Below are 54984 nucleotides of genomic sequence, written 5' to 3' on the forward strand. Positions count from 1 at the left end.
TCGCTGGCCCAGACGTCCTCGGCCGAACCGACCGTGACACCGGCAGCGACGTAGGCCTCGTCGGGCTGAGCCGCGAACACGCCGGCCCCCGACTCGACGACCACGTCGTAGCCGAGCTTCTGCAGCTGGACGGCGGTGACGCTCGTCGCAGCGACGAGTGTCTCGCCAGGCCGGGACTCGCGGGGGATGCCGATCAGCATGCGAGCTCCACGAGGTCCCCGAGGCACGTGCCCGGCGCTGCCCCAGGGTGCCGAGCGCGATCTGGTCGACCTTTGCCCGTTCGCAGTGCCGTTGCACTGTACGCTCCCAGGTCAATGCCGATGCCGCCATAGAGCTCAACGGCTTGATGGGCTGCCTCGACCACGGCCTCGCTGAGGAGCTCGTCGATCCCCAGCGGGTCGACCCGGTCGAGCTGGGGGCTGGGCGCGGGCTCTCCTGCTCGGGCGCCGGCCGTGTCCATCAGGATCCCCTCGCCGCTCGACCGGGAGTGAGCGTCACGCCCACCCCTCGAACGAACACCTCGGCTCGACCAGCTTCTCCCGTCGCCTCGACCTCGGCGACGTACTCCACGCGGTGGAGCTTGCCGCTGTCATGGAGCAGGGTGGCCCTGACCCGGAAGATGTCGTCACAGCCCGGCGCCTTCGGCCCGGCGAACTCGATCACGTCGTACCCGGCGAAGACACCGTCCGCCTCGCACAGCCTTTCGGAGAGCTCGCGACGGAGCAGGTCGAACGTCCGCAGGACCTCGAGGCGCGCGGTCCCGGTCGACTCGTCGAGCGTCAACGACGCCGTGGCCCTCAGCAGCGCGGTCACGAGACCGCCGCCGGAAGGTCGACGATCTCTGCCAGGAGCTCGCGGTGCCGCCCTGCCGTGCCGAGCGCGATCTGGTCGGCCTTGGCCCTCTTCAGCACGTAGTGGAGCGAGTGCTCCCAGGTCATCGCGATGCCCCCGTGGAGCTGGAGGCACTCCTCCACCAGCTGGACGGCAACATCAGAGGCGTAGGCGGCGACGAGCGAGGCCCGGTACTCCACCGATTCCTCCTCGGCGAGCGCGCCGTAGCGCGCCACGGCGCGCAGTCCCTCCAGGTCGACCCACAGGTCGGCGACCCGGTGCTTGAGCGCCTGGAACGACCCCAGCTCACGACCGAACTGACGCCGTGTCCGCAAGTAGTCAGCCGTTGAGGTGAACACCGCGTCACACAGTCCGAGCTGCTCCGAGCCCAGCGTGATGGTCGCTACCGCCAGAGCACGGCGGAGCGCTCGGGCAGCCTCCTCTCCGACGGCATGCCGGGTCGACGCAACCGACGTCAGGGTCACCTCGGCGAGCGGCCTCGTCATGTCGAGCGCCGAGATCAGCCGCCGTTCGACGCCGGAAGCCGGGAGGTCGACCGCGTGGATCTCGAGAACCCCGTTGGCCGCCGACGCAGGCACCAGCAGAACATCAGCCTCCATCGCGCCGGCGACGTGGGAGACACGTCCGGTGAGCGTATGGTCGTCGGCGATCGAGAATGCCGGGACCATATCGGCGTACGAGGTCGACCACGGCAGCGCCACCGCGGCCGTGCGGCCGCTTTCGATCGCGGACCGCACGGCCGGGGCATCGAGCTCGTTGGCGACGGTCGCTGCCAGCACGCTGCTCGTCAGGAAGGGAACAGGCGCAACGCTGCGACCCAGCTCCTCCGCAACCACGCCGGCGAACCCGAGCGCGCGACTGACGACGTCCGTGTGCGCCCCGTCCACGAGCAAGCCGCCCAGACCGAGGTCGTCCCGGACGGAACGCCAGATCTCGGCGGGGCCGACGAGGTCGTCGTCGTACGTCGCGGACAGAGCAAACTGCGTGCACATCGACTCGAGCAGACCGCGTGCCGCACCGCGGAGGGCCGCTTCATCCGGGTCGTAGGCGTACCTGAGCTCGCTCATCGCGGCGCGTCCTTCCAAGCGATCCCCTTGTCGGGGCGGGCCTCACCCGGGAACCCCAACACCCGTTCGGCAATGATGTTGCGCAGGATCTCCGAGGTGCCGCCCTCGATCGAGTTCCCCTTGGCCCGCAGGTACCGGTAGCCGGCGTCCCTGGCCAGCATGTCGACGGAGTCCGGTCGGATCATCGGCCAGGAGCCGTACTCCAGGCCCTCGGCACCGAGGAGCTCGACCTCGAGCGCGGAGAGTCGCTGCGCGTTGTCGGCGAAGGCGAGCTTGAGTGCCGATCCCGCCGGACCGGGAGCCGCGATCTGCACCGTGCGGTGGGAGTTGAGCCGGGCGACCTCTGCCCCCACCCAGAGGTCGAGCAGACGGTCGTGGAGGTCAGGCCTGCGGAGGTCCGGGCGCTCACGCCAGGTGTGGGCGACCTTGCCGATCATTCCTCCCTCACGCGGCGTCGGCCGGCCGCCGATCGCGACACGCTCGTTGCTCAGCGTGTAGGTCGCCACCTCCCAACCGGCGCCCACGTCACCGAGGCGGTCGGTGTCCGGCACCCGGACCCCGTTGAGGAAGACCTCGTTGAACTCCGCCTCCCCCGTCAGCTGCCGCAGCGGGCGGACGTCCACCCCCGGGTCGGTCATGTCGACCACGAAGTAGGAGAGCCCGGCGTGCTTGGGCACCTCGACATCGGTCCGGGCCACGAGGATCGCGCGCTGCGCGAGGTGGGCGCTCGAGGTCCAGACCTTCTGACCGTCCACGATCCAGGTGTCCAGATCCTGGCGTGCTCTAGTTGCGACGGCCGCGAGGTCCGACCCCGCGCCGGGCTCGCTGAACAGCTGGCACCAGATCTCCTCGCCGGTCCAGAGCGGGCGCAGGAGCCGGGCACGTTGCTCCTCGGTGCCGTACCTGAGGATGGTCGGGGCAGCCATCCCGAGGCCGATGCGGTTGCGGTCAGGGGCGTTGGTCGGCGCCCCTGCCGAACGCAGCCGGTCGTTGACCAGCGCTTGCTCCGCCCGGGTAAGGCCGAGACCTCCGTGGCCCGGCGGAAAATGCACCCAGGCCAAGCCTGCGTCGTACTGAGCGTGCAGGAAGGTCATCCGCTCCGTCGTCGCTGGCGGGTACGCCGCGAGCAGGCCGTCGACCGCGGTGGCGAGGTCCGTCATGCCCCCTCCTCGGCCAGGTACAGCAGGGAGACCGTGCGGGCGATGCAAACCGGCCGGTCCCCGCCCTCGCGCTCCACGGTCGCCTCGAGCTCGGCACGCATCTGGTCGCCGGAGACCTCGACGGCGACCAACCGGACGTGCGCCCTGACCCGGCTGCCCGACTGCACCGGGGCGGGGAAGCGGACACGCTCGAGTCCGTAGTTGACGGCCTGGCGGAGGCCGACGACCTGGTAGACCTCGCGCACCATCGCGGGCAGCAGGGAGAGCGTGAGGTAGCCGTGAGCGATGGTCGTGGCGAACGGGCTCCTCGCCGCGCGCTCCACGTCGGTGTGGATCCACTGGTCGTCCCCTGTCACCGCAGCGAACGCATCGATGCGCTGCTGGTCGAGCACCTGCCATCCCGACGTGCCGAGCTCGCGCCCCACCGACGCCGCGTACTCCGCCGGGGTCAGCACCGTAGGAGCGGGGTCAGCCACGGCGAGCGCCGTCCGCGTAGATGATCTGGCCGGAGACGTAGCCGGCGGACTCGCTGACGAGATAGCCGACCAGCGCGGCGATGTCCTCGGGCGTTCCGCCTCGACCCACGGGGATCTTGGCGACCGCCGCCGCGGTGAAATCCGTGAAGCTCATCCCGAGCCGTGCCGCGGTGGCCTCGGTCATCTCGGTCTGGACGAAGCCGGGCGCCACGGCGTTGGCGGTGACCCCGAACGGGCCGAGCTCGATCGCGATGGTCTTGGTGAATCCCTGGATGCCAGCCTTGGCCGCGGCGTAGTTCGCCTGCCCGCGGTTGCCGCGGGCCGACGTGCTGGACAGGTTGACGATCCGGCCATAGCGCTCGCTCACCATGTGTTTCTGGACGGCCTGGGTCATGAGGAAGGCGCCGCGGAGGTGAACGCGCATGACCGAGTCCCAGTCGTCGGCGGTCATCTTGAACAGCAAGTTGTCGCGGGTGATGCCCGCGTTGTTCACCAGGATCGTGGGAGCTCCGAACGTCTCGACGACCGTGACGATCGCCGCATCGACGGCCGCTTCGTCGGCAACGTCGGCGGAGATCGCCACCGCCTCACCGCCTGCCGCGACGATCTCCTCGCACACCACGTCGCAGGCCTCGAGGTCGAGGTCCAGCACCGCGACCGCGTGTCCCTGGGAGGCGAGGTGCCGAGCCGTGGCAGCTCCGATCCCGCGCGCTGCTCCGGTCACGATGGCGACCCTCCGGGTCTGTCCTTGCATGATCCCTGCTCCTTGGTCGTTGGGTGGGTCTCGTTCGGTGATGCGGGTTATGTGCTCAGAGGAGAGTGATGCCACCGTCGACGTCGACCATCCGGCCGGTGATCCACGACGCCGACTCGGAGAGAAGGAAGGTCACCGCGCCGGCAATGTCCTCCGGCTCGCCCAGCCTGCGCAGCGGGTAGCGGGAGGCGACTTCGTCCTCACGGTTCTCGTAGAGGGGCGCGGCGAACTTGGTCTTGACGACTCCGGGCGCTACCCCGTTGACGCGGACCTCAGGTCCGACCTCGACGGCGAGCACGCGGGTCAGGTAGGTCAGGGCGGCCTTGCTCACGCCGTACATGCCCAGCGCGGGCACCGGGCGTGCGCCGGCCGTCGAGCCGATGTTGACGACGGCACCGCGGTTGGCCCGGAGACCGGCCTCCAGGGCCAGCTGCGTCCAGGCCAGCGGGGCGACCAGGTTGACCTCCAGGATCTTGCGCGCGAGCCCGAGATCGATCGCATCGAGCCCGCCGTCCGCCGGGTTGATGCCGGCGTTGTTGACCAGGTAGTCCACCGAGCCGAACGCGGCAGCCACCTTGTCGAAGACGTCGACCCGGTGATCAGCGTTGTCCGCCTTTCCGGCGACGCCGATCGCCACCTCGGGCCCGCCCAGCTCGGTCGCGGCCGCCGCCAACGTGACGGGGTCGCGGCCGGTGATGCACACCCTGGCCCCGTCGCTGACGAGCGCACTCGCGATGCCGAAACCGATACCTCGGCTGGCCCCTGTGATGACCGCGACCTTGCCGGCGAACCGATCGGGGGCCGTCACGACAGGCGCTCCACGATCATCGCCATGCCCTGGCCGCCGGCCACGCACATGGTCTCCAGTCCGATCTGCTTGTCGTGAGCCTGGAGCGAGTGCAGGAGCGTCGTCGCGATGCGAGCACCGGTCATCCCGAACGGATGACCGACCGCGATGGCACCGCCGTTCACGTTGAGCTTGTCCAGGTCGATGCCCAGGTCGGAGGCCGAGGGAAGCACCTGAGCCGCGAACGCCTCGTTGATCTCGACCAAGTCGATGTCGTTGATCGCCATCCCCGCGCGAGCCAACGCCTTGCGCGACGCCTCGACCGGGCCCAGCCCCATCAGCTCAGGAGTGAGAGCGCCGACACCGGTGGCGACGATGCGCGCCAGCGGGGTGACACCGAGCTCAGCCGCTCGGGTGTCACTCATCAGCAGGAGGGCAGCAGCACCGTCGTTGAGAGGACAGCAGTTGCCGGCGGTGACCGTGCCGTTCTCACGGAAGACCGGCTCGAGACCAGCCAGGGTCTCCGTTGTCACGCCGGCGCGCGGTCCGTCGTCGGCGCTGACCACGCGGCCGTCGGGCAGGCACAGCGGCGTGATGTCGTCGGCCCAGAACCCGGAGGCGATCGCCTCCTGCGCGCGCTGCTGGCTCAGGGCGGCGAACTCGTCCTGGGACGCGCGCGACACCCCCCGCAGCTCCGCGACGTTCTCCGCGGTCTGCCCCATGGGCAGGTACAGGTCTGGAAGCACCCCCCCACCGGTCAGCAAGGGGTTCTTGGTGTCAGGCATACCGTCCGCCCGTCCGCGTTCGTACCGGCTGACGGCTTCCACGCCCACCGACAGGAACACGTCCCCCTCGCCCGCGCGAATCGCGTGCGCGGCCATCCGGGTGGTCTGCAGGCTCGAGGAGCAGTACCGGTTGACGGTGACGCCGGGGACGGACTCCAAGCCCGAGAGAAGCGCAACGGCGCGCGCCAGGTTGTAGCCGCTCTCGCCAGCAGGCTGCCCGACCCCCAGGTGGACGTCGTCGATCGTCGCGGGGTCGAGCTCCGGGATGTCACTGAGGAGCGCTCGCACCATCTGGGCTGCCATGTCATCGGCGCGCAGGTCCTTCAGCGACCCCTTCCCGGCTCGTCCGATCGGCGAGCGAACAGCTCCTACGATCACTGCCTCGGGCATGTGCTTCCTCTCTCTCCTGGCTGGTTCTCCCACCCCGGCACGGGCCGCCGGAGCGGGAGCGTGATCAGGCTAGGAAAGGCTCACGGCCGCCACTATTGGATCCGCGACTGGAAAGCCGTGGCCGCCTCGTGCGCACACCCAAATAGCGGGTTGCCGAGCCGCCGTCGTCCGGACACAGACAAGACGTTGTGTCCGGCCGGTGCTCATGTCGACAACCTGACGTCCGGGCGGGGCGCTATCGGCGGTAGGTGACCAGTCCGCTCGGCGCGAGGCCTGCCAGTCGGCGGGTCACGGGCCCAGCTTCGTTCCCAGACTCCTCCCGATCCTCTTTCCGGTTGACCGCACGGTGGACCAGCGACCCACCGACGGTGCGAAACGGCTCGATCGGGAGGGTGCCGCCGTGCGGCCGGACGAACGGATGCGCCGACCACTGGTCCGCGGATCCCAGCGCCAGCGAAGCCAGGATCTGGCCCGCGGTCATGCTCGGCGCGACGCCGTTGCCCGAAAAGCCGGTGCCGTACACGACCTCAAGGCCGCCGATGCCGAGGCGCCCGAAGAAAGGCAGGCCGTCCGCGCTGCGGTCGACCGGACCGCTCCATGCGTGGGAGACAGTGGCCGTCCGGGCCGCCGGAAAGTACGTGCCGAGCTCGGCAGCGAACCGCGACTTGTCCGTCGAGGCACCGTCGAAACGCGCCCGCACCCGCCCCATCCTGGCCACGGCAGTGCCTCCGGCCCCGAACACCATCCGGCCGTCGCGGGTCCGGCGTGCATAGCGCAGGGTCATCCGGGAAGTGGTCATCGCTTCCCGTCCGCGCCACCCGCTCGCGTCCAGCTCGTCGCCGATCTGCTCGGTTGCGACGACGTCGCTCGCCACCGCAACCGTGGAGCGTGCGAGCGGTGGCACGCCGGACGACCAACCTCCCAGTGCCAGGACCACCGCCGTGGTGGGTCGCACGGGTGCTCGCTCGGTCGCGACGAGGCCCGAGGAGATCGAACGGACCCGGGTCCCCTCGAAGACCTGGACGCCTGCAACCAGCACCTCACTGCGGAGAGCGGCAGCCAGGAGCGCGGGGTGTACCGTCGCGACGGTGGGGTCGAACATGCCACCCAGGAACCGCTCGGAGCCGAGGCGCGCGGATATCTCCGCTGCGTCCAGGAATCGGTAGGGTCCGGCTCCCAGCCCTTGCGCTCGATCCGCGAAGCCCTGCCACGCGCCGATCTGGTGCGGCGACGATGCCGCCATCAACCAGCCGACCGGATCCCAGTCGACATCATGGCCCCTGGTCGTCGCCCAGCGTCCGAGCTCTCGGATAGCCCGTTCGGACTCGCGTGCGACGGCCGGCCCCACCTCTGGCCCGAACCGTCCGATCAGAGTTTCGATCTTGGGCCAGAGCGACATCGCCATCCCCGCGTTGCGTCCGGACGCACCGGCTCCGCATCGATCCGCATCCAGAAGGACCACGCGCAACGTTGGTTCGCGCTCCTTGAGGCGAAGGGCGGTCCACATGCCGACGTACCCGCCACCGATCACGCAGACGTCGCAGTCGACGGCGTCGACGAGCGGCGGTTGCCGCGCGACGGACACGCGCTGGGCGGCGTCCTGCAGCCAGAACGAGTCGACCCTCGGTGCCAAGAACGTGCCGAGCGCGAGGGACTCACCCATGCGCCCCCACCGTGAGGTCGGACCCAGGCGCCAATCCCACAACTTCCGGGATCGTCGTCGGCTTGCCCTCGACGATCCACTCCGCGAGCGCCTCGCCGAGCGCAACGCCGGGACCGAGGCCGCGGCCGCCGAGTCCGACGCCGGCGAAGACTCCGGGTCGGTCGGGGTGCTCGCCGAGGATGAACCTGTCGGCCGGGTGGTGGGGGTAGAGCCCGGCCCAGCCGCCCACGTACCCGAGCTCCAGCTCGGGCAGAACCTCGGTGAGCTGACCGAACACCGTCTCCACCGCGGAGTCGGTCAGCCGTTGGGAGTAGCCCTCGGTATCGTTCTCCGGCTCGCCCAGCAGACGGCTCGAGTGCAGTCCGGCGACAAGCCGGTCAGCGCCTTCGGCACGGAAGTACAGGCCCTCGTCCTCCGATGCGCCCGGCAGGAAGTCGAGCATCATCGGAAGCGGGCCACGAGCCCCCTTCACCGAGAAGATGTAGGCCTCGTGGCGTTCGTTGAGCACACCGACCGGAGCGCCCAGGCGATCCCCGACGACGCCACTCCAGGCACCCGCTGCGTTGACGATGACGTCTGCTCGGAGCTCGCCCGTCGTCGTACGGATGACGAAGCCCGATCCCGACGCCTCGTGGGCGCTCAGGAGCTCGGTGGCTCGCAGGACCTTGCCCCCGCGGTCTCTGACCGTGGCCGCGAGGATCCCGCACAGCTCCGTTCCGTCCACGAAGAACGCGTGTGGATCCCACGCAGCGCCGGTGACGTCGGCCGGAGGTGCATAGTCAGGGACCACTCGTCCCAGCTCGGCCCGGTCGATCACCTCGGAAGGCGGGAGGCCCAGCTCGAGCTGCTGCTTGCGCACGCGCTCGAAGGAGGCCAGCTGGGTCGGAGTGCGGCCCGGCGCCAGGTGGCCGATCCGTCGCAGTGGAAGACCGTGAACCCGGTGCAGGTCCTCGAGGATCGCGTACGACCTGTTCATCAGACCGAACGAGACCGGGTCGGTCTGGAACCGCACTGCCATCCCGACCGCGAGCCCGGTGGATCCCTCGCCGGGATTGCCGCGGTCGACGACGGTGACGTCGACCCCGGCACGCTGGGTCAGAGCAGCGGCGCACCCGAGCCCGAGCACCCCTCCACCCACAATCACGACCTGCATCTAACGACCACTCCTTGTCGCATCGTCATCTGGCTCCGAACGTACGACGGTCGGAGGTGCTCAAGCATCCACCTCGGCCGGACCGACCTGTTCCAGGCAGCCGATCAACCGCTGCGCCACGTCATCGATCAGCGCCTCGTCCATCGGTGTCGAGAGGCTCATGCTGAGCTGCCCGGGCACGATCAGCACGCCTCGCTCCTCCGCCGCCCGCCAGAACCTCGGGCGCCAGCCGTCCGGCTCGACCATCCCGGCGGCGGGTACCAGTCGGACGCCGGACCCGAACCCGGTGACGTCCCAGCCGAGCGGGCGCGCGGTGTCCACCAGGGCCGACCGCAACCGGTCGCCCAGGCGCGCCAACCGCTGGACCTCGGAACGCGTGTAGAGCCGCATGGCCTCCAGTCCCGCACGCATGGTCACCGGGTTCCCGGAGAACGTCCCACCGTGGAAGACCGGTGGTTGTGTCCGAGGGTCGAGAACCTCCATCGCTTCCGCGCTGCCGAGGAGGGCGCCCACCGGCAGGCCGCCCCCGATGATCTTGCCCACGGCCGTCAGGTCGGGGTCGATCTCGAAGTGATCCGCGGCCATGCCCCCGAAACCGTGCCGCAGGGTGACCACCTCGTCGACCACGAGCAGCACTCCGTGCTCGCGGGTGATCCGACGGACCTCTGCCACGTACTCGCGGTCGAGCGGTCGCGATCCGGCGCGCGCCGGCACGAGGTCGAGCACGACGGCGGCGACGTCCGGATCGCCGGTCACCACCGCACGCATCGCCTCCAGGTCTCCGGGAGGCACGGTACGCACCTCAGCGTGCACACCGGCGGAGACCCCTCGTGTGGACGCGGGACCGAGCGCGACGAGCGCGTGGTCTGCGGATCCGTGGTAGGAAGGCGACAGGAACACGATCTTGTCGCGACCCGTGACGGCCCGGGCGACTCGCAGCGCTGTCATGACCGCCTCGGTCCCCGAGTTGGTGAACCGTACTTGCGCCGCCGAGGGGATGCGCTCGATGAGCAGCTCAGCGAGCTCGATCTCGAACCGGGTGGACATGCCGAACGAGGCACCGTCACGCACGGCGCACTGCGTGGCGGCGACGACCGCCGGATGGCTGTGCCCGTGGATGAGCGCGGTGAAGTTGTTGTTGAGGTCGATCCAGCGCTGCCCGTCCTCGCCGACGACCTCGTAACCGTGACCGCTCACCGCGCGCGGTGCGAGCGGGAACATGGCGGTGAGGCCTCGGGTGGTGCCCCCAGGGAAGGCCGCGAGGGCACGCTCGTCCCACGCGGCCCGGGACTCGGATTCGCTGCTGCTCGACATGGTGCAACCGTCGGAGAATTTCGGCCGCGAGGCCATTGTCCCGCGAATCAAACGATCAGCGGTTCCCCGTGTCTGCAACCAATGGGCACCGGGGTGACCTGATCCTAGAGTCGAAGCACGAAGCCCACGCGCGGATCGTCCCTCGACCGACGCACACGAACCACTGAAGAGGAATCCAGATGACGACCTACGCCGTGACCGACCCGGCAACCGGCGAACTCGTGCGCGAGTACGCGACCCACACCGACGAGGAAGTCGGGGCCGCCGTGGCGGCTGCACATGCCGCCACCACCTCGTGGGGTCGCGAGACCACCGTCGAGGAGCGTGCCGCAGTCGTACGGCGCATCGGCGAGCTGCACGTCGAGCGGGCGGACGCGCTGGGCGCGATCGCGAGCCGGGAGATGGGCAAGGCCGCCGCCGCCGGCGCCGGCGAGGCGCGGTTCGCCGGGGCGATCTTCTCCTACTACGCGGACAACGCGGCGGTCTTCCTTGCCGAGGAGCCGATCACGCTTCTCGGGGGCGAGGGAACCGCCGTCATCCGCAAGAGCCCTGTCGGCGTGCTCCTGGGGATCATGCCCTGGAACTACCCGTTCTACCAGGTGGCCCGCTTCGCCGGACCCAACCTCGTCGCAGGCAACACGATCGTGCTCAAGCATGCTCCGCAGTGTCCCGAGTCCGCAGCCGCGATCGAGGAGATCTTCCGCGACGCGGGCGTTCCGGAGGGTGCGTACGTGAACGTGTATGCCACGAACGAGCAGGTGGCCGACGTCATCGCCGACCCCCGGGTTCGCGGGGTGTCCTTGACCGGTTCCGAGCGTGCCGGCGCGGCCGTCGCGGAGATCGCCGGTCGGCACCTCAAGAAGGTGGTGCTGGAGCTGGGCGGCTCCGACCCGTTCATCCTCCTCGGGACCGACGACCTGGAAGCGACGGTGGCCGCTGCAGCCTCTGCCCGGCTCGACAACGCGGGGCAGGCTTGCAACGCAGCCAAGCGGATCATCGTGCACGAGGACCTGTACGACGATTTCGTGGCGAAGTTCACCGCGACGGTGGTGGGCACCACCACCACGCCGCTCTCGTCGCTCGCAGCAGCCGATCGGCTCGAGAAGCAGGTGGCCGCGATCGTCGCTGACGGCGGCCAGCTCGCCACGCAAGGCGAGCGACAGGGTGCTCAGTTCCCGGCTGGCGTTCTCACCGACATCGACCGCAACGCGGAGTCGAGCCGCGAAGAGCTGTTCGGCCCCGTCGCCATGGTGTTCAAGGTGCGTGACGAGGACGAGGCGGTCGAGGTGGCCAATGACACCCAGTACGGGCTCGGCTCGTACCTGTTCACGACCGACCCGGCACAGGCCGAGCGCGTCGCCGACCGGTTGGAGGTCGGCATGGTCTTCGTCAATGGCGTCGGCCTGGACAGCATGGAGCTGCCGTTCGGGGGGGTCAAGCGCTCTGGATTCGGGCGAGAGCTGGGCCGCGCGGGGGTCGAGGAGTTCATCAATCGCAAGCTGATCCGCACCGTTCGCTGAGTTGCAGACGTCGAGTGGGGCCGTGCGAGGAACGCACGGCCCCAGTCGCCTGCCAGGAGCAGTACCTCAGCCCCCGAGGATGACGCCGCCGTCGACGTACAGGGTCTGACCGGTGACGTACGCCGCGTCCTCGCTGCTGAGAAAGGCGATCACCCCGGCGACGTCATCGGGCTGTCCGACCCGGCGCAGCGGTGTCACCTCGGCATTGCTCTGGCGGAACTCCTCCACGCTCAGGCCGAGCCTGGCCGCCGTGGCATCGGTCATCTCCGTGGCGATGAAACCGGGAGCGACCGCATTGACGCAGACGCCGTACGGCCCCAGCTCGATGGCTAGGGTCCGGGTCATGCCCTGGATCCCCATCTTGGCTGCCGAGTAGTTCACCTGACCACGGGTTCCCAGCGCGCTGACGCTGGACAGGTTGACGATGCGTCCTGAGCGCTGACGGACGAAGTGGACCTGAGCTGCCTTGCTCATCAGGAACGCGCCCTTGAGGTGGACGTCGACCACCTGGTCCCACTCGTCCTCGGACATCCTGTGCACGAGGTTGTCCCGGGTGATCCCGGCGTTGTTGACGAGCACGTCCAGACCGCCGAGGACCTCGGCGGTTCTGTCGACCGCAGCCTGCACCGAGGCGCTGTCGGTCACGTCGGCCCCGATGCCGATCGCCCGTCCGCCCTGCGCGGCAACGAGGCTCGCCGCCGCATCCTCGGCGGCGTCGCCGTCGAGGTCGAGCAGTGCGACGGAGGCGCCTTCCGCGGCGAACCGCGACGCGGTCCCCCACCCGATCCCGCGGGCAGCGCCCGTCACGAGTACGACCTTGCCTTCGAACCTGTTCAACTTCCTTCTCCTGTCGTGGTCGGTGCTTGAGTCGGTGTTTGAGGTCGGGAGGGGCCCACGCGCCCCGGTCGCCGGACCAGGAGAGTCACGGGGCCCGCCACCGAGATCGCGAGTGCGACGACCAGCCATGCGCTGCTGGTCGTCAGGACCCCGGCCACCCCGCTCGGACCCACGTTCCCGAGGAGGAAGCCCCCGGTCCACACGAGGTTCAGGTAGGTCCACGACACCGCGGGGTCCAAGCCGGCGTTTGCATTTTCCGTGGTGATCGACGCGAACCCGGCTGTCATTCCGACCTGGACGAAGCAACCGAGGGCGATCACCAGTCCGACCAGCGCCACAGGTTCGGCGACGTAGGCGAGAAACACAGAGCACACCGCCGAGACGGCAGCGCCGACCGCGACGAGACGCCGCGGCCTGAACCGGTCGCTGAGTCGACCGACACCGACGGCGACCGCGGCCATCGCGAGCCCGCACAGGGAGAAGACGAGGGCGATGTTCGCGGTCCCGATCTCGTGGTCCAGCTCCACGACAGGCAGGGTCACGCGCGCACCCCCCGCGATCGAGATCGCGCCGAGCGTGATCATCATCGCCGCGCTGGTGCGCGGAGGCGGGCGCCACAGGCGCAGTCCCGTCGGCCGGCCGGGGACGACTTCCCCGTGAGCCCGGGGCCAGGACGACACCGCGGACGCCATGACCGCGCAGGTGCCGGCAAGCAGCGCGAAGACAGCTGGACGCCCCCACCCCACGGCGAGCCCGCCCACCAGCGGCCCTAGGAAGGTACCGACGAAGGCAGCGGCGAGAACGGCACCGACGGCAGAGCCGCGCCGCTCGGGTCGGACTGCCGACACCGCCGCCGCCATCGCGGCGGCCCAGGTCACGGCGGACCCGACGCCCTGGATGGTTCGCGCCAGGACCAGCACCGCGAAGGAGTCAGCCCACCCGACGGCTGCACCGCCCCCGCCGAGCAGGATGAGGCCGACAAGCGCCGCGTTGCGGAAGCCGAGGCGGGCCACCACCGCGCCGGCAGGGATGATCGCCAGCAGTATTCCGAAGAGGTACGCACCGGTGGCCTGGCCCAGCCGGGCCGAGCCCAGCGCAAGGTCTTCGTCGAGCGCCGGGAGCAGCGGCGTCAGGATGCTGAACTGCACAGCCTCGATCACGATCAGCAACCAGATCGTGGCCTGCTGGACCCGCGGCGACGTCACGCGAACCCCGCACGGAACGCCCCCGTCATCTCCCGGGCACCCACTCTGCCGGAACCACGAACCGCGTGGATCGGCCGTCGACGATCTGGTCCGCGACGATCTCGCCCAGGACCGGGCCCGTGTTCACGCCGATACCGCCGCCGCCCGCGGCGACGAAGACCCCCGGCGCCATCGGGTGCGCACCGATCACGAATTGCTCCGTCCGCGCATGCGGGTACAGACCCGACCACCCACCCACCAGGCCGAGGTCGAGGCTCGGCATCAGCTCGGCGAGCGCGGCCATCACCTGCTCGGCCCCGGACTGGGTGAAGCCCGTCTGCGCGGCCGAAGGGTCTGGCTCGATCGACCCGAGGATGTCGTTGGAGTGCATCCCGGCAACGAGCTGGTCGGCCCCTTCGTGACGGAAGTACACACCCGGGTGCTCCGCACCGACCACATAGTCCATGACCATGGGAAGGGGTGGACCCGCGTAGGAACGCGGAAGCTGGAACAGGTAGGCCTCGTGCCGTTCGTTCATCATCGGCACCGGCGCACCGAGCATGTCGCCCACCTGCTCCGCCCACGGGCCGGCCGCGTTCACCACCACGTCCGCCTCGACGGTCGATCCGTCTGCGGCAAGTGTCAGCACGAGCCGGCCGTCGTCACTGCGCTGCACCGAACCGACCTCGGCGTTGCTGCGGACGAGCCCGCCGGCGCTGCGGATCTTGGCCACCATCGACCCGCACAGCTCGGCACCGTCGAGGTAGCCGTCGAACGGGTGGTGGATCGCGCCGACGACGCCGCTGGTGTCGAGCGGGACCAGGGCACCCAGCTCCCCCGGAGTCAGCAACCGAGAGCCCTCGACGCCGGCCTTTGCCTGGTTCGCGAGGGCGCTCTCGAGCCCTGCCAGCGTCTTCTCGTCACGCGCGAGACGCACAAGTCCGATCCGGCGAAGCACCAGCCCCTGCGTCCGCTCGAGGTCCTCGAGGAGCTCGATCGCGCGGACCCGGAGGGCGATGTCGAACTCATGGTTGTACAGGCGGGTGAACACCCCCGCCGACAACCCCGAGGATCCACCGGCCGGGTGTCGCGCGTCGAGCACGACGACCTCGACCCCAGGGCGCTCGGTCAGCCTGCTGGCAACCCCGAGGCCCAACGTGCCTGCTCCGATGATTGCGATCTTCATCTCTGACTACCCTTCTCGCAGGCGCCCGCATGGGCGCTGATCACGCGCGTGCCGCCACGCAGCGCGTGTCGGCGATCGCGAACGTGGAGGACGGTCCTCCGTCAATGACCAAGTGCCTAACGCCCGGCTTCGCAGCCAGCTCGACGTCCAGACGGCCGCGTCGCCACCGGAACTCGAGCCCGCCGGAGGCATGACGGACGGTCTTGGCGCCCAACAGCCCGCCGAACAGCCGCTCCGACGCTTCGAGGTCGGTGGAGCCCAGGGCCGTGCTGACCAAGGTCGCGGTGCGCAGTGAGGCCCGGACGTGACCCGACCACCACGACCGGTCGGCCCCGAGGTGGTGGAAGGGCATCTCGCGGCCTCCCGGAAGGCCACCCCGTAGAACGCTCAGGTCGGGTGCTGGCACATCGGTCTGGCCGAGCTGGATGACCACGCCGTGGACGGCGTCAGGCAGCAGGAACGCCTCTTGCCAGCCGGGGTTCTGCACGTCGACCCCGACGGGGGACATCCCGAGCTCCCGAGCCCCACGGACAGCGAGCTGCAGGTCCGGAACAGTGAAGGTCAGGTGGTGCGGAGCCTGTCCGTGCCTGTCGACGAACCGGGACAGGAAGTCTCGCGGCCCGGTGCTCCGCGGTTCCATCAGCTCGAGCCCGTTGCCCGGGTCCGCGCGGTCGACCCGACACAGGACGTACCGGAAGTCAGGCATCGACTCGCCCATCACCGGCGTCGCCCCGAGCTCGTGCGTGACCCACTCCAGCCACCGGCCAGCATCGCGCGTCGCGAGCGAGGTGTGATCCAGCTCGACCTCAACGGACATGGTCTGCGGTCCTCGTCAGCCACCCGGGGTCCGCGACGAGGTCGCGGCACGTCGTCGCGTCCCGCCACTGCTCGCTGCGGAGAAGTGCGCGGTGGAACGGAAGCAACGTGCGCACACCCTCGATCTCGAACGCGTCGAGAGCGGCTGCCATCCGGTCGGTCGCCGTACCGCGGTCCGGCCCCCAGACGAGGACCTTGGCGATCATCGGGTCGTAGTACGGGAGCACCGCCGACCCTCGGACAACCCCTGAGTCGACCCGGACGTGCTCACCGACCGGCTCGACGTAGCTGCTGATGGTGCCGGGGCTCGGACGGAAGCTGCGCGCCGCGTCCTCGGCGTTCACCCGACACTCGATGGCGTGCCCGCGCAGGACCACGTCGTCCTGCTGCAGGGTCAGGGCTTCACCTGCCGCGATTCGCAGCTGCTGCTCGACGAGGTCGATGCCGGTCACTAGCTCGGTCACCCCATGCTCGACCTGGATGCGTGTGTTCATCTCCAGAAAGTGGAAGGCGCCGCCGGAGAGAAGGCCCTCCACTGTGCCGGCCGAGGTGTAACCAACCGCTCGTGCGGCCCGAACAGCGATCTCCCCGATCCGCATCCGGAGCTCGTCGTCGATCGTCGGCGCCGGGGCCTCCTCGACCAGCTTCTGGTGCCGCCGCTGGATCGTGCAGTCCCTCTCGAAGAGATGCACGGTGTTGCCGGCAGTGTCGGCGAGCACCTGGACCTCGATGTGCCGCGGGTCCTCGAGGTAGCTCTCGATGTACACGGTGCCGTTGCCGAAGAAGCGCTCACCTTCACCGCGAGCACCGTCCAGAGCCGCAGCCAGTTCTTCTTCGCTGGCGGCCACGCGGAATCCCTTGCCGCCTCCTGCGCCGGAAGCCTTGATCGCCACGGGGTAACCGAGGGCTGCCGCCGTCTCACGCGCTGAGTCGAGGTCCTCGACCGGTTCGAGTGCTCCCGGGACCACCGGAACACCGGCCGCGGACATCAGACGCCGAGCCGACACCTTGTCGCCCATGGCCTCGATCGCGGCCGGCGGCGGCCCGACGAAAACCACTCCCGCGTCGGCGCACGCGAGCGCGAATCCGGCGTTCTCGGAAAGAAGGCCGTACCCAGGATGGATCGCATCGGCGCCCGTGGTCACCGCAGCAGCGATGATGCGCTGGCCCAGCAGGTAGCTCTCCGCCACCGGGCCCTTTCCGATACATACCGCCTGGTCCGCCTGGACGACGTGCTCGGCTCCGGCCTCGGGTTCGGAGTAGACCGCGACGGACTCGATACCGAGGCGGCGCAGCGTTCTAAGCACCCGGATCGCGATTTCGCCCCGGTTCGCCACCAGGACGCGTCTGAACGGCGGCCCGCTCATGTCAGGGTCACCAGCGGGTCGCCCTCGGCGACCGCCCGGCCCACGACGACGTGAACCACACCCACCGCGCCGTCGCCGTCCGCTTCGACAGGCAATTCCATCTTCATCGCTTCGAGAACCACCACTGCCTGCCCGACGGTGACGACGTCGCCCGGACTCACCAGGACCTGCAGCACGACCCCGGAGCAGTCGGCCACCACCACGTTGCTCATGAGGCCCTCTGCACGATCATCGCCATCCCTTGCCCCCCTGCCGCGCAGAGGGTGATCAAGCCAAACTCCTTGTCGTGGAAGCGGAGCGAGTTCGCCATCGTGCTGAGGAGCCGCGTCCCGGTCGAGCCGAACGGATGCCCGATCGCAAGCGCCCCGCCATTGACGTTCAGCCGCTCCATGTCGATGCCGAGCTCACGCTGGCAAGGGAGCACCATCGCCGCGAACGCCTCGTTGATCTCGACGAGGTCAATGTCCTCGACCTTCATCGATGCGTGCGCGAGGGCTCGGCGGGTGGCCTCCACCGGACCCATTCCCATGACCTCGGGCGAGAGCGCGGAGAGTCCGGTGGAGACGATGCGCACCAGCGGGGGGATCTTCAGGCGGGCAGCCTCGTCCGCGCTCAGCACCACGGCCGCGGAAGCTCCGTCGTTCAGCGGGCAGCTGGTCCCGGCTGTCACGCGACCGTCCTCGCGGAAGGCCGGACCGAGCCTGGCCAGCGTCGCCAGGTCCGTGCTCGGTCGCGCACTCTCGTCGCGATCCAGGACGCTGCCGTCGGCCAGGAGGTAGGGATCGATGTCCTGGGCCCAGAAGCCCGATGCGATCGCCGCACTCGTCAACTGCTGGGACCGGACCGCGAACTCGTCCATGTCCTGGCGGCTCACGTCGTGAAGCTGGGCGACGTTCTCCGCAGTCTGCCCCATCTCGATGTAGACGTCCGGCAGCTCACCGTCCTCCCGCGGATCGACCCAGGGAGCCGAGCCCGGCCGCTTGCGCGCCTCCGACCGCCGGCGCGCACGGTCGAAGAGGGGATGCATCGTGTCCGGGATCCCATCGGCGTCGCTGTGCACATAGCTGCTGGTCGACTCAACGCCGCCGACGATGAAGGCGTCGCCCTCGCCTGCACGGATGGCGTGCAGTGCCATCCGGACCGACTGCACGCTCGACGCGCAGTAGCGGTTGATGGTGAGTCCCGGAACCGTGTCGAGGCCGATCCGGACGGCGACGACCCGCGCGATGTTGAAGCCCTGGGTTCCCGCCGGCGATCCGCAGCCCAGGACCAGGTCGTCGAAGGAGTCCGGCGACAGCTCCGGGACTTTGGCCAGCACGTGCCGGACCGACTGGGACACGAGGTCATCGGGACGTTCGTCCTTCAGCGCTCCCTTGAACGCTCGGCCCATCGGCGTGCGGCTGACGGCGACGACAACCGCGTCCCTCACGACTGAGCCTCGAACTCTTCGATGCGGCGCAGTTCTGCTTCCGTCAGCGGTCGGGACACTCGTTTGACCGGGTCCCAGAACACGATCGTCGCCTCGCACCGGGCGATCACCGTGCCCGCAGGGTTGGCCACCGACTCCGTCAGGGCCAGGCTCGTGGTGCCGACCCGGGAGACTTCGGTGGTGACCTCGAGCCAGCGGTCCACACGGGTCACCTCAGCGAGGTAGGTGATGTCGAGGCGTGCCACGACGTGGCTCTCTCCCGCCTCGGGCGCAACGTGCGCCGCGATCCAGGCACAGCGCGCCTCGTCCAGGAGCTCGACCGTGGTCGCGTGGTAAAGGTGACCAAGAGCGTCGAGGTCGCGCCATCGGAGGCTGACCCGGATCACGCCCGGTCCGGACTGGGTAACGGCCATCGTTGTTCTCCTTGGGATTCAGGGGGCGTCGGTTGTGACGCCTGGACCGACGAGGAGCACGTCCACACCTCGCTGCACGCAGGTCTCCGCCTGGTTGACGATCTCGACGGCCAGCTCGACGACGCCGTGCCCCGGCAGCGACCTCGAGGTGCGCAACGCGCCCACCGTCATGCGTTGCCGGATCGTGTCTCCTGGGTACACGGGCGCAACCATGTCGCGGCGGACGCTGAGGTACGCCTGGATGTCCCAGACATCGACCTCCGCGCAGCGCAGGCCACTTCCGATCGACGTCGTGAGCAGGCCGTGGGCGATGCACCGCCCGAACTCGGTGTGCTCAGCCACCCACACCTCGTCTACGTGCAGCGGGTTGAAGTCGCCCGTGAGGCCGGCGAAGGACACGATGTCAGCCGTGGTGACGGTCCGCGCTGCGGACACGAAAACGTCGCTCTCGCGCAGCTGACCGAATCCCGTGCTCATCAGCGCACGCTCCACTTGCGCCCGAACTTCTCGGTCGGCCGACTCGTCTGATGCGCGACTCGTAGCAGGCGCCCCAGGTACCGTCGAGTGTCGCGAGGATCGATCATCTCGTCTAGACCGAACCGCTCGACGGTCCTCCAGGGCGATGCCTGCTCCTCGTAACGACGGATGATCTCGGCTCGTTTCGCAGCCGGATCGGGCGCTGCCTCGATCTCCGCACGATGGGCCGCCTCGATCCCTCCACCGAGGGGGAGGTCGCCCCAGCTTCCGCTGGGCCATGCCAGCCGAACGCTGCGCTTGTTGGCACTTCCGGTCGCGAGCGCGGCAAGACCGTAGGAGCGACGCACCTGAACGGTGTAGACGGGCACCTCGACGTCCTGGATCGCTTGTACCGAGCGCGCACCCGCGCGCAGCACCCCAGACCGTTCGGCGTCCGGTCCGATGTTGAAGCCCGGTACATCGACCAGGTACACGATCGGGATGTGGAAGATGTCGCACATCTCGGTGAACCGCGTCTGCTTCTCGGCCGACTCTGCGGTCATCGCACCAGCGACGTAGCGGCAGTCCGTCGCCAGCAGGCCGACAACGTACCCGTCGATGCGAGCGAGCCCCGTGCGCAACGACGTGCCGAACTCGGGCGCGACCTCGAAGTAGGTGCCCTCGTCGGCCACCGCGTCGATCAGTGCGTGGGCGTCGTAGGCCTGGCGTCCGTTCGGCGAGACCGTGTCGAGCAGCGCATCGGCGTTCGGCTCGATCACCGAGCTCGGGTCAGCGCGCTCGGGCAGCTCCTTGACGTTCAACGGAAGGTAGGACAGGAACCTCCGGACCTGGTCCAGCGCGTCCTTGTCGTCGACGCTCACGTTGGCGATCAGTCCCGACGTCCTGGCGTGCACCTCTGCGCCACCGAGCTCAAGCTTGTCGATGGTCAACCCCAACGCCTGCTTGACCAGCGGTGGCCCTCCGGCGAACAGGCAGCCGTGATCCCGGGTCATCACCGAGAAGTGCGAGATCACCGCCCGCGCCGCCGAGCTGCCGGCCGCAGGCCCGAGGACGGCCGTCACGACCGGGACGCGCCCGAGGAGCTCGAAGACCGGGAAGGTCGACTTCGCGGACACCAGCTCGGGGTAGCCCTTCGCCTCCTGGATGTTCACACTGCCGCCGACGCCGTGCAGGAGCAGGACGAGGGGAATCTCGTAGCCGTAGGCGAGTTCCTCGATGAAGCCGCCCCACGAGCCCTTGTAGCGGGCCAGGTGCACCCCGACTCCGCCACCTTCGACGGTGAAGTCCTCCGCGCCCACGGCCACCGGGCGGCCGTCGATCTCGGCGAGGCCGCAGATCATCGTCGACGGAAGCTGGCCGTCGGCCGAAGGGGTCGTGACGAACGTGCCGAACTCCAGGAAGGTCCCCGCGTCGACGAGTGCTTCAATGCGCTCCCTAGCGGTGAGTCGGCCGGCGGCGTGCTCGCGCTTGATCCGGACCTCGCCTCCGCCCTGGTACGCCGCGGCCCTGCGGGTCTCGAGGTCCTCGAGAAGGGCGTCCCACTGACCGTCACGCGTGCTCATGCGCCACCTCCAGGCTCCCGGCGACCAGGGCCGCCAGCGCCGGCTTCTCCACCTTGGCAGCCGGGTTGCGGGGCAGGTCGTCGAGAAAGACGACGTGCTTGGGCTTCTTGTAGGACGCGAGGCGCTCCTTGACGAAGGCGATGACGTCTTGGGCGGTGATCGCCGTGTCGTTGACCACCACGCACGCGCAGACCGCTTCTCCTGCTTCCTCGTCGGGCACGCCGATCACCGCAGCGTCCACGATCCCGGCGTGCTCGAGGAGAACGTTCTCGATCTCGGCTGGATAGACGTTCTGCCCCTTCGAGATCACCATGTCCTTGGAGCGACCCTCGATGAAGAGGTAACCCTCCTCGTCGACCCGCGCGAGGTCGCCCATCTTCAGCCACGGGCCGTCGAACGTCTCCGCGTTGAGCGCGGGCGCGTTCCAGTAGCCCGGCGTGACCGCAGGTCCGGCGGTCCAGACGTCCCCGATCGTGCCGGCCGGCACCCGCTGACCGTTGGCGTCGCGGATCTCGAACACCTGCCCCCCGAACGCACGCCCGACAGTTCCGGGACGACGTTCGATCTCCTCGTCCATCACGATGGAGACGACCCCGGATTCCGTGGAGCCGTAAGCGGCCGCCAGGAAGATGTGTGACCAACGACCACGGAAGCGCGCCAACGTCGAGGGCGGACAGTTCTCCCCGCCGGTGAGCACGAACCTCATCGAGGCCAGGTCGATCCGCTGGTCGCGGTCGTGCTCCAGCAGCGGCTCCATCATCGACGGGTAGATGACTGCATGGGTCACCTTCCAGTCGTCGATCACCGACGCCAGTCGCTCGGGCGTCCAGCCTCGGCTGGGCATGATGCTGACCGTCCCCCCGACCAGGAAGGTGGGAATGCTCTGCTCGTTCATCGCCGCCGTGTTGTACATCGGACCGGTCAGCAGCGTCGTGCTGTCAGCGTCGAGGTTGCGGTAGAACGTCGCCTGCTGGTAGGCGAACCACAAGATGCTGGAGTGGGCCATCTGGACGCCCTTCGGCCTGCCGGTCGTGCCCGAGGTGTACAGCAGCATCTGGACGTCGGTAGTTGCCGGTTCGAACGTGGCGTCGGTCTCGGACATCGCCTCGTACGCGGGGCCGCTGACCTCGGCGCCGACTTCGACGAGCGCGACGTCCAGTTGGCTCATCGCGACCGCTTCGGCCGCCACCGGTGCGAGCTCCGCCTCGGTGAAGAGAACCTTGGGCCGACAGTCGTCGAGGATCAGCCCGACCTCGCGGGCGGACAGACGGAACCCGATCGGAACCAGGGTGAGTCCGGCGTAGGCGCACGCGAAGTAGAGCTCGAACGTCTCGCCCCGGTTGAAGAACTGCGTCGCGACCCGGTCCCCGGGCTCCAACCCGAGCTGACGCAGGCCTGAGGCCAGACCGAGGCTCCGGGACCGGAGTTCGGCGTAGGTGCGCGTCTGGTTTCCCCACCGCAGCGCGGTGCTGCCGGAATCGACGTGGCCCGGCAGCGACTCGAGGCCGAGGATCCAGGACACCGAGGGTGCCGTGGACGCGGGGCTGACTCCACTGCTCATCTGACTCTCCTCGCACGGGGCGGCGACCGCAAGGCGCCGAATCATGTATGACCCTTTGTTTTATACTGAACGTTCGATATATCTAAGTCAAGGATTTCTTCCAGATTCTTCGGCAGCCGAGACTGAGTCAGTTCGATCGTTCGAGATAAATTCGCTTCATCACGCTCGTGACATGAGGAGAAACAGTGCCGAAGATCGTCGACCACGACATGCGCCGCGCCGAGTTAGCTGATGTCGTCCTAGACCTGATCGCCGAGTCCGGCATCAAGGCGGTCACCACGCGCGCGGTCGCCGAGCGGGCCGGGTGGTCCACCGGCGTGGTCAGCCACTACTTCGGGTCGCACCACGGCCTCCTGCTCGCGGCGCTTCGTCGCGCTGCCGAGGTGCAGGGCCGGATGTTCCGAGAAGCGCGCGCAGCCTCCGGCGACCAAGAACCGATGGCGCGGCTGAAGACGTTGTTCCGTAGCGCCCTCCCCCTGACCGAGCGACGTCTCGCGATGTGCAGGGTGTTCCTGGTCTTCTACGCCGAGGCCGGCGTCGCCCCGGAAGCCAAGGAGGAGATCAGCGACTACCTGGCAGCGTGGCGCCGCATGGTGCTGCGGCTCGTCGCAGAGGCGCAGCAGCTCGGCGACATCGACGCGACCCTTGACCCGCACCGGATCGCCACGGAGCTGGTCGCACTCGCCGACGGGTTCGCGATCCATGCGAGCCTGGATCCGACGATCCTCGAACCCTTCACCTCGAACGGGTCGTTCGAGCTGACGCTGGTCGACGGTCGCTGGCGCATCACGTCCTGACGCGCTGCTCAGTCCACCGTCACCCATGCCTCGGCGTCCAGCTCGACGAGCATGGCCGGGTCCACGAGGCGAGCTTCGACCATGGTGAGTGCCACCTCCCCGCTCTCGAAGAACTCACCGTGGGCGCGGCCGGCCTCCGGCCAGTCGCCTATGGCGCGGAGGAAGACCCGGGTTCGTACGACGTGCTCGGGCCCGGCACCCACCGACGCGAGGCTGCGCCGGACCTTCTCGAGAGCGGCTCGTGTCTGGGCGTAGGCTCCGCCGGGCACGGCCTCGCCGTCGTGGTCCCTGGCTCCCCCCACCCCGGAGACCGCGACCAGCGGACCCCGTCGTACGACGGGCTTGAACCCCATCACCGCATTCCAGTCGGCTGCTTCTGCCATCTCAGGTTCCTCCTCGCAAGAACGGCGGGCGCCGGTCATCGAACGGCCAGCTCGTGGAGCCGCCGCAGTCCGGGGTCCAGCCGCCGGAGCGGCCGCACTGCCTTGACCATGCGCACCGCCGTGCCGGGGTATCCGTCCGGAGGAAGGTGCAGGGTTGCACGACTCTCCAGGCCGTCGGCGCCGGTGACCCGGACGTCAGTGCCCTCGGGCAGCTCGCCGTCCAGTCCACGCGTGCTCGCCCACTCCACGTGCACCCGCTCGACGCCATCGACGAGGCCGACCACCGAGTGCACGAAGCCCACGACGCCGCCCGCGTTGACCTCGACGGGACCGACGGTCGTGGCCGATTCGGTGAGGACCGGCTCACTGGATCGGCGCACCTCGTCCACCGGAACGCCGACACCGTGCACCAACGACCAGAACGCTTCTTCCACATACACCGCCAGGGCCCCGCCGAACGGCTCGCGCAGCTCGCCGATCCCGAGCTCGTCGCGGAGCACGCGGGCCGACCACGGTGGGATGTTGCTGACATGGCGGGTGTAGACCGACACCGGGTCGGGCGCCGAGGTCGCGATGACTGCAGGGAAGTAGTCGAGGCGGAAGCCGGGCACGAGCCCGGTGCCGAGGATCCGGGCACCGCCTGCCCGTGCACGGGCGTCCAGATCGGCCACGAGCGCGTCCCCTCCGGTCCCGACGAACATGTTGATCGAGGTGACGACGTCAACCCCGGCAGCGCTACAGGCGCCGAGGACCTCGTGCATCGACCCGCTGTGTCCGCCGTAGAGGACGACGTCGACTGCCTCCAGTGCAGCGTTCAGGTCGTCGGTGACCGCGACGCCGTTGGGCTGCTCGGCGACGAGTTCGCCGAGGTCCCGACCCGCCTTCTGCGAATCGGTGGTGACAGCGGTGACGACCTTCAGTCCCGAAGAAGGTGCGTACCGGGCCAGCAGACCGGCGAGCTTGCCGGTGCCGAAGACCGCGACGCGAACCGGAGCCTCGTCCGACCCGGATCCAGAGACGAGTGCCGCGGTCATGCGCGCTCTCCTGCGCCGACCAGAACACCGTGTGCCGGCTGCCAGCAGACGAGCAGGTCGTCACCGTCAGCCACGTTCGACTCGTCGGTGACCTGGCTGTCCACCAGGACGACACGCTCGCGTCCGGGGACCTGCACGTGGACCCGTCGCCGGCTCCCCATGTAGATGACCTGCGCCACCCGCCCGCGGATCACGTTGGCGGCGTTCCCGGGCGCCCCGTCCTCGGGCCGCCGCAGGTGCATGCACTCAGGTCGCACCATCAGCGCCACCTGCCCGCGCTCGTCCACGGTCTGCTCCCCCAACTGCAGGTCGTATCCGTCGCTCGACAGCGTCGCGTTGGAGCCGTTCCTCATGAGCGGACCCTCGAAGAGGTTCGAGTCGCCTAGAAACTCGGCGACGAAGCGGCTCGATGGCTGCTGGTAGAGATCCTCCGCGGTCCCGACCTGCTCGATCCCGCCGTCGCGGAAGACGGCGATCCGGTCTGACATCATCAACGCCTCGTCCTGATCGTGGGTGACGAAAACGAGCGTCACGCCTACCTCCTTGTGGATTCGCATGATCTCGAGCTGAAGTCCTTCGCGAAGTCGCTTGTCGAGCGCCCCGAGCGGCTCGTCCAGCAGGAGCACCTCCGGCTGATATACCAGCGCGCGAGCCAGCGCCACGCGCTGCTGCTGGCCTCCGGACAGCTGCCGCGGGTAGCGCCCACCGAGGTGGCCGAGCCCGACCAGCTCCAGCACCTCCGCGACCGCCCGCGTGATCTTGTCCCGGCTCCACTTCCGCTGCTTGAGCGGGAACGCGACGTTGGCGTTCACGGTCATGTGCGGAAACAGCGCGTAGTTCTGGAACACCATGCCGATGTTGCGCTTGTGGGGCGGGAGCGCAGAGACCGGGTGTCCGGCGATCGTGATCCCACCTTGGTCAGGAGTGACGAACCCGGCGATGCTGTTCAGGGTCGTCGTCTTGCCCGAGCCGCTCGGGCCCAGGAGCGTCATGAACTCCCCGGGTGCGATGTCGAGCGAGACGTTGTTCAACGCAACGGAGTCGCCGTACCGCTTGGTCAGACCGGTGAGCGTCACCGAGGCGCCGTGGCTTGGGTTCGTCATGATGTAGGACTCCTTCGGGCTGCCAGCACGCCGACGACGGCCAGGAGCGAGGTGGTGATGGCGATCAAGAGGGTGGCGGCAGCTGCGCCGGTCGGATCGATCTCGGCGGTGACGCTCTGGTAGAGCTGGACGGGCAGCGTTCGGTTGATCGGCCCGGACAGGAAGAGCGAGACGATCGACTCGTCGAAGGAGGTCAGGAACGCGAACAGCGCTCCGACCAACATGCCGGGGGCGATCAGCGGCAGCGTGATGCTGCGCAGGGTGCGGAACGGTGTCGCGCCGAGAATCGCCGCCGCCTGCTCGAGCTGGCGGTCCAGCGTCGCCAGCGACGCAAGCACGGTCACGATCACGAACGGCGTCGCCATGATGGTGTGCGCGACGACGAAGCCGAAGAAGGTCTCGGAGAGGTGCCACTTCAGGAAGACGTAGTAGATCCCGATCGCGACGATGACCCCGGGAATGATCATCGGCGCCATCAGCAGCGCCTGGACAGCACCGCGCCAGCGGCCGGTGCCGCGGACGAGACCGAGCGCTGCGGCGGTGCCCAGCAAGGTGGCGAGCACGGTGACCGTTCCAGCGACTCTGAGCGACAGCATCGCGGAGTCGAACCACGCCGGGTCGGTGAAAAAGTTCTCGTACCAGCGGGTAGAGAATCCCGCCGGTGGGAAGGTGTAGGACTGCTGGGAGCTGAAGCTGAGTGGGATCACCACGAGAGTCGGGGCGATCAGCAGGACACCCACGGCGACGCAGAATGCCACCAGCACAGGGCGTCGGGTACGCAGGCCACTAGCCACGGTCTTTCCCTTCCTCCAGGGCCCGCGTGTAGCGCGCGGCCAGTCGGGAGCCGAGCCCCAGCAGGACCAAGGTGACGAGCAGGAGCACGAACGCAAGTGCGCCGCCGCGGCCGAGCGCGAACAGCCGGGTCACCTGCTCCACGATCTGCTGCGAGACCAGGCTGTTCTGCGGCGAGCCCAGCAGTGCCGGGGTGAAGTAGAACCCAAGGCTGAGGATGAACACGATCGTCGACCCGGCGAGCATGCCGGGAACGGCGAGGGGCAGGTACACCTTCACGAACGCGCGCCGGGGAGGAGCTCCGAGGCTGTGCGCCGCGAGGAGCAGGGATCGGTCGATACGCGCCAGACCCGTGTACAGCGGGAGGATCATGAACGGCAGCAGGACCTGCGTAGAGCCCAGCAGGACAGCTGTCGTGGTCCCGAGGAGACGGTCCGGCGCGATCCCGAGCCGGTCGAGCCCCCTCATCAGCGGTCCACCGTCCTGCAGCAGCACGACCCAGGAGTAGGTCCGAACGACCATGCTCGTCCAGAACGGCATCAGCACGACCGCGACCATCACCAGCCTCCATCTCGCGGATACGACGGTCATCAGGTAGGCGTACGGAAAACCGATCAGCAGGCAGACGCCGGTGACACCGAGCGCCACCAGCAGGGTTCGCTCGAAGATGAGCCGCTGGACGCTGCTGCCGAAGAGCCACCGAAAGTTGTCGAGCCCGGACTCCCCGGGCAGTGTGAAGTCGGTGACGCTCCTGACGAACATGGCCGCAACCGGGTAGCCGAAGAAGACCCCGGCGAACAGCAGGGCAGGAATGACGAGAAAAACCCAGCGGTTGACCCGCCCGCCCCGCCGGGCGGGGAGCTGCTGCTCCCCGCCCGACAGGACGGTCGCGATCGCCGGCGCTTCGGTGGACACGGTGGTAGCCCTCAGCCTGCCGTGATCTCGGTCCACTTGGCGAACGCCTCGTCCGAGTTCTCCGCCCACCACTTGGCGTCGTAGTAGACCGGAGTGCCCATCTCGGCCTCGTGGCCACCGGGCAGGTACTTGGCGAACGTCTTCGAGACCTCGGGCTTGGAGTCCGGCGTCGTCGGGGAGTACGGGACCTCCTCGGTGAAGGCGGCTTGCGCCTCGGGAGTGGCGACGAAGTTCAGGAACTCGCTCTGCGCCTTCGGGAACTTCGAGCCCTTGACCGCGTACAGGTTGTCCCAGACGAAGTATGGCGTGTCCCAGATCATGTCAATGTCTGCTCCTGCCTTCTCGGCGAGAGCGGCACGACCGAGGTAGCACAAGCACATGGCAAAGTCGGCTGATTCGAGCAGCTGATTCTGCTGTGCGAGCGTGCCTTGGAGGGTCAGCTTGTTGCCGAGCCGGTCGATGATCCTGCCGGCACGTGCGTAGTCGATCGGGTAAATCTTGTCGGCCGGCACGCCGTCTGCGGCGAGCAGCGGCTCGTAGCCGCCGATTGCGTAATTGAAGATCGCGCGCTGGCCCGGGAACTTCTCGAGATCCAGGAAGTCGGCGAGCTTGGTCGGCGGGTTGTCCCCGAAGCGCTTCTTGTTGTACACGAGCGCGATCGGTGCGTTGAAGATCGGAACGCCGCAGTCGTCGGTGACGAACTTGGGGTCCACTGCGCTGATGTCGACGTCGGCGCCGCGCTTCTCGAACAACGTGCCGCAGCCGGCGCCGCCGGTGGCGGCATCGAGATCGATGAGGTCCCAGGTCGTCCGACCGGCATCGACCATTGCCTTCACCTTGACCGGGTCGCTCGGCCCATCCGTGGTGAACTTGGCTCCCGTCTCCTTCGAGAACGGGTCGAGCCACGCCTTCTTCGCGCCGTCCAGGCTGGTGCCGCCGTAGTTGACGAAGACCAGCTTGGCGCCGTCGACGGCAGAGCTGCTGCTCGAACCTCCGTCGTCCCCATTTCCACACGCCGTCAGGCCCAGCGCACTCACGCTGAGCACCACGGCGACGATCCTCTTCCGAGTCATGCCTCTTTCACACCTCTCTGGTTGGTGGCCCGAACCGCCTGCAACGGGCGCTGGCCCCGGATGCCGCTGTGTTTGCTGACGTGACGCAACTCTCAGCGTTGGACGGGTCGCCCATCAATCAGCCGCCGACCCAAACCAGTGGCAGTGTGTTGGGTCAACATCCAAATAGAAGCGGCCACCCCCCGGCACGGCCGAACCGAGAGATCCAACGAACGCAGCGAGTTTCTGCGCGGGCTCGGATCAGCGACCACTGAGAATCCCGTGTGCCGACACTGCGAACCAGAGTTCGGCCCTGTCTCCGACCGAGTTCAGGTCGAGACCGGTGAGCTCTTCGACCCGCTTGAGCCGGTAAGCGAGCGTGTGCTTGTGGACGTGCAGCCTGTCGGCCGCCACCTGAAGGCGACCCTCGACCTCGAAGTAGGTCCGCAGGGACTCCAAAAGCTGGCCTCCGCGCGCGGCGTCGTACTCGAGAAGGGTGCCCAGCGTGTTGGTCACCAGTTGGCGGAGCACCGCAGGGTCGGAGGGCAGCCACCGCGTCCAGGTCCGGTCGCCTCCGACGAAGCTTCGGAGTTCGCTCCCCGGTTCACGCCGGCCGTACTCCAACGCCCAACCGGCTTCCTGGAGCGCCACGGAGGCATCGACGAGAGACCCGCGGGAGTCGCTGACGCCCGCGATGATCGGAAGGCGTGTCGTGATGTCCTGCAGCACCGGAACGTCTGCCGCAGCTAGGGCGATCACGCTGCGTTCGTCCTCGGTCAGGACGAGGTGGCTGACCCGCGCGTCCATGAGCTGGTGGTGGACCTCGGAGTCCACCTGGAGCGTCAGGCTCGCGCTGCCGGCCGCCTTCACCACGGCGATGACCAGGCCTTGCGCGAAGTTGGTCCCCCAGCCGTCCTTGATGTCCCCGGCCCGCTGGGAGGGGTGCACGCCGTGGAGGTACCGGCCGAGCAGCTCGGCTCCCTTGCGTCGTGCCGCCTCCCGCCTGCTGTACAGAGTGCCGACATCGAGACGGGCGACCGTCTCGATCGAGCGGAAGGCGCCGAGGCCCGCCGCGGGCTTGTCGTCCTGCTCCTGGGCGACGAGGAAGCCGGCGAGCCGCTGCCCGACCCGGAGCCCGCAGGCGTAGCCGTTGGTGATCGCTAGCGACGTCCAGCGCTTGTTTTCGCGGGCAGTGCCCAGCATCGGCTCGATCAGGTTCTCCGGGAGGTCCGGCATTCCCTTGAGCAACGCGCGGCCGTCACTGCTGACGACGTACAAGCGGTACCCGGTGATCTTCTCGATCTGCCGAAACCGGGTTCTCGGCGTGACGTCCTCCTGCGCGGGCGCCAGAGTCTCGAAGATCTGCAGCGCCGTCACCAGGGACTTCTGAACATAGGCGCCGTTCGCCGCCGCCACGAACTTGACGATCGGCAGGTGCCCTGTCTCTCGCGGCACCTGGATCAGCGGGAACCCGAGCCTGTCCGCAGCAGCGACGAGCTCGGGGGAGATCGGTGGAGACCTAACTCCGACAGCGAGCCCTGCCACCGACTTGTCATCGAGCCGTTGCACGAACTCGACCTGCTGGTCCGGCTCCGGCGGGAGGTGCCCGCCGGTGATGATCACCAGCTCGTGGCCGTCGACCCACTGGCTCGGATCGGGGACGTCGAAGACATGTGCCCAGGTCAGCGGCCGGTCGAGTCCAGCCGCGCCCGCGACGACGGACAATCCCCATGACTTCACGGCCACGACGTCACCCACGGTCACCCTGGACGGCGTCGCGACACTCATGACCTCACCTCACGACCGGCAGTTGCTCTGGCCGCAGACAGTACTCCGGCGTCGCACCCGAACGAGTGATCCGATGACCAACGCCCGACTCGGCGACGGCACCAAAGGTCCAAGAGATCGACGCCGACCACCATTGTCCCCGGGCTCAAATGAACGGCCATTCTCCGTGTCAACACCCAATCCTGAGCGCGTTGACACTCCCCGGCGTCGCTAGCGATTCTTCCGGTAATGCCACTGAGACCGCCTCGCCGGCGGCCCGATCGAGGAAGTCCCGTGATTGACCTGACGCCCACCGAAGACCAACTGTCGTTCCAGCGCACCGCACGCGAGTTCCTCGCGGATCGGGTGATCCCGTTCCGGGCCGAGTGGGACCGCCGGGAGAGCGTGGACGTCGGCATCGTGAAAGAGCTGGGCGAAATGGGCTTCCTGGGGATGACCGTGCCTGAGCGCCTGGGCGGCACCGAGTGCGACTACCAGACCTACGCCATGGCGATGGAAGAGCTCGGCTGGGCTGACTCTGCTGTCCGGGGCATCGTGTCGGTCTCGCTCGGCCTCGTGACAAAATCAATCCTGGCCTACGGCTCCGTCGCCCAGCAGGAGGAGTGGATTCCTCAGCTCGCCGACGGCTCGATCCTCGGATGCTTCGGGCTGACAGAGCCGGGCACCGGTTCGGACGCGGGAAGCCTGATCGCTCGGGCGGAGCGGCACGGCTCCGACTACGTCATCAGCGGCACCAAGACCTTCATCACCAACGGCACGTGGGCCGAGGTGTGCCTGATGTTCGCGCGCACCGGAATGCCCGGGCCTCGCGGGGTGTCAGCATTTTTGGTACCCCTCAACACCCCGGGGGTGACCCGTCACGAGGTGAAGGGGAAGCTCGGGCTCCGCGGTCAGGCCACCGCCGAACTCACCTTCGACTCGGTCCGGGTACCGGCGACCGCACTCCTCGGCGAGGAGGGCCACGGGTTCGCGGTCGCGATGTCCGCTCTCGACCGGGGCCGGGTCTCGATTGCCGCGAGCTGCGTCGGCATCATCCGCGCCTGCGTCGAGCAAGCCGTCGAGTACAGCCAGCAGCGGCAGCAGTTCGGCCGTCCATTGGCGTCCTTCCAGCTCGTCCAGCAGCTAATCGCAGGGATGGCGGTGGACGCCGAGGCGGCGCGCGGCCTGGTCCGCCTCGCAACCGACCTGATGTCGCGTGGCGAGAGCTTCGGCACGCAGGCCTCGATGGCGAAGTACTTCGCGAGCGAGGCGGCGGTCCGGGCGTCCAACGACGCTATCCAGGTCTACGGCGGATACGGATTCGTCGACGAGTTCCCGGTGCAGAAGCTCATGCGCGATGCCCGGGTGATGACGCTGTACGAAGGCACCTCTCAGATCCAGCAGCTCCTCATCGGACGGGCACTCACCGGAGTGAACGCCTTCATCTGACCTGGAATAGAGCATCATGTTTGCATCGAAAAATCTTGCCGCGCTCGCGGAGCACTCACTCGCCCGGCTGGGCGACCACGAAGCGTTGTTCTACGACGGAGCGACGTACCGTGCTGGCGAGCTGCTGGAGACCTCGCACCGCCTGGCCGCGAGCATGCAACGCCTGGGCGTTCAGGCGGGCGACCGCGTCCTCGTGGTGTTGGAGAACCGGCCAGAGATACGCCTCACCTACCTCGCCTGCTGGAGGCTCGGCGCGGTGCCGACTCCCCTCAGCATCATCAGCGTCCGACGCGACCTGATCAGGGCAATCAAGCTGACCGCGCCCACGCTGGTCGTGACCGAGCAGTCGGCGCTGGCGAACGTCCGGGATAGTCTCGACGAGGCTGGTGGGCGGGCGCGAGTCGTCCTCGTCGAACCCGACAACGCGACCGAGGACGTCGTCACGTTCGAGGAGATGGCGTCGGGAGAGCTCGCTGATCTGCCGTACGCCGATGACTCTGCTCTCGCCGCGCTCCTCCTGACCGGTGGAACCACTGGTCGTTCCAAGGGTGTGCGCCTGACCCACGCGAACTTGTGGACTGCTGGCCGGAGCCGGGCAGAGATCTGGGCAGACACGCCCTCGGGTACGACCGTCATGCCCCTGCCGTTGACACACATCTTCGGCCTCCTGGTCACCGTTGCCGACCTGCACTGGGCGACGCCCCGGCGCCAGGTGCTGATGCGCAGGTTCGACGAGCGCACCTGCTTGTCCCTCGTCGAAGAGCTCCGCGCTCAGGAAGCCTGCCTCGTACCGGCCGCGATCGAGACGCTGCTGAACCAGCCGCTCCACGAGTTCGACCTGTCGTCCTTGACCCACGTCGTCTGCGGGTCTGCACCTTTGCGCCACAGCACCTACGAACGGTTCACCGAGTTGCTACCCGGCGTGGAGCTCCGGATGGGCTACGGACTCAGCGAGGCGGCGGGCCTGGTCTCCGGAACCCGGCGCGGTGAGGCGGTACCAGGGTCGGTCGGCAAGCCCGCGCCCGACTGCGAGGTCAGGATCGCGAGCAACGACGGCGAGGAGATGCCTGCGGGCGAGACGGGCGAGATCGTCTGCCGCTCGCCGTTCGTCATGGCGGGCTACCTCGAAGACAGCACGCAGGTTGACGACGCGGTCGTGGACGGCTGGCTCCACACCGGAGACCTCGGGCACCTCGACGAGAACGGCAACCTCTTCATCGACGGCCGGTCCAAGGACCTAATCATCCGCAACGGGTTCAACGTGTTCCCGGCCGAGGTCGAGTACGCACTGATGGAGCACCCCAGCATCGACCAGGCCGTGGTGGTAGGGCGGCCCGATCCGCAACGCGGCGAGGAGGTCGTCGCCTTCGTGACGCTCTCCGGCGGCGCAACCGTCGACCCGCGCGATCTCGTCTCGTTCGCACGAGCGAGCATCGGCGCCTATAAGTACCCCCGCGAGATCCACATCGTCGGCACGATCCCACAGACCAGACTTGGCAAGGTCGACCGGATCGCACTCCGCGAAGCCTTGTGATGGGCCGACCCGGCTGGCGGGCGACGTTGCAGTTGAGCGCCCCTGCGACCGGGCGAGGCTGTGGCACTGACGTCGAGGGCATCAACTTTCTGCGCCACCAGATCTACGTCCACCGCCGAGTTCACAAGGCCGGCACGGGCGTCGTCGAGATCCTTCTGCCGAAGTACGGCTCCGAGCGGGACGTCCCCCTCACGGACGAACTGTTGGGATCCTGCCGCAATACATCGACCTCGGACGCCGGGGCGAGTGGCCGTTCGCGGGCGGGGAGGACGACCCACCGCACCAGAACACAGTCGGCTACTGGTGGCGCAAGACACTTCGCGCCACCGGCCGGGACGGCATCCAGCTCCACGACCTGAGGCACTGATACGCGTCGGGATCAATCGCTGTCGGCTGCGATTTCGTAACGGTTCAGCGAGCCCTGGGGCACGCCAAAGCGGTCACGACTCTAGAGACGTACAGCCACTTGTGGCCCGCGGCCGAGGACAAGACCCGGAAGGCCGCCGCCACCCTCGCGCAGGAAGTCCTCGCTCCTGGCGGGGGCAAGACGGGGAGGGGTCAATTAGGCCTCTGACCTGCAAGTTTACACGTTGAAGCGGAACTCCACCACGTCCCCATCGGCCATCACGTAGTCCTTGCCCTCCATCCGGACCTTGCCGGCGGCCTTGGCGTCGTTCATCGTGCCGGCCGCCATCAGGTCGTCGAAGGAGACGATCTCGGCCTTGATGAAGCCCTTCTGGAAGTCGGTGTGGATCACACCGGCGGCCTCGGGGGCGGTGGCGCCCTTCTTGATCGTCCAGGCGCGCGTCTCCTTCGGCCCGGCGGTCAGGTAGGTCTGCAGGCCGAGGGTGTCGAAGCCGACCCGGGCGAGCACGTCGAGGCCGGGCTCGTCGACGCCCATCTCGGCGAGCATCGCGCGCGCCTCCTCGTCGTCGCCGAGCTCGACAAGCTCGGACTCGAACTTGGCGTCGAGGAAGATCGCCTCGGCGGGCGCGACGATCGCGCGCATCTCGTCCTTGAGCGCCTCGTCGGAGAGCTCGTCGGCGTCGCAGTTGAAGACGTAGATGTACGGCTTGGCGGTGAGCAGGCTCAGCTCGCGGACGAGGTCGCGGTCGATGCTGGTCGCGATGATCGGCGTCCCGGCCTCGAGGGCGGCGAGGGCGGCCTTGGCGGCGTCGAGCACCGGGCCGAGCTCCTTCTTGCCGCGGACCTCCTTCTCCAGCCGCGGGATCGCCTTCTCCACCGTCTGAAGGTCGGCCAGGATCATCTCGGTCTGGATGGTGCCGATGTCGGAGGCCGGGTCGACCTTGCCGTCGACGTGGGTGACGTCCTCGTCGCGGAAGACGCGGGTCACCTGGCAGATCGCGGCGGCCTCGCGGATGTGGGACAGGAACTTGTTGCCCAGGCCCTCGCCCTGCGACGCGCCCGCGACGATGCCGGCGATGTCGACGAACTCGACGGTCGCGGGCAGCACCTTCGCCGAACCGAAGACCTCGGCGAGCCGGCCGAGCCGCTCGTCCGGGACGGCGACGACGCCGACGTTCGGCTCGATGGTCGCGAACGGGTAGTTCGCGGCGAGCACGTTGTTCTTGGTCAGGGCGTTGAAGAGGGTCGACTTGCCCGCGTTGGGGAGTCCGACGATGCCGATAGTGAGAGCCACGTGGCGGGATTCTACGGTGGATCCTTCCGCTGACCGAACCGTCGGAGGACCATGGCTGCATGGAGACGATCGGTCGGCGCTTCGCCGAGGCCATCGCGGCCAAGGACCGGGCGGCCCTCGCCGACCTGCTCAGTCCCGACGTGGACGTCAAGGCCCTCACCCCGCGGCGCTCCTGGGAGGCCGGCAGCCCGGAGGAGTTCGCCGAGATCGCGTTCGGGACCTGGTTCGACGACGGCGACCGGATCGACGGGGTCGAGGTCGGCGAGGGCCCGGTGGTCGAGGACACGGCGCACGTCTCGTACCGGTTGGCGATCACGAACTCCGACGGCCCGCACACGGTCGAGCAGCAGGCGTACTACCGGACCGACGGCGACCGGATCAGCTACCTGCGGGTGCTCTGCTCCGGCTTCAGGCCGGTGGACTCCCCGCACTGAGCAGCGCGGCCCGGTGCCGCCACGACCAGCTCAGCAGGGTCACGGAGAAGAACAGCGTCAGCGCGACGATCGCCGCTTCGAACGCGCCTCCGCCACCCTTCGTGAAGATGTCGTTCTCGACGTCGTACAGGAAATCCATCCCGAACAGGTAGAGCCCGGCGCTGCCGGCGCAGATCAGCCAGAACAGCGCGCTCGGCATCCGGCGGCGCAGGGTCACCAGCGCGACCACGCACGCGACGCCGAGCCACAGGTCGGCGAGCGGGAAAGCGTTCTCGAACTCGTAGTACGCGCGGCTGTGCTCGCTGGCGATCCAGTCCCGGTTCGTGAACCAGATCGTCCAGTAGGTCACGTCCAGCACGATCGCCACGACGAGCATGGCCTCGATGCCGCGCTGGTTCCGGATCGGCGTCATGCGCCGATCCAAGCAGAGCACCGCTCAGATGACGCGCCGGTTCTGCCGCAGCCGCTTCCGCATCCCGCGCATCACCAGCCGGGCGTGCAGGGTGCGCAACGGCCGCGGCACCCGCGGGTAGACGGCCCGGAAGAACGCCCAGAAGGCGTCGTAGGCCCGCTGGTCGCGACGGCTCCAGCGCAGCGCGAGCACCTCGCGGACGCGGGGCTCGAGGTTGCCGCGGGTGAGCAGGTTCTGCAGCGCGATCGAGGGCCGCAGGAGCAGCGGCGCGCCCCGGGTGCTCAGCAGCGCGGCGGCGTACGCCTGGACCTGCGGGTCGGGGCTGAGCTCCCCCTGCATCCGCTCCCAGTACGCCGTGAAGTCGGCGCGCGTGGCCGGCCACATGTCCTCGCCGACCTGGAGCGCCGTGCCGAAGATCCGGCACTCCTGGTACGAGCGCTCGCGGGTGGCCTCGTCCATCGGGCCGAAGGTCTTCTCGTAGATGAACTCGCCGTTCTGCGCGAGCGTCGCGGCCACCCAGAGCTGCAGGTACGGGTCGAACGCGGTGTAGTCCTTGCCGCGCACCGGGCGGTGCGCCCTGTTGACCAGCCGGGCGACGGTCCGGCGCTCCTCGTCGGTGCCGAGCGTCATCACGTAGACGTAGGTGAGCGTCGTCCGGAGCCGGTCGAGCGGGCGGTCGAGGGTGTTCGAGTGCTCGGCGACGCCCTTGCCGACGCCGTACAGGGCGAGCTGGTTCATCACCGCGGAACCGGCGCCCAGCAGCAGGGCGCTCTCGCCGACGTAGTCGGCGAGCCCGAACTTCGCGTCGGCGACGTCGGGCACGTACGGGCGGGCGGCGGACGTGGCCGGCTGGTTCTCCACGGTCGTCATGGCTGCGACAGTGCAACAGGCTCTGTTGCATTGTGTAGGCTTCCGTCATGGCTGAGATCCCCGTCGCGAGCCTCCTCGACGCCGCCCGGGCCCAGTTCGTCCAGACCGGCGTACGACGCAGCAGCGGCGACGACATCGCCCGCCGCGCCGGGGTCAACCGGGCCACGCTCTACCGCCGCGTCGGGACCAAGGAGGAGATCGTCCGCCGGACCTACCTGGCGGAGACCGAGCGCGTCCTCGCCGTCATCGAGGCCGCGATCGGACCGGTGCCCCAGCCCGGGGACCAGCCCGGGGACCAGCCCGGGGACGACTTCGACCCGGCCGGCTACGTCGCGAACTTCTTCACCGTCACCATCACCCAGCTCCGCGAGAACCCGCTGCTCCAGCAATTGCTGGAGATCGACCGCGAGGACACCCTGCTCGGCCTCACCGTCAACGCCGGCGAGACCCTCACGCTGTCCTCGCTGCTGGTCGCCGACCGGATCCGGTCGCTGCGGGCGTACGTCGCCAACCCCGAGACCGACGACATCGACGACCTCGCCGGCACGCTGGCCCGACTGGCCCAGTCGCTGCTGCTCACCCCGGAGGGCAACCCGCGCCTGGACACCCGCGAGCGGATGGAGCAGTACGCCCGCCGGGTGCTCGCACCGATGATCCTGGGTTTCGGGGCGCGGGCCAGCGCGCGCTCCTCGACCACCGACTAAGGTCCACGGGTGCGCATCGCCACCTGGAACGTCAACTCGATCCGCTCCCGCATCGACCGCGTGGAGGCGTTCCTGGAACGCCACGACATCGACGTCCTCGCGCTCCAGGAGACCAAGGCGCGCGAGGACCAGCTGCCGCTGATGGGCCTGCAGGCGCGTGGGTACGACGTCGCCGCGGTCGGCTACAGCCAGTGGAACGGTGTCGCGATCGTCTCCCGGGTCGGCCTCGAGGACGTCACCGTCGGCTTCCCGGACATGCCCGAGTTCGACGGCAGCGCCGAGGCCCGGGCCATCGGCGCGCTCGTGGGCACCAACGGCGAGGGTGGCGGCATCCGGATCTGGTCGCTGTACGTGCCGAACGGCCGCAAGGTCGACGACCCGCACTACCACTACAAGCTCGACTGGCTGGCCCGGCTGCGCACCGTCGCGGCGACCTGGGCCGACCAGCCGGTCGCCCTCGTCGGCGACTGGAACATCGCCCCGACCGACGTGGACGTCTACGACATCGCCGCGTTCGCGAAGGACACCCACGTGACCCCGCCCGAGCGGGCGGCGTTCCAGGCGATCCTCGACGCCGGCTACACCGACGTCGCCCGGCAGTACACCTCGGAGCCGGGGACCTACACCTACTGGGACTACTACCGGCAGCGGTTCGAGCGGAACCGCGGCATGCGGATCGACTTCGTCCTCGGCTCGCCGTCGCTGGCCGAGCGGGTGACCAGCGCCTTCGTGGACCGCGAGGAGCGCGCCGGGCAGGGAGCCAGCGACCACGCGCCGGTCGTCGTCGAGCTGGCCGACTGAACGTCGGCCGACGACCTCACCGGCGCAGGTGCTTGGGCACCGGCGCCCAGGTGGTCGGCGTACCGGCGGCCACCACCCGGTACTCCCGGACCTGCCGCGCCCGTACGCGGAACGTGGCGACGCCGGACCGGCTCGTGCTCCGCGCCGTGACCCGGTGCCACGCGCACGCCGCGCAGGTCCGGTACGCCAGCACCACGCGGCCGCCCTTCCAGGCACGGAAGCCGTTCGCCCCCGGCAGGTACCTCCGCAGCGATGCCGTCAGCACGACCCGGCCACCGCTGCGGGTGCCGCGGAGCGCGAGCCGGGAGTCGAGGCGGACCACCGTGCGACGGGTGTTCTGCGGGACGATCTCACCGTCCGCGTCGCGGGCGCCGTTCGCGGTGATCGCGTAGGTGCCGAGCGTCTCGTCGTCGTAGAACGACCAGGTGTCGGTCCGGTTGCGCTCGAAGTAGAGCAGGTCGGCGAAGCCCCGCGTGACGTGCTGGACCTTCCACGCCGCCCACGCGGTGCGCAGCGTCGTGCAGACCGGCGAGAGCCGACCGGTGACACGCTCGACCGGCGCGTTCACCCGCACCTGGGACGGGATCAGGACCGAGCAGGCGGGCGCCGGTCCGGGCAGCACCGTGAACGGGAACGTGGCCTCGTGGCCGGCGTTGTCCGTGACCCGGAACTGGTAGCCGGTCCCGGCCGGGAGCGGCGAGACGGGCAGCTGCGGCTTCCCGCCGCTGCCCGTCCAGGTGTACGTCCGGGTCTCCGTCATCGGAACCGGCGTCCCGCCACCGGCCGGGACCTGTTCGACGTACCAGTCGTAGTGCGCGATCGGGGCGTCCTCGAAGCTCACCGTGAACGGTCCGGCATAGCCCGCGTAGTGCTTCGCGGTCGGCGACGGCGACTCCACGACGGGGTTCCCGGTGCCGACCGCACCAGCCGGGAGCGCGAGCGCGGACAGGGCAGCGAGGGCGGCGACCAGCACCCACGGAACAAACCTGCCGAAACGTCCCCACACGGGACGTATGACAACACACAGGAGCGTGTCCCGGCGACTGTCGGTGCCTGCTGTCACCGTCAGCGCATGGAGATCCTGCTTCCCCTCACGACCCTGGTCCTCGGTGTCCTGCTCGGTGCCGTGGCGGTCCTGGTCTGGCTCCGGCGCGGCCCGGTCGCGGGAGCCGACCTGGGCGCGATCGGCGAGACCGCGGTGATCCGCGACGGGCTCGACCGGCTGCACGACCGGATGCGCGACCTGGAGCACCAGCGGGTGTCGTGGCAGAGCACCCTGCACCAGCAGGTCGACGAGGTCCGGCACAGCACCGACACCCTGCGCCGGGAGACCGCCGCGCTGGCGACGGCGCTGCGCAAGCCGCACGTGCGCGGCCAGTGGGGCGAGCTGCACCTGCGGCGCACGGTCGAGCTCGCCGGACTGGTGGAGCACTGCGACTTCTCCCAGCAGGTGCACCTGGTCGGCGACGACGGCACGACCGAGCGGGCCCAGCGTCCTGACGTGGTGGTGCACCTGGCCGGCGGCAAGAGCCTGGTCGTGGACGCGAAGGCGCCGCTCGCGGCGTACCTGGACGCGCTGGCGAGCACCGATCCCGAGGAGCAGCAGGCGCACCTCGCCCGGCACGCGCGCCAGCTCCGCGGCCACGTCGACCAGCTCGCCGCGAAGTCCTACTGGCGGGCGCTGCCCGCCTCGCCGGAGTTCGTGGTGCTCTTCGTTCCGACGGAGTCATCCCTGGCAGCGGCACTCGAGGTCGAGCCCGGGCTGCTGGAGCACGCCGCCGCCCGCGACGTCGTGCTGGCGGGCCCGACCACCCTGATCGCGCTGCTCCGCACCGTCGCCCACGGCTGGACCACCGAGACCCTGGCCGAACGCACCCGGGAGATCCACCAGCTCGGCCGCGACCTGTACGCCCGGCTCGGCACCGTCGGCCGGCACCTCGACAAGCTCGGCCGCTCCCTCAAGGGCAGCGTCGAGGCCTACAACAGCGCCGTCGGGTCGCTGGAGAACCGGGTGCTCGTGACGGCACGGCACTTCTCCGACGTCGCGGACCTCGACGAGTCGATCCCGCACCCGCGCCCGGTCGAGGAGGGGCCGCGGCCGCTCACCGCGGTCGAGCTGCTCGACGCCGTCGCCCCGGAGCGCGACGAGCTCGACCTCCGCCTGCCCGGCGTGCCTCCCCGGAACGACCGGGCAGCCGACCTACCGTGAAGGGGTGAGCGCACCCACCGTGTGGGAGGAAGGCCGCTGGTCCGGCACGCGGATCACGCGGTTCTCGGTCTTCGCCTGCGCCGTCCTGGTCGCGATCGACCTCGTCGTCACCGGCCGGCTCGGCATCCTGTTCGACACGGGTTTCGTGCTGCTGTGCGTCGGCATCGCGCTCGCGATCCGTCCGGGTGAGTTCTTCCGGGCCGGCGTACTGCCCCCGATGCTCGTCCTCGGCGTCTGCACGGTGCTCGGCCTGCTCGACCGGGCGGCGGTCGGCACCCGCGAGGACGGCATCGTCCAGGCGCTCATCTCCGGGCTCGCGCACCACTCCGGCGCGCTGCTCGTCGGCTACGCGCTCTGCCTCGGGGTGCTCGCGATCCGCCACCGGGTCCTCGCCCGGCGGGCCCGGGAGGCCGCGCCCGAAACAGCGTCCGAGGCAGCGGCGGAGGATCACTCGAAGCGCGCTGGGTCCCCGGCGCCGTACCGGGTGATCTCGGGGGCGCCCGAGGTGAAGTCGACGACCGTCGTCGGAAGCGAGCCGGACTCGCCGGAGTCAAGGACCGCGTCCAACAGCTGATCCAGCTCGTCCTTCACCAGCCAACCCTCGGTCATCGGCTCGGTCTCCCCCGGCAGGATCAGCGTGGTCGACAGCAGCGGCTCGCCCAGCTCGGCGAGCAGCGCCTGCACCAGCCGGTGCTCCGGGATCCGGACGCCGACCGTCCGCTTCTTCGGGTGCATCAGCCGCTTCGGGACCTCGCTGGTCGCCGGCAGGATGAACGTGTACGGGCCCGGGGTCGCCGCCTTGATCGCCCGGAACGCCGCGTTGTCGATGTGCACCAGCTGGCCGAGCTGCGCGAAGTCGCGGCAGACCAGGGTGAAGTGGTGCTTGTCGTCGAGCTGGCGGATCCGGCGGATCCGGTCGAGCCCGTCCCGGTTGCCGAGCTGGATGCCGAGCGCGTAGCCGGAGTCGGTCGGGTAGGCGATCAGGCCGTCCTCGCGCAGCAGCGCGACCGCCTGCCCGATGAGCCGCGGCTGCGGGTCCTCGGGGTGGATGTCGAGGTAGCGGGCCATCAGGACTCGGCGGCAGCCTTCTCAGCAGCGCGCATGTCCCGGCGCAGCTCCGGAGGCAGCGCGAAGATCAGCGACTCCTCGGCGGTGTGCACCGCCTCCGCGTCCGGGTAGCCGCGCTCGGCGAGGAAGGCGAGCACGCCCTGCACCAGCTCCTCCGGCACCGACGCGCCCGAGGTGACGCTGACCCGCTGGACGCCGTCCAGCCAGGCCTCGTCGATCTCGGAGGCGTCGTCGACCCGGTGGGCCGCCTTGGCGCCGACCTCGAGGGCGACGTCGGCCAAGCGCACGGTGTTCGAGGAGTTCGCCGAGCCCACCACGATCACCAGGTCGGCCTCGCCGCTGATCTCCTTGATCGCGAGCTGCCGGTTCTGGGTGGCGTAGCAGATGTCGTCGCTCGGCGGGTCGAGCAGATCGGGGAAGCGCTCCCGGATCGCGTGCACCGTCGCCATCGTCTCGTCGACCGACAGGGTGGTCTGGGAGAGCCACGCGACCCGCTTCGGGTCACGGACCACGATGTTCGCGACGTCCTCCGGGCCCTGGACCAGCTGGATGTGGTCGGGGGCCTCGCCGGCCGTGCCCTCGACCTCCTCGTGGCCCGCGTGCCCGATCAGCAGGATGTCGTAGTCGTCGGCGGCGAACCGCTTCGCCTCGTGGTGGACCTTGGTCACCAGCGGACAGGTGGCGTCGATCGTCTTCAGGCCCCGGTCCGCCGCCTCGGCGTGGACCGCCGGGGAGACGCCGTGGGCGGAGAACACGACCGTCTGCCCGGGCGGGACCTCGTCGAGCTCCTCGACGAAGATCGCGCCCCGCGACTCCAGGTTCGCCACCACGTGCTTGTTGTGCACGATCTGCTTGCGTACGTACACCGGGGCGCCGTACAGGTCGAGCGCCTTCTCCACGGTGATCACCGCGCGGTCGACGCCGGCGCAGTAGCCGCGCGGAGCGGCCAGCAGCACGGCGCGGTCGGCCTCGTCGAGGACGCGGGGCATCGCGAGATCGGTGTCCATGGCGCCCATCGTAGTGGGGTCGCCGTAGGGTGCCCTCATGCCCGTGACCACCTCGCCGGAGGCGCCGATCCCGGTGCGTCAGGTGGTCGGCATGATCAGCGGCTGGGTCGATCGGCTCGGCGCGGTCTGGATCGAGGGCCAGGTCGTCCAGCTCAACCGCCCCGCGAACTCGGCCACCGACTTCCTCACCCTGCGCGACAAGCTCGCCGACGTCTCGGTCCAGCTGACCTGCCCGCGGGCCGTGGTCGACTCGCTGCCGACCCCGCTGGTCAACGGCGCGCAGATCGTCGTGCACGGCAAGCCCAGCGTCTACCCGAACCGCGGATCGCTGTCGCTGCAGGTCCGGGAGATCCGGCTGGTCGGCGAGGGCGAGCTGCTCGCCCGGCTCGAACGGCGCCGCCAGCTGCTCGCAGCCGAGGGACTGTTCGCGCTCGAGCTCAAGCGCCCGCTCCCCTTCCTCCCCCTCCAGGTCGGCCTGGTCACCGCGAAGGACTCCGCCGCCGAGCGCGACGTCGTCGAGAACGCCCGCCGCCGCTGGCCCGGCGTCACCTTCGCCACCCGGTACGCCGCGATGCAGGGCCCGAGCGCCGCGACCCAGGTGATCGAGGCGCTCGGCGCACTGGACCGCGACCCGGGCGTGGACGTGATCGTGATCGCCCGTGGCGGCGGCTCGGTCGAGGACCTGCTGCCGTTCTCCGACGAGGCGCTGATCCGCGCGGTGCACGCCGCCACCACACCGGTCGTCTCCGCGATCGGCCACGAGCCGGACAGCCCGCTGCTCGACCTGGTCGCCGACCTGCGCGCCTCCACACCGACGGACGCGGCCAAGCGGGTGGTGCCCGACGTCGCCGAGGAGGCGCAGCGGGTGGCGCAGGTCCGCGAGCGGATGCGGCGCCACGTCGCCGGCCTGGTGACCCGCGAGCAGCAGCGGCTCGACGACCTGCGCGGCCGGCCGGTGATGGCGGACCCGCGCGGCGAGCTGGTGCACCGCCGGGAGGAGGTCGACGCGCTGCGCGGTCGCGGCCGCCGGGTGCTCGGCCACGTGCTGGACCGCGCCGAGGACGACCTCGAGCACCGGCTGGCCCGGGTGCGCGCGCTGTCCCCGCTGGCCACGCTGAACCGCGGCTACGCGGTGCTGTCGGACGCCGACGGCACTCTGCTCTCCAGCGTCGGGGCCGTCCGCCCCGGACAGTCCCTGACGATCCGCGTCGCCGACGGCCGGATCACCGCCGAGGTCGCCGGGGTCGAGGAGATCCCGCTCCCGCCGACGACACCCGAGGAGATCGACGATGGCCAAGACTGACGACCGGCTGAGCTACGAGGACGCCCGCGAGCAGCTGATCGAGGTGGTGCGCACCCTGGAGGCGGGCGGGACCACGCTCGCCGAGTCGCTGTCGCTGTGGGAGCGCGGCGAGGAGCTCGCGAAGGTCTGCCAGGACGCGCTGGACGGCGCCCGGGCGCGGCTCGACGCGGTGATCGCCCAGCGCGAGGACCAGCGCGAGGACCAGCCCGAGGACGCGGACGACTGAGCGCTACGCGCCAGGGACCGCGGTCGCCGACAGCGAGGCCGCGAGGTCCCGGATCTCCGCGTTCGGCGCCGAGCCGTAGACGATGACGCGCTGCTGCTCGCCGTCCGGCGCCGTCGCGGTCCGCACCAGGGCGTAGTCGCCGCCGGCGTCGGTCCAGGTCTGCCAGGTGTTGCCGCCGACCTCGACGTCGTCGCCCCGGACGGCGTTCTCGTCGACGTACTGCTTCACGACGTTCTCAGTGGTGTCGCGGGACTCCTCCAGGCCGACGTACTTGCCCGGCGTGAGCATGCCGACGTGCCAGTGCGGCGCGACCCCGGTCTCGTACTTCGCCGAGGTCACCTTCCAGCCGGCCGGGACCGGGTCGGGCACGGAGGTGGTCAGCTTGCCGTCAGCACGGCCCGCCTTGACCCAGCCGACCAGCTCGGCGGCGGGGATCGCCTTGACCGGGCGGGTGCTCTCGTCCGGACGCCCCAGGTAGTACCAGCCGATGGCCACGACCAGGGCCACCACCAACGCGACGATCGCACTGTTCCACGGTCGTAAGCGACGCGCCTCGGCCTCGGTCATGCTCATGGGCGTCATCCTCCCAGCCGGGTGGGAGCGTCCGTGCAGCGGTCTACCCTCACCCGGTGGCCGACACCGTCCGGGACCTCGTGCCGCTGGTGGCGCTGCTCGCGCTGCTGGCGGTCGCCGTCGTGCACCCGCCGGAGTGGCTCGAGGCGCTGGTGGGCGTCGGCGCGGCCGCCGTCGTCCTCGCCTTCGGCCAGCTCGACTCCGGCGACCTGAGCACCGAGCGCGACCACCTGCTCCCGGTCGTCGGGTTCCTGATGGCGATCCTGGTGGTCGCCGAGTGCTGCCGCGCCGCGGGCCTGTTCGGGGCCATCGGGGCGCGGCTGGCCCGGGACACCGAGCCGCACCGGCTCTTCCGGCTCACCTTCCTCGTCGCCACCGTCGTCACCGTGGCGCTCAGCCTGGACGCGACGGTCGTGCTGCTGACCCCGGTCGTGCTCGCCGCCGGCGCCGGCGCGGCGCTGGACCGCCCGCTCCAGCTCGTGTGCGTCCGGCTCGCGAACAGCGCCTCCCTGCTGCTGCCCGTCTCGAACCTCACCAACCTGCTCGCGATGCCCTACCTCGGCATCGGCTTCGGCCGGTTCGCGCTGCTGATGGCGCCGACCTGGCTGCTCACGCTGGCCCTCGAGTACGCCGGCCACCGCTGGTTCTTCCGGCACGCGTTCGCCGCAGACCCGCCGGCGACCCCGGTGACCGACGAGCCGCTGCCGCCGCTCCCCCGGACGCCGCTGCTCGTCGTCGCCGCGATGCTCGTCGCCTTCGCCGTCGGGTCGCCCTTCGGGATCGACCCGGTCTGGTTCGCCGGGATCGCCGCCGTGGTCCTGGTCGGCCACGGTCTCGCCCGCGGCGAGCTCACCGTCGGCCGCGCGGTGCGGAGCACCCACGCCTCGTTCGCGGTCTTCGTGCTCGGGCTCGGCCTCGTGGTCGAGGCGCTCGGCCACGGACCGGTCGGCGACCTGGTCGCCCGGCTCGTCCCCGACGACGACGGGCTGTCCGCACTGCTCGCCCTCGCGGTGCTCGGCGCGGTGCTCGCGAACCTGCTCAACAACCTGCCGGCGACCCTGCTGCTGGTCCCGCTGGTCGGCCCGCTCGGCACGGTCCCGGTGCTGGCCACCCTGGTCGGGATCAACCTCGGTTCCTCGCTGACCTGGCCGGGCTCGCTGGCGAACCTGCTGTGGCGGCGTACGGTGCGGCGCTCCGGCGGGACCGTACGCAGCCGCGACTTCCACCTGGTCGCCCTGCTGGTGACACCGGTGGCGATCGGGGCCGGCGTGGTCGTGCTGCACCTGTGGGCGGGCCTCGTCTGACTCGGGCAGACTGACTCCGTGACCACCTACCGGATCGCCGAGGCCGCCGAGCTGCTCGGCGTCAGCGACGACACCGTCCGCCGCTGGATCGACCAGGGCCGGCTGAGCGCGACGCAGGAGCGCGGCCGGTCGGTCGTCCCCGGTGCCGAGCTGGCCGCGTTCGCGGTGTCGCTCGCCGGGACCGCCGAGGTCTCCCGGACCGGCTCCGTCTCGGCCCGCAACCGGCTCCCGGGGATCGTCGTGGCGGTCAAGAAGGACACCGTGATGGCCCAGGTCGAGATGATCTGCGGCCCGCACCGGATCGTCTCGCTGCTCTCCGCGGAGGCCGTCGACGACCTCGGGCTGGAGCCGGGTTCGCGCGCGATCGCCTCCATCAAGTCGACCAACGTGGTCCTCGAGAGCCCCTGAGGCGGGGTGGTCCTGTCCGTGTCCGGTGCTGCCTCCGGGTGACGGGGCTGCCGACCGATAGCATCGGACCATGCCCGACTCCCACCTCCCCGAAGAGCTGGCCGTCGCCCGCTCCGCACCCGACCGCAACCTGGCCCTCGAGCTGGTCCGGGTGACCGAGGCCGCGGCGATGGCCGCCGGCCGCTGGGTCGGCAAGGGCGACAAGAACGGCGCTGACGGCGTCGCCGTCAACGCCATGCGCACCCTGATCTCCACCGTCGGGATGCGCGGCACCGTCGTGATCGGCGAGGGCGAGAAGGACAACGCCCCGATGCTCTACAACGGCGAGGAGGTCGGCGACGGCGACGGCCCCGAGTGCGACGTCGCGGTGGACCCGATCGACGGCACCACGCTCACCGCCAAGGGCATGATGAACGCGATCTCCGTGCTCGCCGTCGCTCCGCGCGGCTCGATGTACGACCCGAGCGCCGTGTTCTACATGGAGAAGCTCGTCACCGGCCCGGAGGCCGCGGACGTCGTCGACATCCGCTACCCGGTCGCCGAGAACATCCACCAGGTCGCCAAGGCCAAGGGCGGCAAGCCCGAGGACGTCACCGTGGTGCTCCTCGACCGGCCGCGGCACGAGGAGATGGCCCGCGAGATCCGCGACACCGGTGCCCGGATCAAGTTCATCAGCGACGGCGACGTCGCGGGCGCGATCATGGCGGCCCGCGCCGACACCGGCGTCGACCTGCTGCTCGGCGTCGGCGGCACCCCCGAGGGCATCATCACCGCGTGCGCGATGAAGTGCATGGACGGCGTCATCCAGGGCCGGCTGTGGCCGACCAGCGACGCCGAGCGCGAGCGCGCCCTCGAGGCCGGCCTCGAGCTCGACCGGGTGCTGCTCACCGACGACCTCGTGTCCGGGGACGACTGCTTCTTCGTCGCCACCGGCATCACCGACGGCGAGCTCATGAAGGGCGTCCGCTACCGCGCCGGCGGTGCCTCGACGCACTCGCTGGTCATGCGCAGCCGGAGCGGGACGATCCGGCAGATCATCAGCGACCACAAGCTGAGCAAGCTGCGCGCCTACTCGAACGTCGACTTCGACCGCTGACCCGCGTCAGGCGGGCGAGAGCCGCAGCCTGATCTCCGGAGCGGGATCCTGGGTGGCGGCCTGGGTCGCTGCTTGCGCCGCCCGGGCCCGGCGCTGGCCGTCGAGCGCGTCCCGGACGACGTCGAAGACCAGCGGGTCGATCGCCATCCCGACGTGGCTGGCGGTGACCTCGACCGGAACCGCGGCCGGATCCACGCACGCCCGCCAGTCGACGATGCCGTCGCGCCGGGAGTAGACCGCGGTGAAGCCGACGCCCGGGTCGAGCGGCAGGTGCGACTCGTCGAAGCTCGCCCGCGCGCAGGAGCCGGCGATGCAGTCCTCGCTCATCAGACCGCGGACGCCCGCCCGGGTCAGCCGGGTGAGCAGGTCGGCGTCCCAGGCGAGCACCTGGTGGACGGCGCCCGGCGCGAGGATCGGGCTGCCCATCGAGACGATGCCGTGGATCAGGTCCGGCCGGCGCGCGGCGAGGCCGCGGGCGAGCATCCCTCCCAGGCTGTGCCCGACGATCGTCACCTTCCGGCCGCGCCTGGTCGCGATCGCCTCGACCCGGCGCTCCAGGTGGTCCGCCGTCTCGCGGGTGCAGCCGAAGTTCACGCGGATGTGCGAGCGGTAGGTGCGGTAGCCGGTCCCGCGCAGCATCGCGGACATCCCGGCCAGGGTCCCGTCGCCGGCCATGAAGCCGGGGACGAGCAGGACCGGCTCGACGGGCTGCGGGCGCCGGTGGTCGGCGTACGGGAGCGCGGCGCGGGCCCGCTTGTCCGCACGGCTCCGGCGCACGTAACGTGCGACCTCGGCACCGATGCTGCCCTCCTGGGAGAGCGCGCGGAGGCCGCGGGGACCGACGAAGCCGTCGGGCTTGAGGAAGTCGCCCATCGGTGAGTTCACAAGTTCGAACGTAACGGAAACCACAGTTCCAGGAACGGAAGTCGCGCGATTTCGTGACGACCTTCAGGAATGCTCGATCCGTAGAATTGCCGCACTCCCGTCGAAAGGCACGCCCTGATGCCGCGCATCCGCTCCCGTCGCACCGCCACGAAGGCCGCCGACGAGATCCTGGTCAGCAGCGAGCTCTTCGCCCCGGTCAGCGCCGGGGTCGAGCTCTGCTACCAGACCTTCGGCGACCCCGACGACCAGCCGCTGCTGCTCGTCATGGGGCTCGGCGGCCCGATGACCTGGTGGGACGAGGACCTGTGCCGCCTGCTCGCGCGCCAGGGTTTCTACGTGATCCGGTACGACAACCGCGACAGCGGCCGGTCCACGAAGGTGACCGGCCAGGTCACCCGGTCGATGCTGGTGCAGGCGTTCCTCGGCCGCCGCGTGAAGGCGCCGTACGGGATCGCCGACATGGCCGCGGACGCCTTCGGCCTGCTCGATCACCTCGGCCTGGAGACCGCGCACGTCACCGGCGTCTCGATGGGCGGCATGATCGCCCAGACGATGGCGATCGCGCACCCGTCCCGGGTCCGCAGCCTGGTCTCGATCATGTCGACCACGGGCCGCCGCACCGTCGGCTGGCAGAACCCGAAGATCATCCCGGCGCTGCTGAGCCCGCGCGGCACCGACCTCGAGTCGTACGTCGCGGGCGCGGCCAGGATGGGCGCCCTGATCGGCTCGCCCGGCTTCCCCGAGCCCGCGGAGTCCTCGCGCGCCCGCGCCGAGGAGACCTACGCCCGCGGCCTCTCCGCCGCCGGTGTCACCCGGCAGATGCTCGCCGTGCTGACCCAGCCCGACCGGGCCCGGGCGCTGCACGCCCTCACGATGCCGGCCGCGGTCGTGCACGGCATGGAGGACCAGATGGTGCACCCGTCGGGCGGCCGTGCGACCGCGCAGGCGATCCCCGGCGCCCAGCTCCTCCTGATCCCCGGCATGGGTCACGACCTCCCGCCGGAGCTGTGGGACACCTTCGCCGACGTGATCCGCCGGACCGCGGACAAGGCCGTGCGCTGACGCACGGCGTTTGACTCCGGGCCCCGGGGGGAACTGGGTGAGGTAGGACGTTTCCAGGAGGAACGCATGCCGCACTCACCCGCGGGGCGTGCCAGGTCCGGGATCTCGGGTCGCAGGCACGCCCTCGCCGTTGCTCTGACGATGCTGCTCGTCGCCACCGTGCTCAGCTCCTGCGGGAGCTCCGGCAAGACCACGCTGACCTGGTACACGAACCCTGACCCGGGTGGGCAGGCGGAGGTGGCCAAGCGGTGCTCGACCGACAAGGTCACCATCAAGACGCAGGTCCTGCCGCAGGACACCGGCCAGCAGCGCATCCAGCTGGCGCGCCGGCTCGCCGCGCACGACCCGGGCATCGACCTGATGAGCCTGGACCCGCCGTTCACGGCCGAGTTCGCCGACGCCGGGTTCCTCGCCGACATCCCCGACTCGCTGCAGACCACGCTGCGCCAGCAGTCGTTCAAGGGCGCGGTCGAGGCCGCCACCTGGGACGGCCAGCTGGCGGTGCTCCCGTTCTGGTCGAACACGCAGGTGCTCTGGTACCGCAAGGACGCCGCCCGGGCGGCCGGCCTCGACCTGAGCAAGCCGGTGACCTGGGACCAGCTCATCGACGCCGCGAACCAGCTCAACAAGAAGCAGGGCGCGGACAACACCCGCGTCGGCGTCCAGGCCAACAAGTACGAGGGCTACGTGGTCTGGATCAACGCCCTGATCTCGGGAGCCGGCGGGGACATCGTCACCCGGACGGACAAGGGCACCGACGCCCGCGTCGACATCGACTCCGACGCCGGGCGCAGCGCGGCGGCGGTGATCGAGAAGCTTTCCGGCTCCTCCGCCGCCGAGCCTGATCTGTCGGTCTCCAACGAAGGCTCCGTGCTCCCCTACCTGTACCCGACCTCCGGTGGGAAGGTGATCCCGAAGGCCGGCGGTTTCCTGGTCAACTGGACCTTCGTCTACACCAACGAGAAGGGCCTCACCGAGAAGAGCCCCGCCGAGGGCGGCATCACCAAGAAGGACTTCGCGAACCTCGGCTGGGCGCCGTACCCGACGACCGTGCCGAACGGCGAGTCCCGGCCCCCGTACGGCGGCATCGGGATCGGCGTCAGCAACTACAGCACCCACCCGGACGAGGCGATGGCCGCCGCCGCGTGCATCGTCGAGCCGGAGAACCAGGGCATCAACGCCGACCTCACCGGCAACATGCCGGCCAGCGCCGCCGGGTACGCCTACCCGGCACTGAAGAAGACCTACCCGGCCGACCTGCTGGCCCTGTTCCAGGAGAGCGTCGACCGGGCGGCACCGCGGCCCGCGTCGCCGTACTGGAGCGACATCTCGGGCGCGATCCAGTCGACCTGGCACTCGCCGGTGTCGGTGAACACCGACACCCCCAAGGAGTCGGCCACCTTCATCGAGGACATCCTCAAGGGAAGGAGACTGCTGTGACCACGACCGCACTCCGGGTCCCCGAGGCGACCGCGCCGCCGGAGACCGACCGCGCGGCGGCGGAGGACCGGCTCGGCCGGCTCCTGGTGCTGCCCGCCGTGGTGGTGATGCTGCTGGTGACGGCCTGGCCGATGCTCCGGGCGCTCTACCTGTCGCTGTTCCGCTACCGGCTGACCACGCCCGACGACCGCGCCTTCGTCTTCCTCGACAACTACGGCACCGTGCTCAGGGACCCGCTGTTCTGGCAGGTCACCTGGAACACCGTGCTCATCATGGTCGTCACCGTCGCCGTCGAGCTCGTGATCGGCTTCGCGTTCGCCCTGGTGATGCACCGGATCATCTTCGGCCGCGGCGTGATCCGGACCTCGATCCTGATCCCCTACGGCATCATCACGGTCGTCTCGGCGTTCGCCTGGCAGTTCACCTTCTCGATCAACAACGGCTGGGTGAACAGCTGGTTCGACTGGCTGCCCGGCATCGACGCGAACACGAACTGGTTCGGCGACCACTGGCACGCCATGTTCGCGATCATGGTCGCCGAGATCTGGAAGACGACCCCGTTCATGTCGCTGCTCCTGCTGGCCGGCCTGAGCCAGATCTCCGAGGACATGGTCGAGGCCGCGCAGGTCGACGGCGCCACCTGGTGGCAGCGGCTGCGCAAGGTGATCCTGCCGAACATGAAGGCCGCGATCATGGTCGCGGTGCTCTTCCGGGCCCTCGACGCGTTCCGGATCTTCGACAACATCTTCGTGATGACCCGGGGCGCCCAGAACACCGAGTCGTCCTCGTTCCTGACCTACCGGCAGGTGATCGAGCAGATGCAGCTCGGCCTCGGGTCGGCGCTCTCGGTGCTGCTGTTCCTCACCGTGCTGCTGCTCGCCTGGCTGATCGTCAAGGCGTTCGGCGTCGACCTCGCCCAGGCCCGGGGTGAGTCGTGATGAAGCGGGACGTGCGGACCAAGGTCGGGACCTGGGTCGGGTTCGTGCTGATCATGGTCTGGTGCCTGCTGCCGGTGGTGTGGATCTTCTCGCTGTCGCTGAAGTCCGCCGACGAGACCAAGGCCGGCAGCCCGCAGTTCCTGCCCAAGTCGTGGACCTTCGAGAACTACAAGGAGATCATCGACAACCCGGACTTCACCCGGGCGCTGGTGAACTCCTTCGGCATCTCGCTGATCGCGACCTTGTTCTCGGTCGTGCTGGCCACCCTGGCGGCGTACGCGATCGCCCGGCTGGAGTTCCGCGGCAAGCGGCTGGTGCTCTCGCTCGCGCTGGCGATCGCGATGTTCCCGGTCGTCGCGCTGGTCGGCCCGCTCTTCGACATGTGGCGGACGTTCCACCTGTTCAACACCTGGCCGGGGCTGATCATCCCGTACATGTCGTTCACCCTGCCGCTGGCGATCTGGGTGCTCTCGGCGTTCTTCCGGGAGATCCCGTGGGAGATGGAGCAGGCCGCCCAGGTCGACGGCGCCACCCCGATGCAGGCGTTCCGCAAGGTGATCGTCCCGCTGGCCGCACCCGGGGTGTTCACCGCGGCGATCCTGACCTTCTTCTTCGCCTGGAACGAGTTCGTGCTCGCCATCTCGCTGACCTCGACGACGGCGTCGCGGACCGTCCCGGCGCAGATGGCGTACTTCGTCGGCGCCGACCCGTTCAACCCGCCGTACTCGCAGCTGGCGACGGCGTCGGTGATCGTCACCGTGCCCGTCGTCCTCATCGTCCTGCTGTTCCAGCGCAAGATCGTCGCCGGCCTGACGTCCGGCGCGGTGAAGGGGTGAAACATGGCCACCATCGAGATGACCAACATCGTCAAGAAGTACGGCGACGGATTCGCGGCCGTGAACGACGTCAGCATCGACGTGCAGGACGGCGAGTTCATGATCCTCGTCGGCCCGTCGGGCTGCGGGAAGTCCACCCTGCTGCGGATGATCGTCGGCCTGGAGGACATCACCTCCGGTGACATGGTCATCGACGGGCGCAAGGTCAACGACCTCGCGCCCCGGGAGCGCAACCTGGCGATGGTCTTCCAGAACTACGCGCTGTACCCGCACCTGACGGTCTACGAGAACATCGCCTTCCCGCTGCGCCTTGCCGGCACGCTGTCGAGCTCGGAGATCGACAGCAAGGTGCGCGAGGCGAGCAGCACCCTCGAGCTCGACGAGCACCTGCAGCGCAAGCCGGGCAACCTCTCCGGCGGCCAGCGGCAACGGGTGGCGATGGGTCGCGCGATCGTCCGCAACGCCGACGCCTTCCTCTTCGACGAGCCGCTGTCCAACCTCGACGCCAAGCTGCGCGGCCAGATGCGGACCGAGATCGCCCGGCTGCAGCGCCGGCTCGGGATCACCACCGTCTACGTCACCCACGACCAGACCGAGGCGATGACGCTGGGCGACCGGGTCGCGGTGCTGCGCCGCGGCGTGCTCCAGCAGCTCGCGACGCCGCGCGAGCTGTACACCCGCCCGGTCAACCTGTTCGTCGCCGGGTTCATCGGCTCGCCGCCGATGAACTTCCTGCCGGCCACCGTCTCCGGCGACCAGGTCGAGCTGCCGTTCGGGACCATCACCGTCCCGGCCGAGAAGGCCCGGGCCGCCGAGGGCCGCGGCCTGCTCATCGCCGGGATCCGCCCCGAGCACTTCGAGGACGCCCAGGTGGTCGACGAGGAGACCAGGCGCCGCGGGTCCACCTTCAGCGCCCACGTCGACGTCGTCGAGTGGCTCGGCCACGAGGCCTACGCCTACATCCCGTTCGAGGCGCCGCCGGAGGTCGCCGAGCAGCTCGACCAGCTGGAGCGCGAGCTCGACGGCGAGGCGATGCGCACCCAGCTGGTGGTGTCGCTGGACGCGAACAGCGGGATCAGCAAGGGCGAGGACGCCGAGATCTGGGTCGACTCCCGCGAGATCCACCTCTTCGACCCGGGAACCGGCGAGAACCTGACGGCGGGAACGACGACGGCCTGACATGATCGTGCGGTGGACGAGCCCGAGGACCGCCTCCGCACGGCCGGCGTCGTCGCCCTGGCCGCCTTCGGCGCGGTCGTGGTGTTCGCGCTGGTCTACGGCCCGGTGAGCTGGGCCGTCGCCGGTCTCGGCGCCTCCCCCGCGATCGCGTCGCTCTTCGGGATCGTCGCCGGCTTCTTCTCCGGACGGGCGCTGTTCGTCTGGGTCCGGGCGCGGTCGACCTAGGCCGGGTCGTGCGCGCCCGCGTCCTCGCCGCGCTGCTCCTGGTGGCCTCGACCGCCGGGCTGCTGGCGGCCTGCGACGACGCGCCGTCCGCCCCGGCCGACCTGCCCGCCTCGTGGAACGAGGTCACGCTCCCGGTCCCACCCGGTCCGGCCGGGAGGCTCGCGGTCCGCGACGCGACCTGGTGCGGCCGCTGGTACGTCGCCGGCGGGGTCCTCGGCGGCGACGGCAGCAGTCGGCCCGCCCTCTGGACGAGCACCGACGGGAGCCGCTGGACCGTGGTCCCGACGGCAGCGACGGACCTCTACGCGAAGAAGTCGGTGCTCTCCACCGTGGCCTGCCGCGGCGCGCAGGTCGCCGCGGTGGGAGCCAAGTCCGGCGGCGCGCACGCGCTACCGCGGACCAGCTCCTGGTACCTCCGCCCCGACGGCACCCTGGTCGACGTCCGCGCCGGCTTCGAGCTCTTCGGCGGACCGGCCGCGGTGAGCGTGAACCGGGTCGCGGCCGGGGACGACGACTGGCTGATCGCGGGCAACCGGCGCAGCGGCGCCGCTGTCTGGGTCTCCCCCGACGCCACCGCGTTCCGGCTCGTCGACGACGACCCGGCCCTCTCCAGCGACGCCGGGGGCGGTACCGCCGCGCTCGGCCAGGCCCACGACGCCGACGGCTGGACCGTCGTCGGTCGCCGGCAGCCGCCGGGCCGGATCTCGCCGGTGCCGCTCGCCTGGTCCTCGGCCGACGGGCTGCGCTGGCAGCGGCAGGACGTCC

Annotated in this window: 56 protein-coding genes and 2 pseudogenes (1 of these 58 only partly in view); 21 read left to right on the top strand and 37 right to left on the bottom strand. The window is 69.8% G+C overall.

Annotation, left to right across the window (positions count from 1 at the left end; translation table 11 throughout):
* The 11 genes and pseudogenes from AB4Y76_RS05370 to AB4Y76_RS05420 all read right to left on the bottom strand — a co-directional run.
* A pseudogene (locus AB4Y76_RS05370) lies at nt 1-200 on the bottom strand (Re/Si-specific NAD(P)(+) transhydrogenase subunit alpha); the annotation flags it as partial.
* A gap of 259 nt (nt 201-459) precedes the next feature.
* Complete coding sequence (locus AB4Y76_RS05375; RefSeq protein ID WP_441922903.1) at nt 460-813, bottom strand: hypothetical protein; 354 nt, start codon at nt 811-813, stop codon at nt 460-462.
* Complete coding sequence (locus AB4Y76_RS05380) at nt 810-1919, bottom strand: acyl-CoA dehydrogenase family protein (protein ID WP_441922905.1); 1110 nt, start codon at nt 1917-1919, stop codon at nt 810-812. Before AB4Y76_RS05380 ends, AB4Y76_RS05375 begins: the two co-directional genes overlap by 4 nt.
* Nucleotides 1916-3079 (bottom strand): acyl-CoA dehydrogenase family protein, encoded by a 1164-nt coding sequence (locus tag AB4Y76_RS05385; RefSeq protein WP_441922907.1) that lies wholly within the window; start codon nt 3077-3079, stop codon nt 1916-1918. Before AB4Y76_RS05385 ends, AB4Y76_RS05380 begins: the two co-directional genes overlap by 4 nt.
* Nucleotides 3076-3555 (bottom strand): MaoC family dehydratase, encoded by a 480-nt coding sequence (locus tag AB4Y76_RS05390; RefSeq protein ID WP_441922909.1) that lies wholly within the window; start codon nt 3553-3555, stop codon nt 3076-3078. The genes AB4Y76_RS05385 and AB4Y76_RS05390 overlap by 4 nt, the downstream gene beginning before the upstream one ends.
* Nucleotides 3548-4309 (bottom strand): 3-oxoacyl-ACP reductase FabG, encoded by a 762-nt coding sequence (gene fabG / locus AB4Y76_RS05395; protein WP_441923484.1) that lies wholly within the window; start codon nt 4307-4309, stop codon nt 3548-3550. Before fabG ends, AB4Y76_RS05390 begins: the two co-directional genes overlap by 8 nt.
* Nucleotides 4310-4364: 55 nt before the next feature.
* On the bottom strand, nt 4365-5117 hold the full coding sequence (locus tag AB4Y76_RS05400; protein WP_441922911.1) for an SDR family oxidoreductase: 753 nt from the start codon (nt 5115-5117) through the stop codon (nt 4365-4367).
* Nucleotides 5114-6271, bottom strand: a complete 1158-nt coding sequence (locus AB4Y76_RS05405) for an acetyl-CoA C-acetyltransferase (protein WP_441922913.1) — start codon at nt 6269-6271, stop codon at nt 5114-5116. Before AB4Y76_RS05405 ends, AB4Y76_RS05400 begins: the two co-directional genes overlap by 4 nt.
* A 235-nt stretch (nt 6272-6506) precedes the next feature.
* Nucleotides 6507-7934, bottom strand: a complete 1428-nt coding sequence (locus AB4Y76_RS05410) for an FAD-dependent oxidoreductase (RefSeq protein ID WP_441922915.1) — start codon at nt 7932-7934, stop codon at nt 6507-6509.
* Complete coding sequence (locus AB4Y76_RS05415) at nt 7927-9087, bottom strand: NAD(P)/FAD-dependent oxidoreductase (RefSeq protein WP_441922916.1); 1161 nt, start codon at nt 9085-9087, stop codon at nt 7927-7929. Before AB4Y76_RS05415 ends, AB4Y76_RS05410 begins: the two co-directional genes overlap by 8 nt.
* 60 nt (nt 9088-9147) lie before the next feature.
* A complete protein-coding gene (locus AB4Y76_RS05420) occupies nt 9148-10401 on the bottom strand; it encodes an aspartate aminotransferase family protein (protein WP_441922918.1) in 1254 nt (417 codons plus the stop codon).
* 179 nt (nt 10402-10580) lie between these two features.
* Between AB4Y76_RS05420 and AB4Y76_RS05425 the strand changes: the two genes are divergently transcribed.
* Nucleotides 10581-11921, top strand: coding sequence for an aldehyde dehydrogenase family protein (locus AB4Y76_RS05425; protein WP_441922920.1), 1341 nt, complete (start codon nt 10581-10583; stop codon nt 11919-11921).
* Nucleotides 11922-11987: 66 nt separating this feature from the next.
* Here the strand turns inward: AB4Y76_RS05425 and AB4Y76_RS05430 are convergent, their stop codons facing one another.
* The 11 genes from AB4Y76_RS05430 to AB4Y76_RS05480 form a co-directional block, all read right to left on the bottom strand.
* Entirely contained in the window at nt 11988-12758 is a 771-nt protein-coding gene (locus AB4Y76_RS05430) for an SDR family oxidoreductase (RefSeq protein WP_441922927.1), read from the bottom strand.
* On the bottom strand, nt 12755-13927 hold the full coding sequence (locus tag AB4Y76_RS05435) for an MFS transporter (protein WP_441922929.1): 1173 nt from the start codon (nt 13925-13927) through the stop codon (nt 12755-12757). The genes AB4Y76_RS05430 and AB4Y76_RS05435 overlap by 4 nt, the downstream gene beginning before the upstream one ends.
* Nucleotides 13928-13988: 61 nt before the next feature.
* Nucleotides 13989-15128, bottom strand: a complete 1140-nt coding sequence (locus AB4Y76_RS05440) for an NAD(P)/FAD-dependent oxidoreductase (protein WP_441922931.1) — start codon at nt 15126-15128, stop codon at nt 13989-13991.
* A 40-nt stretch (nt 15129-15168) separates the two neighbouring features.
* Complete coding sequence (locus AB4Y76_RS05445; RefSeq protein WP_441922933.1) at nt 15169-15945, bottom strand: VOC family protein; 777 nt, start codon at nt 15943-15945, stop codon at nt 15169-15171.
* On the bottom strand, nt 15935-17311 hold the full coding sequence (locus tag AB4Y76_RS05450) for an acetyl-CoA carboxylase biotin carboxylase subunit (protein ID WP_441922935.1): 1377 nt from the start codon (nt 17309-17311) through the stop codon (nt 15935-15937). Before AB4Y76_RS05450 ends, AB4Y76_RS05445 begins: the two co-directional genes overlap by 11 nt.
* Entirely contained in the window at nt 17308-17523 is a 216-nt protein-coding gene (locus AB4Y76_RS05455; protein WP_441922937.1) for a biotin/lipoyl-containing protein, read from the bottom strand. The genes AB4Y76_RS05450 and AB4Y76_RS05455 overlap by 4 nt, the downstream gene beginning before the upstream one ends.
* Nucleotides 17520-18740 carry an acetyl-CoA C-acetyltransferase gene (locus tag AB4Y76_RS05460; protein ID WP_441922939.1) on the bottom strand — a complete coding sequence of 407 codons (1221 nt, stop codon included), beginning with the start codon at nt 18738-18740 and terminating at the stop codon, nt 17520-17522. Before AB4Y76_RS05460 ends, AB4Y76_RS05455 begins: the two co-directional genes overlap by 4 nt.
* Nucleotides 18737-19153, bottom strand: coding sequence for an acyl-CoA thioesterase (locus tag AB4Y76_RS05465; RefSeq protein WP_441922941.1), 417 nt, complete (start codon nt 19151-19153; stop codon nt 18737-18739). The genes AB4Y76_RS05460 and AB4Y76_RS05465 overlap by 4 nt, the downstream gene beginning before the upstream one ends.
* Nucleotides 19154-19171: 18 nt before the next feature.
* On the bottom strand, nt 19172-19630 hold the full coding sequence (locus tag AB4Y76_RS05470) for a MaoC/PaaZ C-terminal domain-containing protein (protein WP_441922943.1): 459 nt from the start codon (nt 19628-19630) through the stop codon (nt 19172-19174).
* Nucleotides 19630-21192 (bottom strand): acyl-CoA carboxylase subunit beta, encoded by a 1563-nt coding sequence (locus AB4Y76_RS05475; protein WP_441922945.1) that lies wholly within the window; start codon nt 21190-21192, stop codon nt 19630-19632. Before AB4Y76_RS05475 ends, AB4Y76_RS05470 begins: the two co-directional genes overlap by 1 nt.
* Nucleotides 21179-22753, bottom strand: coding sequence for a class I adenylate-forming enzyme family protein (locus AB4Y76_RS05480; protein ID WP_441922947.1), 1575 nt, complete (start codon nt 22751-22753; stop codon nt 21179-21181). Before AB4Y76_RS05480 ends, AB4Y76_RS05475 begins: the two co-directional genes overlap by 14 nt.
* A gap of 185 nt (nt 22754-22938) precedes the next feature.
* Here AB4Y76_RS05480 and AB4Y76_RS05485 point away from each other — a divergent pair, with 185 nt between their 5' ends.
* Nucleotides 22939-23550 (top strand): TetR/AcrR family transcriptional regulator, encoded by a 612-nt coding sequence (locus tag AB4Y76_RS05485; RefSeq protein ID WP_441922949.1) that lies wholly within the window; start codon nt 22939-22941, stop codon nt 23548-23550.
* Nucleotides 23551-23558: 8 nt separating this feature from the next.
* On the opposite strand, the gene AB4Y76_RS05490 is transcribed toward AB4Y76_RS05485, so the two are convergent.
* The 7 genes from AB4Y76_RS05490 to AB4Y76_RS05520 all read right to left on the bottom strand — a co-directional run bounded on the left by AB4Y76_RS05490 (nt 23559) and on the right by AB4Y76_RS05520 (nt 30617).
* Entirely contained in the window at nt 23559-23933 is a 375-nt protein-coding gene (locus tag AB4Y76_RS05490; protein WP_441922951.1) for a Rid family hydrolase, read from the bottom strand.
* Nucleotides 23934-23968: 35 nt separating this feature from the next.
* Complete coding sequence (locus AB4Y76_RS05495) at nt 23969-24967, bottom strand: hypothetical protein (protein ID WP_441922953.1); 999 nt, start codon at nt 24965-24967, stop codon at nt 23969-23971.
* Complete coding sequence (locus tag AB4Y76_RS05500; RefSeq protein ID WP_441922955.1) at nt 24964-26070, bottom strand: ABC transporter ATP-binding protein; 1107 nt, start codon at nt 26068-26070, stop codon at nt 24964-24966. Before AB4Y76_RS05500 ends, AB4Y76_RS05495 begins: the two co-directional genes overlap by 4 nt.
* A complete protein-coding gene (locus AB4Y76_RS05505) occupies nt 26067-26828 on the bottom strand; it encodes an ABC transporter permease (protein WP_441922957.1) in 762 nt (253 codons plus the stop codon). The genes AB4Y76_RS05500 and AB4Y76_RS05505 overlap by 4 nt, the downstream gene beginning before the upstream one ends.
* A gap of 28 nt (nt 26829-26856) precedes the next feature.
* Entirely contained in the window at nt 26857-27846 is a 990-nt protein-coding gene (locus AB4Y76_RS05510) for an ABC transporter permease (RefSeq protein ID WP_441922959.1), read from the bottom strand.
* Nucleotides 27789-28850 (bottom strand): extracellular solute-binding protein, encoded by a 1062-nt coding sequence (locus tag AB4Y76_RS05515; protein WP_441922961.1) that lies wholly within the window; start codon nt 28848-28850, stop codon nt 27789-27791. The genes AB4Y76_RS05510 and AB4Y76_RS05515 overlap by 58 nt, the downstream gene beginning before the upstream one ends.
* A 240-nt stretch (nt 28851-29090) precedes the next feature.
* On the bottom strand, nt 29091-30617 hold the full coding sequence (locus AB4Y76_RS05520) for a PucR family transcriptional regulator (protein WP_441922963.1): 1527 nt from the start codon (nt 30615-30617) through the stop codon (nt 29091-29093).
* Between the two features lie 273 nt (nt 30618-30890).
* Here AB4Y76_RS05520 and AB4Y76_RS05525 point away from each other — a divergent pair, with 273 nt between their 5' ends.
* Nucleotides 30891-32045 (top strand): acyl-CoA dehydrogenase family protein, encoded by a 1155-nt coding sequence (locus AB4Y76_RS05525; protein WP_441922965.1) that lies wholly within the window; start codon nt 30891-30893, stop codon nt 32043-32045.
* 16 nt (nt 32046-32061) lie between these two features.
* Nucleotides 32062-33579, top strand: coding sequence for a class I adenylate-forming enzyme family protein (locus AB4Y76_RS05530; protein WP_441922967.1), 1518 nt, complete (start codon nt 32062-32064; stop codon nt 33577-33579).
* 583 nt (nt 33580-34162) lie between these two features.
* Here AB4Y76_RS05530 and ychF read toward each other — a convergent pair.
* Nucleotides 34163-35239: a redox-regulated ATPase YchF gene (gene ychF, locus AB4Y76_RS05535; protein WP_441922969.1), complete on the bottom strand. Its 1077-nt coding sequence runs from the start codon at nt 35237-35239 to the stop codon at nt 34163-34165.
* 59 nt (nt 35240-35298) lie between these two features.
* Here ychF and AB4Y76_RS05540 point away from each other — a divergent pair, with 59 nt between their 5' ends.
* Nucleotides 35299-35673, top strand: a complete 375-nt coding sequence (locus tag AB4Y76_RS05540) for a hypothetical protein (protein WP_441922971.1) — start codon at nt 35299-35301, stop codon at nt 35671-35673.
* Here AB4Y76_RS05540 and AB4Y76_RS05545 read toward each other — a convergent pair.
* Both AB4Y76_RS05545 and AB4Y76_RS05550 read right to left on the bottom strand, forming a co-directional pair.
* On the bottom strand, nt 35648-36085 hold the full coding sequence (locus AB4Y76_RS05545; protein ID WP_441922973.1) for a hypothetical protein: 438 nt from the start codon (nt 36083-36085) through the stop codon (nt 35648-35650). The genes AB4Y76_RS05540 and AB4Y76_RS05545 overlap by 26 nt on opposite strands.
* Before the next feature lie 24 nt (nt 36086-36109).
* The gene (locus AB4Y76_RS05550) at nt 36110-36955 is read right to left on the bottom strand and encodes an oxygenase MpaB family protein (protein ID WP_441922975.1); all 846 of its coding nucleotides are present in this window, start codon (nt 36953-36955) and stop codon (nt 36110-36112) included.
* Nucleotides 36956-37002: 47 nt separating this feature from the next.
* Between AB4Y76_RS05550 and AB4Y76_RS05555 the strand changes: the two genes are divergently transcribed.
* On the top strand, nt 37003-37659 hold the full coding sequence (locus AB4Y76_RS05555; RefSeq protein WP_441922977.1) for a TetR family transcriptional regulator: 657 nt from the start codon (nt 37003-37005) through the stop codon (nt 37657-37659).
* 9 nt (nt 37660-37668) lie between these two features.
* Nucleotides 37669-38460 (top strand): exodeoxyribonuclease III, encoded by a 792-nt coding sequence (locus tag AB4Y76_RS05560; RefSeq protein ID WP_441922979.1) that lies wholly within the window; start codon nt 37669-37671, stop codon nt 38458-38460.
* A 16-nt stretch (nt 38461-38476) separates the two neighbouring features.
* On the opposite strand, the gene AB4Y76_RS05565 is transcribed toward AB4Y76_RS05560, so the two are convergent.
* On the bottom strand, nt 38477-39433 hold the full coding sequence (locus tag AB4Y76_RS05565; protein ID WP_441922981.1) for a hypothetical protein: 957 nt from the start codon (nt 39431-39433) through the stop codon (nt 38477-38479).
* Between the two features lie 99 nt (nt 39434-39532).
* Between AB4Y76_RS05565 and AB4Y76_RS05570 the strand changes: the two genes are divergently transcribed.
* Nucleotides 39533-40669 (top strand): DNA recombination protein RmuC, encoded by a 1137-nt coding sequence (locus AB4Y76_RS05570; protein ID WP_441922983.1) that lies wholly within the window; start codon nt 39533-39535, stop codon nt 40667-40669.
* Between the two features lie 19 nt (nt 40670-40688).
* A pseudogene (locus AB4Y76_RS05575) lies at nt 40689-41048 on the top strand (DUF6542 domain-containing protein); the annotation flags it as partial.
* A gap of 68 nt (nt 41049-41116) precedes the next feature.
* On the opposite strand, the gene AB4Y76_RS05580 reads toward AB4Y76_RS05575, so the two are convergent.
* Nucleotides 41117-41737, bottom strand: a complete 621-nt coding sequence (locus tag AB4Y76_RS05580; protein WP_441922985.1) for an L-threonylcarbamoyladenylate synthase — start codon at nt 41735-41737, stop codon at nt 41117-41119.
* Nucleotides 41737-42744 carry a 4-hydroxy-3-methylbut-2-enyl diphosphate reductase gene (locus AB4Y76_RS05585; RefSeq protein ID WP_441922987.1) on the bottom strand — a complete coding sequence of 336 codons (1008 nt, stop codon included), beginning with the start codon at nt 42742-42744 and terminating at the stop codon, nt 41737-41739. Before AB4Y76_RS05585 ends, AB4Y76_RS05580 begins: the two co-directional genes overlap by 1 nt.
* Nucleotides 42745-42781: 37 nt before the next feature.
* Here AB4Y76_RS05585 and xseA point away from each other — a divergent pair, with 37 nt between their 5' ends.
* Both xseA and AB4Y76_RS05595 read left to right on the top strand, forming a co-directional pair.
* The gene (gene xseA, locus AB4Y76_RS05590; RefSeq protein WP_441922989.1) at nt 42782-44047 is read left to right on the top strand and encodes an exodeoxyribonuclease VII large subunit; all 1266 of its coding nucleotides are present in this window, start codon (nt 42782-42784) and stop codon (nt 44045-44047) included.
* Complete coding sequence (locus AB4Y76_RS05595) at nt 44034-44273, top strand: exodeoxyribonuclease VII small subunit (RefSeq protein ID WP_441922991.1); 240 nt, start codon at nt 44034-44036, stop codon at nt 44271-44273. Before xseA ends, AB4Y76_RS05595 begins: the two co-directional genes overlap by 14 nt.
* A gap of 3 nt (nt 44274-44276) precedes the next feature.
* Here AB4Y76_RS05595 and AB4Y76_RS05600 read toward each other — a convergent pair whose 3' ends face one another.
* A complete protein-coding gene (locus tag AB4Y76_RS05600; protein WP_441922993.1) occupies nt 44277-44846 on the bottom strand; it encodes a DUF4245 family protein in 570 nt (189 codons plus the stop codon).
* A 56-nt stretch (nt 44847-44902) separates the two neighbouring features.
* Here AB4Y76_RS05600 and AB4Y76_RS05605 point away from each other — a divergent pair, with 56 nt between their 5' ends.
* The 3 genes from AB4Y76_RS05605 to glpX all read left to right on the top strand — a co-directional run bounded on the left by AB4Y76_RS05605 (nt 44903) and on the right by glpX (nt 47654).
* A complete protein-coding gene (locus tag AB4Y76_RS05605) occupies nt 44903-46150 on the top strand; it encodes an SLC13 family permease (RefSeq protein WP_441922995.1) in 1248 nt (415 codons plus the stop codon).
* A gap of 18 nt (nt 46151-46168) precedes the next feature.
* A complete protein-coding gene (locus AB4Y76_RS05610) occupies nt 46169-46558 on the top strand; it encodes a TOBE domain-containing protein (RefSeq protein WP_441922997.1) in 390 nt (129 codons plus the stop codon).
* A gap of 70 nt (nt 46559-46628) precedes the next feature.
* Nucleotides 46629-47654 carry a class II fructose-bisphosphatase gene (glpX, locus tag AB4Y76_RS05615; protein ID WP_441922999.1) on the top strand — a complete coding sequence of 342 codons (1026 nt, stop codon included), beginning with the start codon at nt 46629-46631 and terminating at the stop codon, nt 47652-47654.
* Nucleotides 47655-47660: 6 nt separating this feature from the next.
* On the opposite strand, the gene AB4Y76_RS05620 is transcribed toward glpX, so the two are convergent.
* Nucleotides 47661-48539: an esterase/lipase family protein gene (locus AB4Y76_RS05620; protein ID WP_441923001.1), complete on the bottom strand. Its 879-nt coding sequence runs from the start codon at nt 48537-48539 to the stop codon at nt 47661-47663.
* A gap of 117 nt (nt 48540-48656) precedes the next feature.
* On the opposite strand from AB4Y76_RS05620, the gene AB4Y76_RS05625 reads away from it, so the two are divergent.
* The 7 genes from AB4Y76_RS05625 to AB4Y76_RS05655 form a co-directional block, all read left to right on the top strand.
* Entirely contained in the window at nt 48657-49601 is a 945-nt protein-coding gene (locus tag AB4Y76_RS05625) for an alpha/beta fold hydrolase (RefSeq protein ID WP_441923003.1), read from the top strand.
* Nucleotides 49602-49667: 66 nt separating this feature from the next.
* Nucleotides 49668-51041: a sugar ABC transporter substrate-binding protein gene (locus AB4Y76_RS05630; protein ID WP_441923005.1), complete on the top strand. Its 1374-nt coding sequence runs from the start codon at nt 49668-49670 to the stop codon at nt 51039-51041.
* Nucleotides 51038-51979, top strand: coding sequence for a carbohydrate ABC transporter permease (locus AB4Y76_RS05635; protein WP_441923007.1), 942 nt, complete (start codon nt 51038-51040; stop codon nt 51977-51979). The genes AB4Y76_RS05630 and AB4Y76_RS05635 overlap by 4 nt, the downstream gene beginning before the upstream one ends.
* A complete protein-coding gene (locus AB4Y76_RS05640; RefSeq protein WP_441923009.1) occupies nt 51979-52815 on the top strand; it encodes a carbohydrate ABC transporter permease in 837 nt (278 codons plus the stop codon). Before AB4Y76_RS05635 ends, AB4Y76_RS05640 begins: the two co-directional genes overlap by 1 nt.
* 3 nt (nt 52816-52818) lie before the next feature.
* Entirely contained in the window at nt 52819-53994 is a 1176-nt protein-coding gene (locus AB4Y76_RS05645; protein ID WP_441923011.1) for an ABC transporter ATP-binding protein, read from the top strand.
* 12 nt (nt 53995-54006) lie between these two features.
* The gene (locus AB4Y76_RS05650; protein WP_441923013.1) at nt 54007-54219 is read left to right on the top strand and encodes a hypothetical protein; all 213 of its coding nucleotides are present in this window, start codon (nt 54007-54009) and stop codon (nt 54217-54219) included.
* A gap of 8 nt (nt 54220-54227) precedes the next feature.
* On the top strand, nt 54228-54984 hold the 5' portion of the coding sequence (locus AB4Y76_RS05655; RefSeq protein WP_441923015.1) for a hypothetical protein. 407 nt of this gene lie beyond the right edge of the window; 757 of the gene's 1164 nt are visible here — the first part of the coding sequence; it begins with the start codon at nt 54228-54230; its stop codon lies off the right edge, out of view.

Source organism: Marmoricola sp. RAF53, from assembly GCF_052114005.1.
Lineage (GTDB): Bacteria > Actinomycetota > Actinomycetes > Propionibacteriales > Nocardioidaceae > Marmoricola.

What these genes read in the sequence shown, in the direction of transcription:
- AB4Y76_RS05380 (WP_441922905.1), bottom strand. Translation starts at nt 1,919, where the DNA reads ATGAGCGAGCTCAGGTACGCCTACGACCCGGATGAAGCGGCCCTCCGC.
- AB4Y76_RS05385 (WP_441922907.1), bottom strand. Translation starts at nt 3,079, where the DNA reads ATGACGGACCTCGCCACCGCGGTCGACGGCCTGCTCGCGGCGTACCCG.
- fabG (WP_441923484.1), bottom strand. Translation starts at nt 4,309, where the DNA reads ATGCAAGGACAGACCCGGAGGGTCGCCATCGTGACCGGAGCAGCGCGC.
- AB4Y76_RS05405 (WP_441922913.1), bottom strand. Translation starts at nt 6,271, where the DNA reads ATGCCCGAGGCAGTGATCGTAGGAGCTGTTCGCTCGCCGATCGGACGA.
- AB4Y76_RS05410 (WP_441922915.1), bottom strand. Translation starts at nt 7,934, where the DNA reads ATGGGTGAGTCCCTCGCGCTCGGCACGTTCTTGGCACCGAGGGTCGAC.
- AB4Y76_RS05415 (WP_441922916.1), bottom strand. Translation starts at nt 9,087, where the DNA reads ATGCAGGTCGTGATTGTGGGTGGAGGGGTGCTCGGGCTCGGGTGCGCC.
- AB4Y76_RS05420 (WP_441922918.1), bottom strand. Translation starts at nt 10,401, where the DNA reads ATGTCGAGCAGCAGCGAATCCGAGTCCCGGGCCGCGTGGGACGAGCGT.
- AB4Y76_RS05425 (WP_441922920.1), top strand. Translation starts at nt 10,581, where the DNA reads ATGACGACCTACGCCGTGACCGACCCGGCAACCGGCGAACTCGTGCGC.
- AB4Y76_RS05440 (WP_441922931.1), bottom strand. Translation starts at nt 15,128, where the DNA reads ATGAAGATCGCAATCATCGGAGCAGGCACGTTGGGCCTCGGGGTTGCC.
- AB4Y76_RS05445 (WP_441922933.1), bottom strand. Translation starts at nt 15,945, where the DNA reads ATGTCCGTTGAGGTCGAGCTGGATCACACCTCGCTCGCGACGCGCGAT.
- AB4Y76_RS05450 (WP_441922935.1), bottom strand. Translation starts at nt 17,311, where the DNA reads ATGAGCGGGCCGCCGTTCAGACGCGTCCTGGTGGCGAACCGGGGCGAA.
- AB4Y76_RS05455 (WP_441922937.1), bottom strand. Translation starts at nt 17,523, where the DNA reads ATGAGCAACGTGGTGGTGGCCGACTGCTCCGGGGTCGTGCTGCAGGTC.
- AB4Y76_RS05465 (WP_441922941.1), bottom strand. Translation starts at nt 19,153, where the DNA reads ATGGCCGTTACCCAGTCCGGACCGGGCGTGATCCGGGTCAGCCTCCGA.
- AB4Y76_RS05470 (WP_441922943.1), bottom strand. Translation starts at nt 19,630, where the DNA reads ATGAGCACGGGATTCGGTCAGCTGCGCGAGAGCGACGTTTTCGTGTCC.
- AB4Y76_RS05475 (WP_441922945.1), bottom strand. Translation starts at nt 21,192, where the DNA reads ATGAGCACGCGTGACGGTCAGTGGGACGCCCTTCTCGAGGACCTCGAG.
- AB4Y76_RS05480 (WP_441922947.1), bottom strand. Translation starts at nt 22,753, where the DNA reads ATGAGCAGTGGAGTCAGCCCCGCGTCCACGGCACCCTCGGTGTCCTGG.
- AB4Y76_RS05490 (WP_441922951.1), bottom strand. Translation starts at nt 23,933, where the DNA reads ATGGCAGAAGCAGCCGACTGGAATGCGGTGATGGGGTTCAAGCCCGTC.
- AB4Y76_RS05495 (WP_441922953.1), bottom strand. Translation starts at nt 24,967, where the DNA reads ATGACCGCGGCACTCGTCTCTGGATCCGGGTCGGACGAGGCTCCGGTT.
- AB4Y76_RS05500 (WP_441922955.1), bottom strand. Translation starts at nt 26,070, where the DNA reads ATGACGAACCCAAGCCACGGCGCCTCGGTGACGCTCACCGGTCTGACC.
- AB4Y76_RS05515 (WP_441922961.1), bottom strand. Translation starts at nt 28,850, where the DNA reads ATGACTCGGAAGAGGATCGTCGCCGTGGTGCTCAGCGTGAGTGCGCTG.
- AB4Y76_RS05520 (WP_441922963.1), bottom strand. Translation starts at nt 30,617, where the DNA reads ATGAGTGTCGCGACGCCGTCCAGGGTGACCGTGGGTGACGTCGTGGCC.
- AB4Y76_RS05530 (WP_441922967.1), top strand. Translation starts at nt 32,062, where the DNA reads ATGTTTGCATCGAAAAATCTTGCCGCGCTCGCGGAGCACTCACTCGCC.
- AB4Y76_RS05540 (WP_441922971.1), top strand. Translation starts at nt 35,299, where the DNA reads ATGGAGACGATCGGTCGGCGCTTCGCCGAGGCCATCGCGGCCAAGGAC.
- AB4Y76_RS05545 (WP_441922973.1), bottom strand. Translation starts at nt 36,085, where the DNA reads ATGACGCCGATCCGGAACCAGCGCGGCATCGAGGCCATGCTCGTCGTG.
- AB4Y76_RS05550 (WP_441922975.1), bottom strand. Translation starts at nt 36,955, where the DNA reads ATGACGACCGTGGAGAACCAGCCGGCCACGTCCGCCGCCCGCCCGTAC.
- AB4Y76_RS05555 (WP_441922977.1), top strand. Translation starts at nt 37,003, where the DNA reads ATGGCTGAGATCCCCGTCGCGAGCCTCCTCGACGCCGCCCGGGCCCAG.
- AB4Y76_RS05570 (WP_441922983.1), top strand. Translation starts at nt 39,533, where the DNA reads ATGGAGATCCTGCTTCCCCTCACGACCCTGGTCCTCGGTGTCCTGCTC.
- AB4Y76_RS05580 (WP_441922985.1), bottom strand. Translation starts at nt 41,737, where the DNA reads ATGGCCCGCTACCTCGACATCCACCCCGAGGACCCGCAGCCGCGGCTC.
- AB4Y76_RS05585 (WP_441922987.1), bottom strand. Translation starts at nt 42,744, where the DNA reads ATGGACACCGATCTCGCGATGCCCCGCGTCCTCGACGAGGCCGACCGC.
- xseA (WP_441922989.1), top strand. Translation starts at nt 42,782, where the DNA reads ATGCCCGTGACCACCTCGCCGGAGGCGCCGATCCCGGTGCGTCAGGTG.
- AB4Y76_RS05595 (WP_441922991.1), top strand. Translation starts at nt 44,034, where the DNA reads ATGGCCAAGACTGACGACCGGCTGAGCTACGAGGACGCCCGCGAGCAG.
- AB4Y76_RS05600 (WP_441922993.1), bottom strand. Translation starts at nt 44,846, where the DNA reads ATGAGCATGACCGAGGCCGAGGCGCGTCGCTTACGACCGTGGAACAGT.
- glpX (WP_441922999.1), top strand. Translation starts at nt 46,629, where the DNA reads ATGCCCGACTCCCACCTCCCCGAAGAGCTGGCCGTCGCCCGCTCCGCA.
- AB4Y76_RS05625 (WP_441923003.1), top strand. Translation starts at nt 48,657, where the DNA reads ATGCCGCGCATCCGCTCCCGTCGCACCGCCACGAAGGCCGCCGACGAG.
- AB4Y76_RS05630 (WP_441923005.1), top strand. Translation starts at nt 49,668, where the DNA reads ATGCCGCACTCACCCGCGGGGCGTGCCAGGTCCGGGATCTCGGGTCGC.
- AB4Y76_RS05640 (WP_441923009.1), top strand. Translation starts at nt 51,979, where the DNA reads ATGAAGCGGGACGTGCGGACCAAGGTCGGGACCTGGGTCGGGTTCGTG.
- AB4Y76_RS05645 (WP_441923011.1), top strand. Translation starts at nt 52,819, where the DNA reads ATGGCCACCATCGAGATGACCAACATCGTCAAGAAGTACGGCGACGGA.